Origin of the sequence: Enterovibrio sp. FF113 (genome assembly GCF_041439165.1) — a bacterium.
Taxonomy (GTDB): domain Bacteria; phylum Pseudomonadota; class Gammaproteobacteria; order Enterobacterales; family Vibrionaceae; genus Enterovibrio; species Enterovibrio norvegicus_A.
This window is the reverse complement of the sequence record NZ_JBGONO010000001.1, coordinates 251,765-309,435: the sequence shown is the minus strand read 5'-3', so window position 1 is coordinate 309,435 and position 57,671 is coordinate 251,765. Positions and strand designations below refer to the sequence as shown.

Below are 57,671 nucleotides of genomic sequence, written 5' to 3'. Positions count from 1 at the left end.
CGCCATTGTCTTGGTGGTGAACAAAGGCACCAGTACCATCCCTAAAAAACCGACTGCCAGCGCCCAAAGCTGAGCAAGGTGTCCAGACTGACTTTGTATCGTCGCGCCCATTTGGTTGAGCTGAATGGTGGCTTGAATGGCAGGCGTTGACGGTGACAGTTGTGCCAACATGTTTAGCCATTCGGGTAATGCGCTTGTCGGCCACACGAAACCTGAAGTAAACAGCAGTGGCATGGAACTGAGCAATACAACCAGTGTGATCATTTCAGGGCGTTTTATGACTTTCCCCAACAAGGTTCCACAGCCGATGGTTGCCAGTAAAAATGGCAGCATCACTATCGCGAGTTGTAACGGCAGCGCAAGACGATTCACACCGTTGATGTCGAGACTTGCGCCGAGGTAGTACATGGTCATGACGCTGTATATCGCCACCAATATGGTGGTCCGAGCGATGAAGCGTCGTCGGCTCGTTTTCGTTTCTCCACAGCCTAATAGGCCTGATGCTATCAGCAATGTTTGCTGCAAAATCAGGATAAATACGCCGGGTACTACGTAATTGCCGTAACCCATTGTTGGGTTGAAAACAGGCACCAGATTGAGTGAAAACGGAGAATTTTGCTTGGACGCTAGCGACAGTGGCACATCGTTCATCATCGCTTTGGTGGTTTTAACCTTTGCGCCCAACGTACTGCCTGCGGCTATCACGCCTTCCGCGATAGTGCCGTAAGTGAGGAAGAACGACGCATCGCCACCGACGGCGACTACCGGACTTTTTCCGAGCAATAAATCACGATAGAAGTATTCAGGCACGCTGATCACGCCTTCAATTTCGGCATTCGCAATATGGATTCCCGCCTGATTTTCGCTGCTGAGTTGTGACACCACTTTTAGCTGTGGTGTGGCATCGAGCATGCGGATAAAGACTCGGCTCTGCTGGCTTTCGTCGTGATCGACCACCGCCACGCGCAGTTCTCTCGGCAATTGGTTGGCGTAAGGCAGTGGGTACAAGAGTGAGTAAATCACAATGCCACCAAATACTGTGAAGACCACAGCAGGGTTTGAGAACAGCTTTTTCAGTTCAACAACAAACGATGTGCGCCAATTCATGATGCGATCTCCTGTTGTGTGCCGTTGACGCCGTTGTTTGCGTTTTTCATACGTTTGACTTTTAACACGACTATCGGCCAAATAATCCCAAATGCGGCGAGTGCGCAAAGCGATGGCATAGCTTGTTGTAAGGTTGCGCCATAATTGAACTGTCCGATCTGTGCCGTGATGTAGTGGCTCACGGGCAACAAAGCGCGCCAACACTGGGCAAGAAAGGGCATGTCGCTGGCAGGGAAACTCACCCCCATAAACGCAAATGCAGGGGCGGTGAAACCGGCGACCAAACTCATGGCGCGTGTTGCGTCACGTGTACCGACGTAAAGCAGCATGCCAACGGCAAGTCCTGCTAGAACCATCAACCCTTGCGCCGCAAACACGATCTGCCAACTGCCGTTCATTGGCCAGCCCAGTAAGAAGTGCATGGCGCTGGCGAACCCTATCCCCAATAGCCAAAGCGGGATGAGTAAACCCACTACTTTTGCCGCTAACGGTTTAGCAATAGAAGAGGAAAAGGCGGTTTCAAGTGTGCGATTTTTGTCGGTTAACGCCATTGATAGCATTCCACAGGCCACAATGGTGATTTGCCAAAGGGCAGGGATAATCGCTGATACTAGAAACTGTGCGTAATTCGTACCGTTATTAAACAAAGGGACAAGTTGGAAACGGATGGGCACCGATTGCGCGGCGGCCTGTGCCGCGACAGTTGTGCCGTGTAGCATTTTACCTTTGGTTTCAACAGTAGCGGAAAATGTGCCTTGGCTTTGGCTGATGGCGGCGCTGACTAACTTACCAATCAAAATATATTGGCTGTTATAGAACGCGGTCACATCTGGGCTTTCACCTCGCAATGTGTCTTTTTCAAAGCCTTGCGGAATGATAACCGTGGCAAATGTTTCAGCACTGTTGAGCGCATCGGAGGCTTGTTCCACATCGCTGAAAGCTTGGGTTTCAAGGGTTGGGCTGGCGTTGTAATAGCGAACTAGCCCGCGAGACAGGCTGCTGTTATCCAAATCCACCACGCCGACAGGTAAATCTCGGCCTGTGCCGGATGAGAATATCGCCCACACCAGCACAAACAGCGCCAAGGGCAAACCGCACAGCAGTGCAGTCAACCAGCGGTCAGACAGCGTAGAACGCCATTCTTGCCAGAGTAAGGAAAAGAACGAAGAGCTGTTCATCATGATCAGCCTTGCGCGTCGTTTTCAGTCACCAACACACTCATGCCTGCACGAAGGCCATCAATGGCTTTAACAGGGCGTGCTTCGACTTCGAATGTGCGCATGTCATAACCTTGCTGACTGTTGGTTGCTCGCCAAGTGGCGAAATCACCCATCGGCGCAACATGTGTCACTTCGAATGCATAGGCTTGGTCGCTAAGTGAAGGGATCGAAGCGTTAAACACCGCACCCTTTTTGAACTGGTTCAGCTTGTCTTCGCGAATGTTGAATACCGCCCATGCGTCTTGCATGTCGATCACGGTGACCACTGGGAAGCCTTGTGGTGAAAGCTCGCCCGGTTGCAGCAGGATTTGGCTCACTTCGCCTTGATACCAACTGTGGATCTTGGTGTCTTTGGCATAGGCTTCGACTTCTGCCACCGCGCCCGCAGCCATGCGGACTTGTTCTTGTGCCGCTCGTTTGGTTTCAGAGCGTGCGCCTTCTTTTGCCATGTTATACATCTGGCGTGCGGCATTTTCGGTATATTTCGATGCCTGCCATTGGGTAAAGGCTTCATCGCGTTTTTGTTCGGCGGTGACACCTTCACGGTAAAGTGCGTCAACGCGTTGGAAGGTTTTCTCGGCAAGCTGAGCGCCGGCTCGTGCTTTCTGCCATTGATCACGTGCGGCATTGATTTCTTGTGAACGTGCGCCGCTTTCGGCTTGCTCTGCCATCGCGCCTGCGGCTTCTTCACCGGCTTTCGCTTGCTCTAGTTTGGCGTCGATTTCTGGACTAAACAGGGTGAATATCAAATCGCCTTTTTCGACTTGCTGGCCTTTGCGGACAAGCACTTCGTCAATACGTCCCGCTACTTTGGATGACACTGTGTATTGTTGCGCTTCAATTTGACCTTGAAAACGTTCAGGTTGCGGTTGGTACGCCTGATAAAAACTGTATCCCACCCATCCAATCAAAGCAGCGGCTGGTACAGCCATAAATGCGGATTTCAATTTACTCATGATGGATTATCCCTGTTGTGTTGGAAGAGAGTGGGTAAGGGCGGCCGCTTGAAAATCGGGAAAGCGGTTCATTTCCCCGCTAACAGCCAGCAATCGAGAGAGCGACAAGACGTATTGGTAAGACGCTGCAAGTTGTTGTGTTTTGATATTGGCGAGATACAGCTCGGCATCAACCACATCTAGCGAGGTTGAAAGTCCTTGTACAAAGGCTTTTTCACGCAGGCGAAGGTTTTCATCTGCCAGTGAAATACTCGATGACAAGCCTTGGTATTCTTCTAGGGCTTGGTTGGCTTCACGCCATGTTTTTTCTACTAACAGCGAGAGATCTTGCTCTGCCTGAGCACGCAAGTAATTCACTTGAAGGGCAGTGCTGTGGGCAGCTTTGAGTTTGTCTGAGCGGCCGCCGTTATCAATCAGCGGAATGCTCACGCCTACGCCAACTGCCCAATCTGGTGCCAGTTCTGCGGTGAGTGAGTCGCCTTCATACAGGTTGTAATTACCGTATAAATAAACTTGCGGGTAGTATTTGCCTTTCTCCATATCAACAAGGCCATCCGCCTGATTGCGCTTGGTGTCCAGCACTTTTAAGCCTGGGTAGCCTGCGAGGGTTTTTTGCAAGAAAGGTGACATAGCCGGCGCTTGGGTTTGCGTAAACAAGGCACTGGAGGGAGCAACATCGCCTGTGCTTTTCACCAAGGTTCTTAATGCTGCTTGGGCAATTTCCAAATCACGTTCTGCTTTTTTGCGCTCGGTTTTGGCTTTGTCGTACGCAACTTCTGCTTGCAAACGTTCAACGCGAGCAATCTGACCTTGCGCTTCGAGTTTCTTGGCATGATCGAAATGCTTCGCCAGCCCTTGTTCGACCTCTGCGCGAGTCTGCAAGACTTGTTCTGCCAATACGGTTGCGAAATACACCTTGGCCAAATCTTCAAACTTGGCCTGTTGTTCCATTTGCATCAAATACGTCGCTTCGTCGCGTTGCGCATTGGCAATGTCTTCCGCCGCGAGAATGCGTCCGCCAGTGAAAATAGGCCAAATAGCGCGAATCGAGCTGGTGTAAATGTCCCGATCGGCGAGGGTCGTTGTCATCAGGTTATCAAGATTGCTGACCAAGCCACCAATACCTGGTACTGAGCCAGCAATTTGCCCCAGCGCATCCCCGCCGTTCATGTGATGGGCGAGCTGCGACGGTTTGAGTTCTACGTTTTGATCAAGACGCGTGTAGTTGCCACTGAGCGAAATGCTCGGCAGATGGTGAGCGGATGCAGCGTTGCGCATGTGCTCGGCGCGTTGCACGTTTGCGCGTTGTGCGGCAATACCATCGTTTCGTTCTTGAACTGCTTGCCATGCCTGTTCAAATGACAGGGTCTCCGCATAAGAAAATGTGGAACACAGCATGAGAGTAACGCCGAGTGTTAGTAGACGTGAAAATGGCGTAAACGACGTTTTTCTGATCAACATAAAACTTACCGTTTGGGAAAGAGAAATACAGTTTAGAGTTTATGCTCTAATTTTTCCAGCGGTAACTGTTATTGGAAGGAAGATCAGGCGGATAAGATCGATAAATTGTATTGATTTTGCTTTTCCAACTTGTAGACTTCTCCCTCGCTCATTGTGAGCGACCATTCAAACGCCTCTTTTGGGCGACACAGAGTCACGATCGTCAGGTTACGCTGTGGGGATATCGTGCTTTCTGCGACATTCTTCGAGCTGGACTCAACGTTGACTCCTTCGCCGACAGTGAGCATTTTCCTTGTTGTTATGCTCTCTGCTTGGGCAACATTGTTAACATGCTTTTCGCGTCTCGGATCCCTTCTATTTAAGTTCGTAAAGGGGACTCGATTTTGGCGCATGTATTTCTAGGGGTAGTCATGCCAACCAATACGTTAAGTGAGCGCACAATACGCTTTCTTATCTTGATGATTTTTCTCGCAGCAGCGATGGAAACTGACATCTATCTTCCGGCGTTTCCAGACATGATGGTGGCATTCGACACCAATGAAACGATGATTCAGCGGGTCTTAAGTTTTAACTTTCTGGGTATCTGTTTAGCGTCACTGATCTATGGGCCTCTTTCAGATGCGATTGGCCGTCGCAGCGTGCTCAACGTCGGTTATGCCTTGTTTATTCTGGGCAGCATTGGCTGTGTGTTTTCCACTGACATCAACGTATTGATTTTTTGGCGCTTCGTTCAAGGCTTCGGCAGTGCAGCATGCATGATTATTGGTGCGGCTATGGTGTTCGATTTATACAAAGCCGAAAAAGCCACAGAGATTGTGTCTGATCTGAACAGTTTGGTCGTGAGTATCATTGCGTTCGCGCCAATGTTAGGTGGCTGGATTAACTATCAGTTCGGGTACACCTATAACTTTGTGTTTATTGCTGCGTTGACCATCGTCACTGGCCTGATTTGCTTTACAAAATTGCCAGAATCACTGCCTGTAGAAAAACGAAAACCGCTGTCCATTAAGGGCATTGGTAGTGACTACGTGACAGTACTGAAAAACGGCGAGTTCTGGGCAAACACATTGATCACCACCGCCATATTTTCTGGCTACATGGTGTTCATTTCTAATATGCCTCTGATTTTTGTGAATCACCTGGGTATCGACAATGCAGTGTTTCCTTTTTATCAAGTGAGCTTGTTGGTGGCGTTCGTGATTGCGAGTATCAATAACGGCCGTTTGATCAAATGGTTTGGCGCGAATAGCCTGCGTCGATATGGTTTTCTGACCATTGTATTGATGACGTTGGCCATGTTTGTGTTACCGACAAGTTGGCAGCAGCTTCCGTTGCTCGTTACCTCACTCATGGTGTTTTATTCGTTGGGAGCGGGTGTGTGTATCGGTATTTTCTTTGCGCGCTCAATGGAAGCCGTACCGAATCAAACGGGTGTGAGTGCCTCTTTAGTCACAGCGATTCGTTTAGCGTTGGTAGCCTTGGTCATAGACATTAGTGGTGCGATGTTCGATGGCACGATGACGTCTGTTATCAACTTAATCAGTGGGTGCATCTTGCTGAGTGTGTTCATCTATCTTGGTGATAATCTTCGAGCTAGGCGACACAAGAAAACGGCTAGCCTCAAAGTTTGATGGTCTAGCCGTAAGATGTCCAATAGTGAACAGAGCCTACAGATGATGCAGGCTTTTTTTTTTGCCGTCGCATTACGGTGAGCATATTTAGGTTGCTTGGGTGTAGTCGTGCAATGCACTTTCGATGGCATCAATCGCCATTTTTACGCCAATAGGCACAGTGCCGTGGAATGGGTGAATGGCATAGACGTTTACCCGTGGCATCTGAAAATCGGGTAACACGGGTTTCAGTTTTGGGTTTGTGGAAACAGTGAAGTTGGGCAAAATCCCGAGGCCATAGCCAGACTCAATCAGAGCGAGTGTCGTTTGCATCGCGTTCGTTCTATGTTTCGGCGAAAACGTTAATGATCGGGTTTCATTAGTTAACGGATTATAGAGTGCATGGGATACCGTTTTAGGCTGCCATTGATGGGCAATATAAGGCGCATCATCCTCGGTGAATTCTCTGTTTTTAGCGCAACACAGCACATCTCTAAACTTACCAATTCGGCGTTGCTTGTTATCACTATGCTCCGATCTTCCCGCCCGAATCGCGAGATCTATATGGTTTTCCATTAAGTCGAGCTGATTGTCGTCATTGATTAAATTGAATGCAACGTCAGGATGATCTGTAAAGGCTTCCAACAAGGCAGGCACGACCAATGATGTCATTAAGGCATTCGGTGCGGTTAGAGTAATTTTGCCTTTGGGAATCGTCTGCTGAACCTTCATCTCATCCCATGCCTGTTCAGTGACACGATGCATTTCACAACAATACTGGTAAAACTGCATACCTGCTTGAGTGAGCGATTGTCGGCGAGTTGTACGTGTGAGTAACGTTGTGTCGAGGTCTGATTCGAGTTGCTTTAGCGCCTGACTGACCACGGATTTTGAGGTGTCTAACTTGTCTGCGGTATTGGTGATTGAACCCGTTTCTACCACATGCATAAACAAGGTCATTTGTTTAAGTCTATTCATCTGCTTTTGCATATTGTTACACTCAAAAGAACAATGCGTTTTTTTTACTTCGTTTATCTTATCTAATCATATTTCTACACTGAGTCCTCTCACACATTTAAGATATGGCTAAAATAATGACTACTCAAAAAGAACTTAATGTATATAAAGAAGGGCTGAAAGCGTGGCAGGATGCGTTTAACAATCAAGATGCAGCAGGCTGTGCGGCGCAATATGCTGAGTCGACGACTATGGTTGCGCGTCCTTTTGGTGAATTTACTGGACGTGAAGAAATCCAAGCATTTTGGCAGAATATTATCGACCAAGGTTTCAATGACGTTAAATACACCAACGTAGAATGGGAAAAATCTGAATGCGGTAATGGCTTTATTCTTACTTCTGAATGGAGGATGAATAAAGCCTTTGGCGTGGTTCACCGCGAACATTGGAAGATCCAAGAAGACGGTAAGGCGCGTTTGTGCTCTGATGAATTCGAAGTGCAAGGCGAGCATTAATCTTGGCTTTGAACCCATCAATAAACGCGGAGGCCATGGCATCCGCGTTGTTGTCTTAGGCTTATTATCTGAACGAAGCGATTTCTTCATCGCTGAGATATCGCCACTCTCCTGCATCAACATCGAGCAGCACCTCACCAATGCGATCTCGGTGCAATGTGACTACACGGTTGCCTACCGCGGAAAACATGCGCTTAACTTGATGGAACTTACCTTCTGTAATCGTCAGTAAGACGTCTTGCGGGCTTAGCACATCGAGTTTGGCTGGCAGAGTGGGTTTGCTCTCTCCTTGTAGCATAATGCCCTGCTTGAATCGCTCTGCTTCGTCACCACGAATAGGGCGAGAAAGACCAACGCGATACACTTTTTCGCAATGCTGGGTTGGCGTAGTGATATTAAACGACCAATGACCATCATCAGTGATCAACACAAGCCCCGTTGTGTCCGCATCCAATCGCCCTGCGATGTGTAATTCTTCTGTATGCTCGAGGTTAGTGGCGCTGAAAAGCGACGGGTAGACTTCATCGATATTGGAGCAAATGGTTCCAGCAAGCTTATGCATTAAGATATAGCGAAATGGGCGAGGGGTTAATGTGTGACCCTGTAACCGAATGGTGTTGTTTTCATGCACCTGTGCGAACTCGTGAGTCTCGACTTGTTCGTTCACCGTTACCGCTCCGTTTTGAATCAGCTGGATGGCATTTGCACGGTTTAACGCAGTGCTTTTACAAACGAATTTATCAAGGCGCATGCAGGGGACATTATTCAATGAAAGGAGACGGGGCATTATCCACCCTCCGCATGAATTAGCAATATGTGTTGGTACGCTCTGGACACAGAATTCGACAATCGGCGTGTTGGTTATTGACGACCGTTATGCATGAATAACACCTCATTCGCTGGCCTTGTTGGTGTTTAATTCACGGTAAAAAATTTTTAAATAAAATATCAATGATATTCAATATGATAGGAGGGGATCGTAAGATGGCGGTGACATGTGATTGGAAAGTCGAGCACATCCCATATATCATTTTTGCCTAGATTTTCTGTCAATATTAGTTCCTTATATGCCGTTTGAAATACGCCCCTTCCATCCAAGCGATTTGCCGTCGCTATATAAAATATGTTTGTTAACTGCTGACAATGGCAGAGATGCCACTTCGTTGTATGAAAACGATGAGTTGGTAGGTCATTTTTTTTCAGCTCCCTACGCAATACTTAATCCTGACATGTGTTTTGTAGCAACCTGTAACGGGGAACCTTGCGGCTATATCGTGAGTACCGCAAATTCAAAAATGTTCTCGGCGCGTTGCGAAGATGAGTGGCTACCAGTTTTGCGCGAGCGTTATCCGCTTGATCAATACAAAGGTCACTCTGCAAGTGATTGGGTGGTGGGTAAGATCCATCAGGGACATGCACCGCGCCCTGAGTTTGATAGATATCCTGCTCATTTTCACATTAACTGTTTGCCAGAAACGCAAGGGTTTGGTTTGGGGAAAAAGTTGATGATGGCGTTGATAGAGCGTCTAACAGCTTCAAAAGTGTCAGGCGTTCATCTTGAGGTATCAACGGTGAATACAGGCGCAATCAAATTCTACGAAAAACTTGGGTTCCAAAAGATTGCGACATTTGAACATTCTTTAGGGTATGGAATGTCGCTGAATCCGTAAACGCTGAATGACATCGCGGGCTTTTAGGCTGCAGAGTATGAAATTCACGAATGTCTGAGAAACAAAAAAGGCCGATTTCTCGGCCTTTTGATTGTGTGTTTTATAAGAAGTTTTGCGTTACGCAGGCTTCAATTCGTCTTGGTTTTCTTCTTCTAGACGCTTACGTTCGCGCATTAGATCATCGAAAACCAGACGTGCTTGTTGTGCAGACTCAGACGCTTGAAGCTTATGCTCTTTGGCTGCCATGGCTTCGTCTGTTAAGCGTTGGATTTCGTCCAATTGCTCTTGAGGCGCATCGCCTAGTTCCATGCCCGACTCACCTTTAGAGAGAGCCGTTGCACGGATCTCTTTCTTCAGATTCCAAATAGCATTCAGTTTTTCACGCTCTTCTTCCGCCGCAGCAACGGCTTCGTCTTTCATGCGTTCAAATTGCGCCATTGCCATGCCTTCTTTTGACCAAGGGTCAACGTCTGGGAATTCTTCAATGTTGATAACAGGGTCGATGTAACCTTCTTGGTGAGCAAGGTCGAGCGTTGCCGCTTTTACACCCGAAATCATCAGCATGACCGCGATAACCAACAAGGGTAAACCACCAACGATAGCCGCGGTTTGCAGTGTTGCTAGGCCACCCATGAACATTAGCACTGAAGGCATGAATGACAGGGTAAATGCCCAGAACAAACGGTTCCAACGCATTGGGTCTTCGGTGACGTTATTCTGAACCACAGAGGCCAGAATGAACGAGATAGAATCAAACGTTGTTGCGGTAAAGATGATACATAGCAGGGTGAATACTGCGATCACCACAGTGCTCATCGGCAGTGTTTCAAGGATCGAGAAAATGGCGCGAGTCGGACCTTCGCTGTTCAATATACTCACAACATCGAGTTGACCAGAAAGCTGCAACGACAGCCCATAGTTACCCAAGATCATGAAGTATAGCGCACAGCCGAGTGAGCCGAAGAAGATAGAGCCTGACACCATTTGCTTAATAGTACGGCCGCGAGAAATACGCGCAACGAACAAGCCCATACTCGGTGCAAATACTAGCCACCATGCCCAGTAGAAAATGGTCCAATCTTGCGGGAAGTGGGTGTCTTCAAACGTGCCGTAACCGCCAAATGGTTCTGCCCATGTTGCCATGATGAAAAAGTTCGACAGCATGCGACCGATGGAATCTAAGCCAGTCTCTAGCATGAATAGCGTCGGACCTGCGAACAGCACAAACGCCAGCAGTGCAAGCGCACCCCAGAAGTTGATGTTACTTAGAACCTTGATGCCTTCGTCCATGCCTTTGTAAGACGAGTAGGCAAACAGCGCTGTACACAGCAACAACACACCAATCTGAGAGGTGGTTGTTGAAGGAATGCCAAACAGGTAGCTGATGCCTTCGTTAATCAATGGTGCGGCAAGACCCAGTGTTGTTGCTGCGCCACCAAGTAAACCAAAGATAAATAGAATATCGATGAATTTACCCGTTTTACCTTGGCTGCGTGCTTCACCGATGACAGGCATCAGTGCTGCAGATACTTTCAATACTGGCTGCTTACGCACATAGAAGAAGTAGGCAATTGGAATGGCAGGGATCAGATAGATTGACCATGCGATTGGGCCCCAGTGGAAAATACCGTAAGTGGCCGCCCATCGAACGGCTTCTTCACTGCCAGCTTCCAGTTGAAATGGCGGATTTTGGTAGTAGTACGCCCATTCTATGGTGCCCCAGTAAAGGATACTTGCGCCGATACCGCCACAGAACAACATGGCAGCCCATGAACCGGTTGCAAACTCTGGCTCTTCGTCAGCATCACCGAGTTTGATTTGGCCAATATCACTGAACACGATATAGATCATGAAAAAGAACGCGGCGATACCCAATGATAGGTAAAGAAAACCGAGCTTGTCGGTCATGAAGGTTTTTGCAATTGCTATCCATTCAGCACCCTGAGTAGGCCAAATAAGTAGCGGAACGATGACAGAAAAGAGTAGCCCCAACGCACCAAAAAATGTTGGCTTGTCGATAAGCTGAAAGTGGCGTCCCATACGTGGTAGATCTCCATTAATACGTAATCCGTCGAGATTGTGCTGTTTATGGCGCAGGGCGGCAATTCACACTCTTTGTGTTAACGAGCAAATAACTTCATCACAATAATAATTTGAATGGGTGATTATTATAGTATTTTTCTGATGAATGCTATTGAGGGCGGATTTCTATTGAAATTCACATAACGTAGGGGAATTAAAAGGTTTTTTTTGAATTGAATGAAGCTAGCCACATGGGGAAGGATAATGAAGACGTTTAGTTGTGTAATGAATTTATTTTGAATTTAGTTGTGATTGTTTAGTGGTGATGCCCCCTAAACGACAAAGCCGTGTGCTTTAGTTATCTAAAGCACACGGCTATTGCTTGAAACTGTAAATACTTAACGCGGTCGATAGCGTATTAGAACCACATCGAATTTAAGCGATTTTTTCTGCCTGCATCAGACGGTACTGCACCATGTCTTCAATGGTTAACACGGGCATATCATGCTTCAGACCAAAAGCAATGATTTCTGGTGTTTTCGCCATGGTGCCATCTTCATTTTGTACTTCACACAGAACGCCTGCTGGCGATAAGTCGGCCATTTGCATCAGATCAATTGTACCTTCAGTGTGACCACGTCGAGTGAGCACGCCGCCATTACGGGCACGAAGCGGGAATACGTGACCAGGACGCGCAAGATCAGAAGGTTGTGCATCAGGGTTGGAAGCGGTCTTGATTGTGGTCACGCGATCTGCCGCAGACACACCAGTAGTCACACCGATTTTGGCTTCAATGGAAACAGTAAATGCGGTTTGGTTTGCGCTGTTGTTGTCTTCCACCATGGGTTTGAGTTCGAGCTTGTCTGCTTGTGCTTCTGGCAGGCAAAGACAAACAATGCCGCTGCATTCGCGGATCATGAGCGCCATTTGTTGGTTTGTTAGGTGGTCGACCGAATAGATAATGTCACCTTCGTTTTCACGATCTTCATCATCGAGAAGCAGTACGCCTTTACCTTGACGAAGCGCCTCAAGGGCTGCGTCAACGCGTTCAAACGGGGTGCCAAATTGAGCAAGTAACGAGGTGTGAGTCTGATTCATGGTAACTCCTAGGTTTAATACCAGAATCAGGGCATAGATGAGCAGTGGTCGCCAATAGCCGCCACATACAATCCACCTAAACATGCGCGCGTGTCAGCCGCCGTGTTACGGGTGCATTTTTATCATCCTCTTTCATCCGGACTGTAACCGTCGGCCTTGGCATCTCACCAAGTCTGCTGACCCCGAACTCAGTTCGGGCGCTCGCGGGCTCACCTTTGCTTCACATTGCTTTGCATCGGTATACCGCCGGTGGGGAATTGCGCCCCGCCCTGAGAATAATTGTTGATTGTGATGCTCCAATGATGGAGCCATTGAATATTACTGCGTTTTCAATCAAAAAGGGAAGAGCAGGGCGATTGATTGGGTAATTAATCGGCAATAGTGAAGGTTTTTCTATCGCTAGGTCATGGTTGCTAACCTTTTTGAATCTAAACGTGGTGATCCAAACAGCTTAGACATAAGTATCAATAAGTTAGCATTTACAGTGAGCATCAGTTGATACCATGGAAACCATTTTAAATATTGTGCGTGATTACGGCCTGCTGAGTTACGCCATCCTCTTCTTGTACTGTGGCTTGAAAAGCGGATCTTTGCCGCTGTTTGCTGGTATTGCCGCCCATTTTGGCGCGTTGAACGTCGCATTGGTCGCGACAGTGGTTTTCGCTGGTGGCTATCTAGGTGATGAATTGCGTTTCTACGTGGGCAGAAAATATGGCGTTGCGAAGCTCTCTTCGAACCCGAGATATCGACAATCGGTAATCACCGCCAAGCTGCTGCTTGATCGTTATGGCAAAGCCTATATCTTCCTTTATCGCTATCCCAAAGGCATGCGAACCATAGGTGCCTTGCCAGTGGCATTAAGTGATATGCGCTGGCCTGTTTTCACTGCATTGAATTTTGCGTCGGCAATGACGTGGACGTTTGCTCTCGTTGGCACCGGCTATCTGTTTGGCTCGGCACTTGAACACACAGTGGGGGATAACTGGGGGCTGTTCAGTGTGGGACTGCTTGCTACGTTTTCGTTAATGACTTATCTCGCTTGGCGGCGCGTGAGTGCATTGGCGAAAGAAGCGCCAAGGGTTGAATCAACGACGTTAGCCACTAGGCTTTAGACATATTTAAAACAGGTCAGCTTGTCGCTGTCATTGCAGAAATCTTGCCAATGCTACTCACGGAATTATTTTCTTCGCCCACGCTTTAAATACTCAATGACAGTGTGGCGAAAGCATGAAGAAACAACCGAAAGCACTCAGGGCAATTGCCTTGTTGGAAGCATCAAAAGGTGCGCTGGCGATCATCGTGGGTTTGTCCCTTCATGAACTTGGCGGGCGGGAAATACAGTCTCTGTTTGAAGAGTTAGTGCAGCATCTGCATTTGAATCCTGCAAGTGAATATCCCAGTGTGATCCATCATGCGATTGCCAAAATCAACGACAAAAACATCACCATTATTGCACTGGGTTCATTGCTGTACGCTTCAGTGCGGTTCGTCGAAGCCTTCGGCTTATGGCGTGGATACGCGTGGACAGAATGGTTCGCGCTCGCGAGTGGTGCTATCTATTTGCCGTTTGAGATCTATGGTGTGGTCACTCAAGGCAAGCTGTTAGATTGGTTGGCATTAGTGATCAATCTTGTTGTGATCGGTTACATGGCATTGTTGATACAGCGGCGGCGCAAAGAAAAAAGTGCCGGGCATTTGTCATAATCCGAACCCCCGTTTTTAGCGACTTTGGTTCGTTTCTGTTTTGTTACCCGCTTCATCTTCTTCGCGACCATTTTCTGGCGGCGGCTCCGCTTTTTGTTTTGATAAAGCACGATGCAAAAGTTGGCTATAAAGCGGCTTGCCGCCCACCGCCTGCGCTGTCATGGTCGCGCCGAGCGACGTGATCAGCAGGGGCAAGATCAGCTCGTAATTGTGGGTGAGCTCAATCACCAATAAAATACCGGTAACAGGCGCTCTGACTGTCGCGGCAAACAACGCGCCCATGCCCGCCACCGCGAACATTCCCATCGTGATATCGAGATCAGGGAACAGCATGATGCACAATGCGCCAAAACAGGTACCGAACAATGTCCCCAGTGCCAGCATGGGCGCAAACACCCCACCGGGTGCGCCGGATGAAAAACACGCCAGCGTGGTAATGGCTCTCGCAAAAAACAGCATCAGTAACAGCGACAAAGAGAAAGTACCGGAGACGGCATCAGGGATAAGATTCGACCCTTCGCCTGTGAGTTTGGGAAGGAACAGAGCTAACAGGCCAAACACCGCACCCAGTGTTGCGCCAATGCCCACGAAGCGTTTTGTTTCATGGCGATGAAAGCGTTCGAAGCCATCCATTGACATGATCACAAGACGATTAAACAACACGCCGATAAAACCAAAGACCAAGCCTAACACCAAAAATAGCGCCAGTGATGCGAGTGGCACTTCATCATGGGCGGGAAGGGGGATCATTGCGCCTTGGCCAAGAAAAAATCGGTAAGTAATGGTCGCCATGATGGCGGCAATCATGACTGCTTTGATGGAAATAAGGTTGTATTTAAACTGCGGACGCATTTCCTCAATCACAAACATGATCCCAGCCAACGGCGCATTAAAAGCGGCGGCAAGGCCAGCCGCTGCGCCAGCCGCAACCAAGGTATGGCGGCTTTCATCGCTGTCAATTTTGAATATGTCTGTCAGCATTCTGCCGACACTCGCGCCCATTTGTACTGAGGGGCCTTCCCGACCAAGCACCAAGCCTGCGCCAATCGCGCCAATGCCGCCAAAAAATTTCACGGGGATCACCCGCCACCAGCGTACAGGGCGAACACCATCTAGCGCACCTTCAATCTCAGGGATGCCAGAGCCTGCCGCTTCAGGTGCCATGCGTATCACGAGATAAAAGCCAAAAGCAGACAGTATCGAACTGCTCAGCATAATGACAACAATGGTCGACCATGCCAGATCAGAGCGCCCATCTAGCCAATGTTCACGTTGATTGACCACCCAATCGATAGTGATATCAAAGAAAGTACACAGAAGCCCTGCAAATAGGCCAACAAACACGGAGAGAAATAAAATGGGCAGCGAGCTTTTGTGAGTGGCAAGAAAGCGCCGCATGACGCCTGAAGTTGGCTTCCTTTCTGGATTGTTGTCGGTATTGTCACCAGATGGGGTGGTCATACAGCGGCTTTCCCTATGAATTACTAGATACCTAACCAGCATAGAGCAGTTATGTGGCTCACTATTCTTCGGAAATGATACAGCGAGTGATCATTGGCATCAGTCCTCGTGATCATCAATAAGTGAATACACAAGGGCTGACGTCTTTGATAGACAGTGTTCTTATTACGCAGCGAGAATCGCTTTAAGATCTTCTTCAACGGTCGAGATAGAGCGCATGTCGAACGTGTCTTGAATGATCGTAATCAAGTTGTCGGTGAGGAATGCGGGAGCGGTAGGCCCGGTGTAAATGCCTTTCACACCTAGAGCAAACAAAGTCAGTAAAATCACGATGGCTTTTTGTTCAAACCAAGACAAAACGAGGGTTAATGGTAGTTCATTAATGTCGCACTCAAATTCATTGGCAAGCGCAAGTGCAAGCTGAATGGCAGAGTAGGCATCGTTACATTGGCCGACATCAAGAAGACGAGGAATGCCGTTAATGTCACCGAACTGATTCTTGTTGAAACGGTATTTACCGCAAGCCAGTGTCAGAATGATAGAACTTTCAGGCGCTTGAGCGGTGAAGTCGGTGTAGTAGCTGCGCACAGATTTATCACCGTCACAACCACCCACTAAGAAGAAGTGGCTGATGTTGCCTTTCTTCACTTCTTCAATAACGGCAGGGGCAGCAGCCATCAACGCGTTACGACCAAAGCCAATGGTGATCATGTGTTCAATTTCGTTGTGTTTGAAGCCATCAAGTCCCAGAGCACTATCGATCACTTGGCTGAAATCATCACCTTCAATGTGCGCTACACCCGGCCAACCGACAATGCTGCGGGTAAATAGGCGATCTGCATACTGGCCGATATCTGGGTTAAGCAGGCAGTTTGATGTCATCACAATCGCACCAGGGAAGTTGGCGAACTCTTTTTGCTGGTTTTGCCATGCGCTGCCGTAGTTACCCACTAGGTGTGGATATTTGTTGAGTTCCGGATAGCTGTGAGCAGGGAGCATTTCACCATTGGTGTAAACGTTGATGCCTTTACCTTCAGTTTGTTGAAGGATTTTTTCCAGATCGTGTAGGTCGTGGCCTGATACTAGAATGCATTTGCCTTTAATCGGTTTTACATTGACTTGGGTTGGTGCTGGGTGACCAAAGGTGGTGGTTTCACCGGTATCCAACATTTCCATCACTTTGTAGTTCATCAAACCAATTTTCATTGAGTAATCGAGCAGCTCACCCAAGTCTTCAGGATCGGTTCCAAGCCACGCCATAATGTTGTGATAATCACCATACACAGCGTTGTCAGTTTGACCGAGTACCAGGGCATGCTCCATGTACGCTGCCGCACCTTTTAAGCCGTAAAGACACAGCAGACGTAAGCCGATAACGTCTTCATGCACGCTGTCTTTTCCGCGGTTTACCGCGACATGTGGAGCAAGAGCCAATATTGCTTCAGCATTCTTTGGCAGTTCAAAACTGGCGACAGGCGGTAATGCAGGCAGGCTTTTGTCTGCCATTTGGTAAGCTGCACGGACATGTTGTTCAAGGCGTGCTTTGTATACTGACGCTTGATGCGTCAGTTCAAGAATGCGCTCAGGGTCGAAGTTAACGTTGGTAAGAGTCGAGAAGAAAGCCTTCGGTGCCCATTGGTTGATTTCGTCGTTGACGATGTCGAATTCACTTGCCAGATTCGCCCAGAAAGACACCCCTTGTAATGCGTACACCAACACATCTTGCAAGTCTGACACTTCGGCGGTTTTTCCACACATACCTTTCGCGAATGAACAGCCTTTGACAGTGGGTGTTTGAATTGTCTGCTCACATTGAATACAGAACATAGCGGGTCTCCAGTGGTGATATTGATTTATTTCAATTAATGCACTGTGATTGCATGCTTTGTGCCAACAGTTATCTATTTGATATTAAATAATATTTATTCAATTTCAATATTCATTCGATGTAAAAAAGACAACGCGTTTGTTGTCTTTTTTACATCGAGCGCGGAAATTGGAGAAGAAAACCTTTATCGATGAATGCCGAGCTTTTTCCCCATACGATAGAGGTTGCCCCTGTCCATGTGCAAAAACTCAGCGGCTTTTGACCAAACACCCCCCGTTTTTTCTAGTACATGAGAGATAAGGTCTCGTTGGTAGGCTTCAACCAACTCGCGCATATTTTGGTTTTCGGCGGGGAAATACTGCGATGTCTTTTTGACATCATCACTCGTGACGACCACATCAAAATGGATCAGATTAATCGTGTGGCATTGGTCCTGAATTGCGCGCAATGCTGCGCGCGTCAGCGTATGTTCAAGCTCACGAACATTACCTGGCCAAGGTTGCTCTTCTAGCATGGAGAGCGCTTTTGCGTGAATGTGAAGATTTGGCACATTGAATTGATGCCTGACTTTTTCGAGCAGATGACCCGCGAGCACGGGAATGTCGCCTTCGCGTTTTCTCATCGCCGGTACCGTTATTGGAAACACGTTCAAACGGTGAAATAAATCGGCGCGGAAATTCCCTGCTTCAACTTCGTCTTCAAGCTTGCGATTTGTCGCGGCCACAATGCGAACATTCACCTGCAAGTGCTTGTCACTGCCTACGCGTTGTAACTCACCTTGCTGGATCACTCGCAGTAGTTTTGCTTGTAAAACGAGCGGCAATTCGCCGACTTCGTCTAAAAACAATGTACCACCGTCGGCTAACTCAAATTTACCCGCACGATTGTTAATGGCTCCCGTAAATGCGCCTTTTACATGACCAAACAATTCACTTTCCGCCAGGCCCTCTGGCAGTGCCGCACAGTTAACGTAAATCATCGGTTTGTCGTTGCGATTTGATTGAGCATGAACGCTATGCGCAACCAGTTCTTTGCCTGTACCGGTTTCACCCGTAATAAGAACGGCATAATCTGATTTTGCGACGGTCGCGATATTCGTTCGTAGTTGGTGCATTTGCGGGCTAAAACCGACCATGTCACCTTTTAGTGAACGAGCTTGTCGGATTAGCGTTTCGGTCACGGTTTTTTGTTTGTGATTTTGCGTTTTCAACGCTTCGACTAAACCAATATTTCGCAGTGTGGCAGCAGCAAGTGCGGCGAAGGTTTCAATGGCTACGGGCTCAATGTGGTCAAAAGCACCCACCGTCAGGGAATCCATCGTGAGTGCACCAACAAGTTGGCCATCGACATACAAGCTACAACCCATACAGTCATGGACATCCATGGTTGTGTTCTCGGTTAGCAAGACGCCATCAAAGGGGTCGGGTAGCTCGCAGTTTGCATCAAAGCGCACTGGGTTCAGGCTCTTTACAATGGCATCTAATCGAGGATGTGATTTTGGAAAGAAGCGACGCCCCAAAACTGCGCTAGACAAGCCTTTTACAGCGACTGGCGTGAGAAAGCCTTCTTTATCAAATATAAATAATGCGCTGGCATCGTAGGGAAAAACCTGCCCCATTCCTTCTATTAACCGTTGGTATTGTTTATCACGATCAAGGTTAGAACTGAGGTTCAAGGCAATATTCAGCAGAACATGATCCATATTCGAAGTCATAATAGAAACCACAAAAAGAAGAGGCGACCGATGGTATCAGTGTGATGTCATTTAAACATCATCAAATGGAAATGATTGATGTCTGATTGACAGCGATCAAGCGGTACTTGTTTTAATACGGAGCAGGTCGGTATGATCGAGTGCTCTCGACTGAGGTAATGACGCTTTAGCCGCGCGAAAAGGATGTAGAAATGAAAATCGAGGATGCTGGTTCAGGGGATATGGAGGCGCTTTTTGCTTACTTAAACCGTCAGCTTGAAGAGAATGGAGCAGAAGGTGGGGCGTTGTTTCAGCCATTATCTCGCGATGAATGTTTTGTGTCTGACGATTTAAAGAAGCGCTTTAGCGATGGTGTCCTGGCCGACAGGGAATCGTCAAACTGGCGTAAGGTTTGGTTGGCGAAAAACAGCAGCGGAAAAATAGTCGGTCACATTGATTTACGACACTATGCTGACGAGCATTGTCGTCATCGCGTGTTGCTGGGGATGGGCGTTGATCGCGCTGCTCGTCGTCAGGGGTTAGGCGAATCACTTCTTACAACCGCGATCGCTTTCTGCCAAAACGACGAAAAAACCAAATGGCTGGATTTGAATGTGATTGGCTGCAACGAGAAAGCCATCACGCTATACCGTAAGCTCGGATTTGAACAACTGGGCGAGATTTCCGATTACTACCGTATTGATGGCCAAAGCTACTCGGAGCTGACATTCACATTACCAACATGTCATAAGGGCTGACACACAAAGAAAAGTGCTCACTGAACGAATCGGAAACAAAACAGTGCGTCTAGCCTTAGTTGAGTGACAAGTGATGGTCGGAACGAAAATGTCGAGGTTGATGCGAAATGGGGTCGATAAATTCCACCTCTTTTGCCAGCAACTGCAAGGGGGCTAAATAGTTGTCAGCGCTGAGCGGTTGCAATTCAGGGTAGTACTTGTCATTCAAAATCGGCCAGCCAAGCGTTTGCATGTGAACGCGCAGTTGATGGGTTTTACCCGTCACCGGATGCAGCTCAAACAGTGCCTTTTCGTCGGATTGCTTTAGGCATCGAATCACGGAATGGCTGTTGGCTTTACCCTCTGTCACCTGCATGCGAAAACGCGGTTCAGACTGCTCAATTCGGTTTTTCACTTCCCATTCTCGACCAACAATGTTTTCTCCCTCTCGAAGATTGGCAATCGCTTGGTAGGTTTTGTGTATTTGCCGTGTCTCGAACAAATGATGGTAAAGATAGCTCGTCTCAGGGTTGACTGAAAACATGACTAAGCCCGCCGTCACTCGGTCTAACCGATGTAGCGCTTGCAGTTCCGATATACCGGTACTTTTTCGTAACCGATTCTGCAAACATTCATTCACGTAAACACCGCCGGGTAAAACCGCGAGAAAATGGGGTTTGTAAACCACCACAATGTGCTCATCCTGAAACAGGATCTCTTCTTTGAAGGGAACACGAGGCTCGTTTTCAACTTCTCTGTAGTAGTAAATCCGTTGTTGCGGTTGAAACAGCGATTGTGCGGAAACGCGTGTTCCATCGTGGTAATGAACCTTGCCATCAGCCATGCGCTGTTGCCAGACCTGAGCATCAATGAAGGGAAACTTGATAACGAGGTATTCCAATACGGTAGAAACACCCGGATTCGTCTGCGGTAGGCTCAGTTTTGAGGGATAGTCGGAAATGGTCATCGAATGGTCCGGTTTATACCCAGCATCTTGACGTTGCATGGGTATCTGAAGGCAAAAAGCGCGAATTTGCGTCTAGCTGGAACGCCACCTTCTGTGTTTTATGGCCAATCATACTGAATGACAAAACCGAGAATAAGTGCGGGGTGCATTGTAAAGGATAAAGGTCGTCGTCTTTTGATTTTTTATTCGTTACATCCAAGGTTCTTGACGTCGCTTGGATACAAACTTGGTTCGCGCTATTCGTCGTCAATCAACCATCAACCATCACTCAAACCGAACAGTATCGGTTCGTGAACATGTAATTGTTTTTTCCCTGATGTTTAATTGTGTACATTGCGTGGTCGGCAAGTTTAACGAGTTCTAACGGTACGTCATCGTCATCAGGGAATAAAGAAATACCAATACTGGCAGTCACGGTGACTTCCGCGCTCCCTAAATGATAGGGAGCAGAGACAGCTTCAATCATTCTTTCCGTCACTTTACGAATCGATTCGATATTGACGATATTAGGCAGTAAGATTAAAAATTCATCGCCACCAATACGTGCGATGGTATCAACGTCTCTTACACAAGCACATAACCTTTTCGTGGTTCTTTTTAACACCTGATCACCCGCGTCATGACCGTGAGTATCATTTACCGCCTTGAAGCCATCGAGATCCACAAATAACACAGCCACTTTTCTGTTATGGATTTTCGCATGAGCTAATGCGTTTGATAGACGCTCCATGGCAAGCTTTCTAGTGGGCAGACCCGTTAATGTGTCATGGTTTGCTAGATGGTCGATATGCTTCTTGGCCTCTTTTAAAGCGGTGATATCTTCTTTTACCGCAACAAAATGACTAATTTCACCATTGCGCTGTTTTACTGGTGCAATCGACGCAATTTCCCAAAAGTACTCGCCATTCTTTTTGCGATTATAGAATTCGCCACGCCATACTTTGCCACTAGAGATGCACTCCCACAGATTGGAATATTCTGCTGAGGGCATTTCTCCTGGCTTTAAAATACTGGGTTTATTACCGATGAGCTCTTCTGCTCGATACCCTGTGGTTTCAATGAAGGCGGGATTCACGTAGTTAATCAGCCCCGTTCTGTCGGTAATGATGATTGATGACGCTGACTGTTTAACGGCTTGAGAAAGAATACGAAACTCTGATTCAAGTACGGCATAAGTGAGCAAAATTAGGGTAATTGCCATTCCAGCAATAATGAATATTCCGCCAAGGAATACTAATGATGCGGTTATGTTGTTGGCCATAAAATAGTGTTCTAACGGCGACGCCAACATGATGGCACCTCGTATCCCATGGATTAAACCAAACAGCCCGAACATCGACGCCACAGCAAATCCTGCTGAGCGCCAAGGAGCATTCTTCTCTTGTAAAAAAGTAATGACTACATTGGTGCAAATAATCATAAATGCCAGAGAGACAACGGCAATTCGGATGTTTAAATTTTGGTCAATGTAATTGAAGTAACAGAGAAGTGCTGCAGAAATTGGGACAAGGGCATAATCCAATATGACCAATGGTTGTCGACCAACAAAAATGCGGATGCCACGTAGAATGAGCTGAAAGCCAAGAATATATAGCGAATTAGCGACCACAAGTGAAAAGAGATCTGGAATGGCGTCTCTAAACGAAATCAAAATACTCGCGAGGGCGACACTCGACATCCCCAGCGCCCAAAAAGCTGAACCGTTTGGTTTTGATTGTGAACGCCATAGAGAAAACAATGCGACGGCTGATCCAATAGAGATAAGCGCTGTTACGGTGAGTAGGGTGCGGTTATCTAGTGCAAGCATTTTTTTACCTGTCTTATAGTGAGTCGTCCTGCATTGATGGATCTGTTTCAATCCAATCTGATAGGTATATTTAATTAATATTACAACAGTAGTGTGGATGGTAAAAACATACACATAATATTAACGTCTAAAAGACGCACTTCACATCTTTGTGAGACTTTGTTTTTTTACGATCTTTTAATTTGGAGATCAGCGTCGATATGCTTGATGTTAATAATTGCATTTTTTAAAAATGCGAGTTGGAAATTTCTCTTTTCAGCAGTAAATTTCAATCGGCCTGTATGAAAATTGAACGCATTATGTGATGGATGTAGAAAGTATCCGAGGCCTTCCGGATAGGTTTTTCCTACCTAATAACCTTTAGTGTGCTAATCAATTGCAGGGTTTTTGAGCAGTGGGAATTTGAGTGTTTCTTGGTTACGTCTTTGATTTTATGAAATAAAGCGATCTTTGTTATTATTTTCTTACTTTTACACATCAAATCTATTTTTGACAACAATTGCGTTATTTGTAAGTCTGTTTTTAATTGAACGTTCAATCAAAAAACATTTTTGCTACATTTTTAACCAATCAAGGAGGATTTGATGCCAAAGGTAGGGATGCCCGCAATTCGTCGCCCACAGCTCGTGGAGGCAACCATGTCTGCCATCGACGATGTCGGTTTGGCTGGGGCGAGTGTCGCCCTGATCAGCCGAAAAGCAGGGGTGTCTGCGGGGATCATTAACCACTACTTTGGTGGCAAACACGGATTGCTGGAAGAAACCATGCGTTCTGTGCTCCGTGAACTCTCTAAGGGTGTTCAACAAAGGTTGAACATGACCGACCCAAACGATGCCAAAGGGCGCATTCTCGCCATTGTTGATGGCAACTTCGACCCCAATCAGGTGAGCAGCAAAGTGACCAAAACGTGGCTGGCATTCTGGTCGCACGCCATGCACGACCCCGCTTTATTTAGACTCCAACACGTTAACGAAAGACGTCTGCTTTCACATCTTCGCGTTGAACTCAAAAAACTGATGCCCTCGGATCGCGCTGCGTTTGTTGCGCAGGGAATTGCTGCATTGGTTGACGGCATCTGGCTTCGTGGGGCGCTCAATCCGCAAGGTATCGATTCGCTAGAAGCGGTTGCGACGATTGAAGACTACCTCGAACGCCAACTTCAAGACTTTCCATCCATATCAAAAGGCAATAATTAAATGGATATTAAACAGTTATACATTCACGGAGGCTACGTTGATGCGACCTCCGGCGAAACGTTTCAAACCCTAAATCCAGCAACGGGCGAAAAGCTGGCTGACGTGCAACAAGCGAGTCAGGCCGATGTGGATGCTGCAGTAAAGTCAGCTTGGGAAGGCTTTCAGGTTTGGTCGGCAATGAGTGGTGCGGAACGTCGTGCGATTTTGAACCGCGCCGTGGCTATTTTGCGTGAACGCAATGATGAGCTGGCAGCACTAGAAGTGCTGGATACCGGTAAGCCAATACAAGAAGCGCAGTACGTTGATGTGGTGACAGGCGCAGACGTGATTGAATATTACGCGGGTCTGGCGGTGTCTATTCAAGGCGAACAGCAAAGCCTTGGTGAAAATCAGTTCTTCTATACGCGCAAAGAGCCTTTGGGCGTATGTGCGGGCATTGGTGCATGGAACTATCCGATTCAAATCGCGATGTGGAAAGCGGGCCCAGCGTTGGCGGCAGGCAATGCCATGGTATTCAAACCCTCAGAAGAAACGCCGTTAACGACGCTGAAACTGGCTGAGATATTTTCGGAAGCGGGTATGCCAGATGGCGTATTCAATGTGGTTCAGGGCGATTACCGTGTCGGACAGATGCTCTCTCGCCACAAGGATATCGTTAAGGTCTCGTTTACGGGCGAATGCGGAACAGGCAAGAAAGTCATGGCTGATGCAGCAGGCTCGCTTAAGTCTGTCACGATGGAGCTGGGCGGCAAGTCCCCGTTGATCGTGTTTAACGATGCTGACATTGATAACGCCGTTTCAGGTGCCATGCTTGCGAACTTCTACACCCAAGGTGAAGTGTGCACAAACGGCACTCGCGTGTTTGTACATGATGATATCTACGACATCTTCCTCGAAAAATTGGCAGCTCGCACAGACAAGCTAATTGTGGGCGACCCAACACATCCTGATACCCAAATCGGCGCGTTGATCTCCAGAGACCATTTAGGAAAAGTGCTTGGCTTTATCGAACAAGGTAAGCAAACCAGCGCACGCTTGCTGTGCGGCGGTTACCAAGTCACCGAGGGTGGGCTGGACAAAGGTAACTTTGTTGCGCCGACCATATTTGCAGACTGTACCGATGACATGCCTCACGTGAAACACGAGATTTTTGGCCCTGTGATGTCCGTGCTGCGTTTCAGCGATGAGCAAGAAGTGATTGCTCGTGCTAACGATACGCAGTATGGCCTTGCCGCTGGCGTGTTTACCACCAACTTCTCTCGCGCACACCGAGTGATTGCCAAGCTGCAAGCGGGTATTTGTTGGATCAATAACTGGGGAGCATCTCCGGCTGAAATGCCTGTTGGTGGCTACAAGCAATCAGGCATTGGACGCGAAAACGGTGTTCAAACGCTGAATCATTACACCCAGACCAAGAGCGTTTACGTCGAGTTGGGTGACGTAGATAGCCCGTACGCGTAATAGGATTTTTTTAGCATCATGGCAATTGAAACAGAATTTGACTACATCATCGTTGGCGCGGGTTCAGCGGGTTGCGTGCTGGCGGATCGCCTGACGGAATCTGGCGAGCACAACGTATTGATCCTCGAAGCGGGCGGAACAGACCGCAGCATTTTTATTCAGATGCCGACCGCGCTTTCTTACCCAATGAACACCGAAAAATATGCATGGCAGTTTGAAACCCAAGCCGAAAGCGGATTAGACGGTCGAAAGTTACATTGTCCTCGCGGCAAAGTGCTGGGCGGCAGTTCTTCCATCAACGGCATGGTGTATGTGCGTGGCCACGCCAGTGACTTTGACCAGTGGGAAGCCAACGGCGCGCAAGGTTGGAACTATCAATCTTGCTTGCCGTATTTCAAACGCGCTGAAACCTGGATTGGCGGCGAAGATGACTATCGCGGCGGCAATGGCCCTGTCGGTACCTGCAATGGTAACGACATGGCACTGAACCCGCTTTATCGTGCGTTCATTGATGCAGGCGAACAAGCGGGTTATCCGGTCACCGAAGATTACAACGGCTATCAGCAAGAAGGCTTTGGCCCAATGCACATGACGGTGGACGGCGGCGTACGTGCGTCTACGTCGAATGCCTATTTACGTCGTGCCTTGAAACGCAGCAACCTCACGTTGATCAGAGGCGTGACGGTGAACAAAATCTTGCTGAAAGAGAAACAAGCGGTAGGCGTTTCGTATCGGAAGAGCGGTCAACACCATGAAGTGAACGCACGCAAAGAAGTGATCAGCGCGGCGGGCTCTATTGGTTCACCGCAGTTGCTTCAGCTCTCCGGTATTGGTCCGAAAGCCGTGCTGGAAAACGCAGGGGTTGAGGTAAAGCACGATCTGCCGGGCGTGGGTGAGAACCTGCAAGACCATCTAGAAGTTTACTTCCAGTATTTCTGTAAAGAACCCATCACCCTGAACGGCAAGCTGGGTTTGATCAGCAAAGGGTTGATCGGTACGCGCTGGATCTTGTTTAGAGATGGATTGGGCGCAACCAACCACTTTGAGTCATGCGCATTTATTCGCAGCCGTGCTGGCATCAAGTGGCCGAACGTTCAATACCACTTTTTGCCAGCGGCGATTCGTTACGACGGCAAATCAGCGGTGGAAGGGCACGGCTTTCAGGTGCATGTTGGCCCGAACAAACCGGAAAGTCGTGGTTATGTACGTATCACAAGCGCGCGTCCAGACGACAAACCTGAGATCGTTTTTAACTACATTGGCACAGAGCAAGACAAGCAGGATTGGCGTGATTGTATTCGTCTGACCCGTGAAATCTTGGCACAAGATGCGATTGCACGTTTTGGCGATGGTGAAATTCAGCCAGGCGAAAACGTGCAAAGTGATGAAGAAATCGATGCATGGGTGAAAGCCAATGTGGAAAGCGCTTATCACCCATCATGCACCTGCAAAATGGGCGCAGAGACAGATCCAATGGCAGTGCTCGATGCAACGCTTCGCGTGCGTGGTATTGAAAATCTGCGTGTGGTGGATTCATCGGTATTCCCAACGATCACCAACGGCAACTTAAACGGGCCAACTATCATGGTGGCAGAGCGTGCCGCAGACATGATCTTGAATAACGGACTCTTGCCTTCCACCGATGTGGCGGTATGGCAAGATCCAAACTGGCAGACTCAGCAGCGTTTGGTTCCGCCAGAAAACGCATCTGAAAGTGAAACGGTTTCGGATGCACATAGGCAATAACAGTCAACCAAGAATAGAAAAACCGATCTTGTGTATCGAGTAGCTAAACCAAACTCGAGAATAAACAAGACAACGCATAAAAACTGAAGGGCGCGGCTTACTGCAACGCCCGCAGACAAAGAAAGGAAGAGGAAAGCATCATGGATATTAAACAGACTCAACGACTGACAGCACTAAGCCTGACCGTAGCAGCAAGCTTGATTGCTGCACCAGCAATGGCAAACCAGTGTGAGAAAGTGAGTTTTTCAGATGTAGGTTGGACGGATATTACCGCCACCACCGCAGCAACGACGCTTGTACTGCAAGGTATGGGATACGAAACCGACATACAGCTGCTGTCTGTCCCTGTTACCTATACCTCGCTGGCAAACGGCGACATTGATGTGTTCCTGGGCAACTGGATGCCAACCATGGAAGGGGATATTGCCAAGTACCGCGATGCGGGCACGGTTGAAACCATCAACATGAACCTTGAAGGCGCGAAATATACCTTGGCCGTGCCAAAGTACGCCTTTGAAGCGGGCGTAAAAACCTTCGCAGATATCGCCAAGTTTGAAGATAACTTCAAAGGCCGCGTGTATGGCATTGAGCCGGGTAACGATGGCAACCGTTTGATCCAAGACATGATCGATGCGGATGCATTTGGGCTGAAAGGCTTTGATCTGGTTGAATCCAGCGAAGCGGGGATGTTGTCGCAAGTGAAGCGCGCGGTTCGTCGAGACCAGTGGATTGTATTTTTAGGCTGGGCACCACACCCAATGAACAGCAACTTTGAATTGGAATACCTAGCTGGCGGTGACGACTTCTTTGGTCCTAACTTTGGCGGCGCGAACGTTTACACCAATGTACGCCAAAACTTCACCACCGAGTGTCCGAACGTTGGCAAGCTGCTGACCAATCAGAAATTCTCGTTGGCGATGGAAAACGACATCATGAACGGCATTCTTAACGACGGCGTGAAGCCTGAAATGGCTGCAAAAGAATGGCTACAAGGTAACCCAGAGGCGCTAACTGCATGGTTAGACGGTGTTAAAACGCTGGATGGCAAAGATGCACTGCCAGCCGTTAAAGCACATCTCAATATCCAGTAAGGCATTGACTGCTGCCCGTCCGCAGTAAGTGTCGGGAGCAGAGGGTGAGGGCGCATTGATGGCGTCACTCACCCAAACCATGATGGATTTTGGAGTACACATGAACTGGATTACTGACAATAAAATACCCCTCGGCGATTACATGGAAACCGGCGTAGATTGGTTAACCGATAACGCTGCTGGCTTCTTCGATGCGCTTTCCCTGTCACTAGAATGGCTAATCCTATCCCTTGTCGATGTGATGCAATGGATGCCGCCATACGTGCCAATTCTGCTGACCGCCGGACTTGCTTGGCTTTTACACAGAAGTATCCCGCTGGTGGTGTTTGTTTGTGCCGCATTATTGCTGATTTTAAATTTAGGCTACTGGACGGAGATGATTGAAACCTTCGTACTGGTGCTCACTGCTACCTCGTTGTCGGTATTGATTGGTGTGCCACTCGGCATTCTCGCTGCACATCGCCCGTGGCTGTATACCTTTATGCGTCCGGTTCTTGATTTAATGCAAACCATCCCAACGTTTGTCTACCTTATTCCAACGCTGGTGTTGTTTGGTCTTGGCGTTGTGCCGGGCTTGATCTCCACCATTATCTTTGCCATCGCTGCGCCCATTCGTTTGACCTATCTGGGTATTCGCAGTGTGCCGGAAGAGCTGATTGAAGCGGGCAAAGCCTTTGGTGCAACCCCAAGCAAGCTGCTGTTCAAAGTCGAATTGCCAGCGGCTATGCCAAACATCATGGCGGGCATAACGCAGTGCATCATGCTGTCGCTGTCCATGGTGGTTATCTCGGCGTTAGTGGGTGCTGATGGTTTGGGTAAACCGGTTATCCGTGCGTTGAATACCGTGAATATTTCTCAAGGCTTTGAAGCGGGTCTTGCCATTGTACTCGTAGCAATTATTTTGGACCGCTTATGCAAAGCGCCTGCATCACAAGGGAAAGAGGGATAATCATGAAGGCAGTCACCATAGAAAACTTGGACGTGATTTTCGGTCAGTCGATTGATAAAAGCCTGACCTTGTTAGATGACGGAAAAACGCGCCAGCAAATACAAGAAGAAACGGGCGATGTGATTGGCGTGCATAACGCCACACTGAGTGTTGAAGAAGGCGAAATTTGCGTATTAATGGGGCTTTCAGGTTCAGGAAAGTCCAGCTTGCTTCGTGCTGTGAACGGATTGAACCCCGTCACTCGCGGTTCGCTAAAAGTGCGCAATGGCGATGAGATGGTCGATCTCGCCGGTATTGATGACAATGCGTTGCGCCATTTGCGCTCACACCGTATTTCCATGGTGTTTCAAAAGTTCGCATTGATGCCTTGGCTATCCGTGGTTGACAACGTTGCTTTCGGTTTAGAAATGCAAGGTGTTGGCAAAGACGAACGTCGTCAACGTGCCATGGAAAAGATCGACATGGTTGGCCTGACGGAATGGCATGACAAACTGCCCCATGAGCTGTCGGGCGGCATGCAGCAACGTGTAGGTCTTGCGCGAGCGTTCACCATGGACAGTGACATTCTGTTGATGGATGAACCTTTCTCGGCACTGGACCCACTGATTCGAAACCAGTTGCAAGACGAGTTGTTAGAACTTCAACGTAAGCTCAACAAAACGATTCTGTTCGTGAGCCACGATTTGGATGAAGCGCTGAAACTGGGCAATAACATTGCCATTATGGAGTCAGGCAAAATTATCCAACACGGTAAGCCAGAAGACATTGTGTTGCGCCCTGAAAATCAGTACGTGGAAGATTTTGTGGCGCACACCAATCCGCTCAACGTATTGCGTGGCCGTTCGTTAATGACCGCCATTGGCGATCTTGAGCGCGAAGGAAACACCTTAGTATTGAACCGACACGAACACACCGTGTTAGAAACCGATTCAGAAGGCCAAATCACGGGTGCGAAACGTCTAGATGCCAATCTTCCAATTGTTCGATGGCAAGAAGGCGAGAGCATCACCGATATTGCTGTGGACTCGGTTGTGATCACGTCGGCAGATACGTCTATGCGTCATACACTGGAAATCCGCTATCACACGGGGCAGTCTGTGTTGCTCAGTGACGAAGAAAAGATCATTGGTGTTTTGTCGGACAATGATTTCTACCACGCGTTGCTTGGGAAGCATTTTTCGACTGCGGCTTAGAAAACGCCAGAAACAGTTTAATTTTAAAGCCAGCTTTGAAGCTGGCTTTTTTTGATGGGCTAGACGGTGTTGATATAGTTAGATTTGTATCCCTCGCTGTGTTTCTTGATAATTTAATATTGTAAGTTAGTAATAATAAGAATAATCTAAATAGCTAATAAAAACATGTCTAATAATAATGCTAAATTAGCACTTTTGATGTGCTAACCAACTAGTGTATAGAACTAGTTAATGATTAATCTTCAATAGTTGCTCCGCGTATTTCCTACTGTGTCTTACATTTTTCATGCCTTAAATGAAAAGGTATTACCCATGTTTGATATAAAATATTAGGAAATAATAATGAAAGTTATGCAGTTAGGTTTAATGCTAACAGCTTTAGCATTCTCAACCTCATCATTTGAAACACAAGCATCAGGCCTATCCCCAGGTCAGGTACTGAATAAAACCCATCGAGCTAACACCCATAACATTGTTAGAAATTTTGTTGAAACGAGGAAAGGTTATGGATACGTCACCTTCACCGGAGGGAAGGTGATCGGCAACACTAGCAATGATTTCACAGTCACAGTTGGTCCTCATAATACAACGCTCGGTTCGGTATTGGGCGGGGTTGATTTGAACTTCAAGCCTGAAGATGCCGAATGTGTGCGCGGCCTACATCTTTCGTTAAGTGTGGGCTCCGATGTTCCGTTTTCACTCAGTCCAACCTGTAATGCGCTGCTTCGCACCGATATCAAACGGACGATTAGCCATACCGTTGCTAGCTTTGACGTGCCTATCCCTGCAGTGCCGATCGATCCTGCTGGTATCTTTCGTCTTGGTGTCAGTGTTGGAGCGGCATTAAAGGTTGGTGCAGACTTTGAGGCTGGTCTTGAAGTGGGCGGTTTCGACAAACCCAACAAGCCGATTAAGATAAATGGTGTGCGTCGACCTGATTTTATCTTTGCAAGCGTGAGACCATTTATTTCTGGTGATGCAACAGCCAAAGGCTATGCCAGTTTAAATCTTCTATTTAAAACTGTTGAAAAAGGCGTGAAAGGTTCGCTCACCTTAATTAATGCAGGCACGAAAGCCTATGCGGAAGCGGGTGTTACTTATAAAAAACAACCGGGTAAAAAACATCAGTACTATACCCGACTTAAATGGGATGCAAATGCACAGGGTGGTAACGGTAAAGTTGGACTTTATTGCGATGTTAAACTGTTTGGTTTTGCGAGAATATTCTATGCAGAAACAGATTTGATTAGCTGGTCGCCAATTTATGAGTTCAATCAAACAATTTACGATCAAACAGCATATTTGTAATTTGTTTTGGAGGTATGTGATGTGCCTCCTGTTATTAAATGGATAAGCAATGAACAGAAAATTACTCCTGCTCTCGCTTTTTGCCTGTGTTGTGGTCGCCACGTCATTTATTATCTTCACACCGGTTCCCAACCCCACAGCGGAAATCAATACTCACGATGGTGACGCTGTCACTTCTGATGTTTCATCCAGCACAATAGCGAAGGCATCGGCTTCTTACGACTTTACCAATGATCCATTGAGTACGATGACGCCGTCATCCAAATCGCTCGAACTGCGAGCTTACCGCGCAGTCATTCGCTCAAAGCTTACCAGTCGGGGCGTTGTCTTGGCAGACTTCTCCAATGCATTGAGCATTGAGTTCGATACCGGGGGTGTAAAACCACATAAAGGCGTTGCCTATGATGTGAAGTTTGAATCAGAAGACCCCAAAACTGAGATCCCATCGTATCTCGGTTTTACTTTCAATTATCAAGCGGGGGAATTCAGCGATGTATCAATGCTAGGGTTGCCGCCCCAGCACCCACTGAATATCGTGACGGCCTTATTGGCTCAGTTTTCATACTTTGATGGCATTCATAGCCTGCAGCTTCCTGATGGCACGCACACCTATCTTTATGACATTAATGGCAACCAAGTCACGCGTGAGAAAGCCACCGATTCAAGCTCCTCGGCTAGCTACGCAACCCTGTCTGAAAGAGAAACGTGGAATTTGACGTTGGATGCGTCGTCGTTTCCCTCGCAATTACATTCCAGTACTGGGAAGACAGTAGAAATGGAGGGCTCTGAGCTTCAGCTTGAACAGGAAATAACGATGACCCCCATCAAGCCAGATGCTTTGATTCTGGCGAAAGTCAGTTTTGGTGCTGGCGTGAACGCAAAATATAAAGTGGCATTTAACGATACTGCGCCAGCCATAGAAGTGAATGAAGAAAACTTCATGGAGACGCTGGTGTTGTTTGATGCGAATCCAAATTTGGACACAGCCCAAGCATTAGGACTGTTTCTGGTTAACCAAGGTTGGGGGTACGTTCGTGATTTGCTCAGTTCAGACGAGATAACTGACAGCATGCGCTCAAGCCTAATTTTTGCGTTGGAGCGATCTGGTGAACGAGAAGGTGAGTACCTGCTTGCTTCGCTGATAGAAGATGATTCACTTGGTGAAACTGATCGGCTGCGAGCGATTATGTCGATAGTAAAGATGGGCGAGATAAACAGTCAGGTAGCGTTGAGCACATTGCAAAATATGCTCGATCATTCCAACAGCTTGCTGGGACAAACCGCTATGTTGAACATTGGCATTCTTGGAAAGCAAAATCCACGCATGACAAGTGATGTTACCGCGTTTCTAACCCAACGATTATCTAGTGAAGGGGCGGGCTACAATGAATTGCTGGCAATCAGTAACCTTGGAAATCCAGAGATGGACAGCCGAGTACTGCCTTACTTAGACAGCCAATATGCAGATGAAAGGCAGGTTGCGGTCAAATTGCTAAGTCGAAATCCTGATATGCAGCCCACCTTGCTCAAGCAAATGCTGAACGATGAGCATCCTAGTGTGGTCAAAGCCATCACTTTGGGTATTGAAACAAACAGCCAAGACCTTCAGCTCACTGAGAGTTATCAAGCACAATTGCGAAGTCGTTTAGATGAACCAGATATTCTCGCTCCCACTCGGGATTTGTTGTTCATGTTTCTCGCCAACAATGCACAACCCACGGCGTTGAATAAATCGGCCGCGCGTAAAATGTTGGAGACCCAAGGCGTGTCAGAATCGACGCTTACCTTAGCGCAGCAGCTGCTGAAGCAATAAAAACCAAGCGACTAAAAACAAAAAACGCCAACTTTTTGAGTTGGCGTTTTTTTGTGTCTCAGATTGCCGCTTACTTACCGCAGCATTTCTTGTATTTCTTGCCGCTACCGCATGAACAAGCGTCATTACGGTTTGGCGTTTTTTCAAACACTGTGGTTTGTGGCTTGCAAAGCAGTGTTTCGAACTCAGTAATTTCTTCTGGTTGCTCTGCATCTACTGTAATGGTCACAAACAGCTGGTTTTCAAGCGCTTTGGCTTCCAGTTCAGCTTTACGCTCTTCAGTTTGTACCGTCAGCATCAACGGAAGGTCTTCTGAACCCGGCTTTGCTGCACGCTTGGTGTTGTAACCAAAACTTTCGTATTTTGGTTTTTTTTCAATTCTGCCTTTATAGAAAAACTTAGACATGGGATTTTCCGGGTTAGTTGAATGCGGAGTGAGGTTATACAGCAAAACGCATCCGCAATAAATATTAACGAGACATGATCCCGCAATTCATTGTCACTGAAGCCCCAAAGAGGCGAAGATTCAGGTGAAATCGCCGCCTAAAGGGACATGGACATTACCGAATGTCTACGGAGTAGCGTTTATCGCGAGTCGACGAAAGGCGTCAGTCTGCTTGTCTTTATCGCTGCAAACACTCAGTAAATCGTCGATGAAATGCTTCAAGGCGCGGTGCTCAATCTGCTTGATCTGCGCTTGCTGGGCTTCCGGTAACATGTGATACATGCTTGCCGCACCAAAATCACCGAAAATGATATTGGCTTCGTCGTCGAACAAGGTGTTATGGGCGTACAAATCGCCATGACAGACTTGACTGTCATGCATGTGCTGAAAAACGTCTTCCATCTGCGCGACGATTTTTTCGATCTGTGCAATCGACAGCGTAAAACCCTGCGGGAAGGTATCTCGCGTACATGTCTCGAAGTTTGGTGGCAGGCCAAGGTTCTTAAAGTGTGACGGGATCAAATTCATCACCAGTGCAAGGAAACCGGGCTCGCTGACCTGTGCTATCGACTGCACAAGGCTAGGATGATTGCCGACCTTTAAGCACGCATTAAGCTCGTCCTGTGGGTAGCCATCACTGGTGACTTCGCCTTTAAATACTTTCACCGCGATGTCATTGGGAAAATCGCCTTGGTTTGCATTCCATACGGCTTTAGAAATCACGCCTGACGCGCCTTGACCGAGCACTTCTTGTCGCTCAAAACTGGACGATGGGACATGCGGGACAGACTCAACATTCGCATCAGATTGGCAGAACGGATTTCCTGCAAACGCAAACCACGCCAGTTTTGGCAGGCTAAGCAAGTGATCGGGGCATTCACGCAATTGGTTTGCAGAAATACGTAAAAGCTCGAGGTTTTCCAATTCACCCATTGTGTGCGGCAGCGAGGTTAACTGGTTACCTGCCAATGCCAGTTTTTGCATTCGCGGGCGTTGGCCTACGGCATCTGGCAAGGTTTCAAGTTGATTGTCAGTTAAGATCAACCAGCGGAGTTTTGGCGGCAGCGCGTTTTCGGACACATAGCGGATGTGGTTAGCTTTAAAGCCAATCATTTCTAACTCTGGGCATTCACCCAGCACTTCTGGCAGTGCTTCAAACAGATTGTCTGAGGCAAAGATGATTTTCAGCTTGGTCAGTTGCTTGATCTCAGCGGGCAGAGAAGAAAGCTGGTTTCCAGACAAATCGAGAATTTCTAAGCTGTCAGCCAGCGAAAGAATCTCTAGCGGAAAAGTGGTGAGGTTGTCGGAAAGGCTTAGGCGTTTAATACCTGCAAGTTCGCCGGAGGTTAGCTGAGAAAGAGTGTGCAAAATGAGGAATCCATGCTGATCGAAAACAAAACGGAGGGTAGTTTACAAGAAAGCCAATCAAAAAGGGTAATGACTTGTCCCGCTAGCAGCGGGGTGATGGGCGCAATGGCTGGTTAGTGCCTTTTCAACAAATCGAACGACAAGCTTCACGTGAGGTTTAACGCAAGAACCGTAGGATATGACCTTTGAAAATCTTATCGAGATAGTCAGTGTTGTCTGGTTTGGTATGGCTACTGGTGAAACCGTATTCGAGCATCTTGGTGCTCAGTTTGTTTTTGCGTCCTCTGCCTGGGTCAACAATAATCACTTCGCAGTTTTCGTTGGCGTGGTTTTGAATGAAATACGCAAGCAAGTCGACATGCTGATCTTCATAGAGCAAATCGCTACCAATGATCAGATCAAATAAACCCAGTTTACTCGTATCATCCGCCCAATCGGCACGTTCATAAGTAATGTGATTGCCGTTATTCAGTTGGGTGTTTCTATCAAGAAAACCTTCGACTTCAGGGTGATGATCTGTCGCGGTAATATCTGCATCTTGCTCGTTGAGTAACAAGCTCGACAACGCAATGCCGCAACCAATTTCGAGAATTCGCTTCCCCTCGGTATCAAAACTCAACATATGGTTGGCGAGAACTAAACTCGATGGCCATACCACGCCAAAAATTGGCCAAGAAGCAGAAGAAATCCCAAGGTTTTTGGCGATGTCACAAGGGTCACTAAACTGCTGCTTGTCGCGCAGAGTGCATAGATGGATATCGTTGTTGCCAATCTCGATGGTTTGATAGCGAACACGAAGAGGGGGAGTGATGATCGTCATAGTCTTTCCTGGCCGAGTAACGAGACGAAGCTCTGCCAAATATCGGTCTATAGATGACGAAACAATTGAGTTATCAGGTTAAAGCAAACAGGGGGTTACACAAGGTATTAAACAGGTTGTCGGTGGTAATGCGAGGCACAGAGGCAAAAAGAGCGCCTTAGATCAGGCGCTCTTTGTTGAATGCAGTTTACATTGTCTGCTGGCAAAATATTCGCTGTGTCGAATCAGTGCGTTTTATTTGGGCCGTTGCGAACCAAATCTTTACCAGTCTCAAAAACTTCCTGCGTGACACTGCGAGCAAGGATCAACTGGTGATTGTCGTCTAGAACCGCGACAAATGGGCGGCCATCTGAGTTGTTGGTTGCAAGGGCAACGCCCGCAACGCCTTTTAATCCAAACCCGCCGCTTTCAATTGCGATAAGAAAGGTTTCCAACTCTTGAAGGTTGTCGATGATATCAAGTTCGTTATTCATTTGTTCAACACTCATTGTGCGCTTGAAGAATTTAACTGCGCAGATTATTTCACGTCATCACACGATTTGGCAATGTACAGCGCTATCGGCAAGCGCATGACTGCGTCATCAATCGCCTTCGCATGGGGGATATGTCAGAACATTTGTTGATGTTCGCTCGAAAATCTGGGGGCTGATTAATGCATTCATGTGTTGGAAGGCGACAATACCCACATTTATTTTCGAGGAATTATGATTCATGGAAGAACTGGTTGGCGGTCGTGAAGGTGCTATCTATAAACGTGGGGATATCGTGGTACGCCCGTTGAATGCGTGGTCTTCTACCGTTCATCTTTTACTGAATCACTATCACGCGCAAGGCTTAACGGAATGCCCGACATGCTTAGGCGTAGAAGGTGACACCGAGCTACTCAGTTACGTGAAAGGCGATGCGTACAATTACCCCTTAACGGGTGCGATTGCCAGTGAAACGGCGCTGATAACGGCGGCCAAATTGTTAAGAAAGCTGCATGATGCTTCAACATCGTTTCTCTCTAAACACCACACCGATTCATTGACATGGATGCTACCCGCGCGACAACCGCAGGAAGTGATTTGCCATGGCGACTATTCGCCTTACAACGTGGCGTTGAATGGCAAAACAGTGGTTGGTGTGTTTGATTTTGACACCGCCCATCCCGCCCCGCGAGTGTGGGATATCGCCTATGCCGTGTATTGCTGGGCTCCGTTCAAAACCGACAAGATCGACGCATTGGGTACGCTGATAGAGCAAAGTGAACGCGCCAAGCAATTTTGCGATGCCTATGGCGCGACAAAGCAAGATCGCACCGCATTGGTGGATACCATGGTGGCGCGTTTAACCACCTTAGTGCGATTTATGCATGATGAAGCCAACGCAGGTAATGAGCAGTTCAAAGCCAACATAGAAGATGGGCATCACCTGAGCTATTTGGCAGACATTGATTATTTAAAGCACAACCAAGAGACGATAACGGCGAGGTTGTTGGCGTGAGGTAGGGAACAAGCTGAGGTTTTGGGGTGTTTGTTCCCCAAAATGAGTTAGGTTCATTCTCTGCTCGGAATAAGGGACCCCCCATTGTTTAATCTGCAACTGACTTTTTAACCTGTTGATAAGTGCAGCACCTAAAAAGCCAATGCATACTGATGGGAAATAATATTTTAGGGATTTCTACAAACCTATATTTTAAACGATGAAAAATTGACGTAAATCAGATAGAAATAAATGCGTTAAATTACTTGTTACTAAATGGGAAGTTATCTTTTTTATATTACCACCTAATAAACCGTTAGTATTCATAAGGGTAGGAAGTCATGTCTCATAAAATAGAAGTTCATAATTGTTCAAAGTGTGATACGGAAACGCATCACATTGTCGTATTAATGAGAAAGCCAAGTGAATTTAGAAATACGAAAGTAGTAAATTCAAAGAGTTTATCGTTGGTGTAATTAAAGGCTGGGCATTAGGCGCATTTGTGGCTTCTATGAATGAGTTTGAACGCCATTTAGTGTGTGAAATCTGCGGTATTAAATAATAGAAGGTTAGTTTTCGTATATGTTGATTGTATTCTATTTCAGTGCTTGTGATGTATGCTAAATAAGCTTACCCTCAGATGATTCTTGCTCCTCGGTGACGGGTATGGTTTGTGTGTAATCAAAAAAACAGGTAGCCAAAGCTACCTGTTTTTAATTTTACGTTGGTTTAGTATTGACTGAAGTCAACAGTGATTGGAGAAACTGTCGTTGCTCTGTGTAGTGCTGAATGACTCTCTAAGCGATAAGCTTGGCTTGCCATCTCTTCTGTTAATACCACGTCAAAACGGTAAGTTTCGTTTTCAGGCTCATGACCACCTGCAATCAAAACAGAATGCTTATGACTGTATCCGACGTTATAGGCGCAGAAGGTCAATGTGTCTTCATCATTGACTAACTGCAAGGTTTGCCCTTTGAATGTCTGAGGGGAACAGGTGTTGAGTGAGGTTTCTTTATCAAGCAATGTCACTTGTTCAACACGTATACCATCACGATCAATCACGATCTCGGCACGCAATTGAGTCGTATTTGAAGCAGTAGCTTGAACATCGTTGTCGCTGAATGCACTGTTGTTTTCAACGGTCCATTCAAACGACGATACCGTGCCTTCTTCTTTTACGATGATGCCAGTTTCATCCTTAGCGATAAGTTTGACGGTATATGCACTAAATTCATGCTCGCCGTATCGGATTTCTTTGGCGTTATCCAATGCTTGCTGGTGAACACCGTTGATGTACCACTTGAACGACTGTACACGTTTTTCACTACCGTCTTCATCATAGAATTCTACGGATGGATTGAAGGCGAAAACCTGCTCGGCTTGGTCTGTATAATGTAGCGTCATGAATCGCTGGTTTAACGCGGCATGCTTTGGAGCAATGACAGAGAAATAACCCGTTTTGGCGTATAAGCGATTGGCCCAGCGCTCGGCGTTATAAGCATAAAACGGATAACCGTTCTCTTTCATGATTGAGATGTCGGTTGAACGCCACATGTCTTTTGCCTGATTTAACCCACCTTCATACCAACCTGTTGTACCAGCAGGGCAACCAGCAGAGGTTGATTTACACACATTATCCAATGTGGTGTTGTCAGGCAGGAAGTGACGCCAAGGAACTTTGTTGAAATCAGCGCACACATTGCTGTCACAAAAATTCGGGTCGCGTATTCCACCGTAAGTATATTCATCATGTAGATCGCCAAATGAATGGCCAAGCTCGTGAACAAATACATGTGGATTCATTTTATTAGACGTGGGTACCATACCGCCAAGGCCACCATATACATTGGTATTGACCATTACCATCGACATATCATAATGCGGTACGACCTTAGCTATGGTGCCGCGCACTCGATAATTATCGACCGATAAAGCGCGTGCCTCTGAGAACGTCCCACCGTTATAAAAACCTGCATCGAATGCCGTATCTTTGTTATTTTTATGTTCAATAGCAGGGCTTGGGGTGTTTTCCGCAACCAGGCAATTGTCGTAGGTGATAGGGTCACAACCTTGTTCAATCGACCAATCAGCACCGCGATCATTGGAAGCCACGAAAACGGAATGGATGTTGTACATCGCGATGTGAGGTACAAGGTTTTCATAACTCAAAAAAGCTTCAATCGCATTTTTGACATGTATATCAAATAATGCACGGTCACGTTCAAGGTATCCATCCCCCGTGATCACCAAATCCCAGCCTTTTCCGTCAGTGCGACCTGTGTACAATTTGTGGTCGCCATCAGCAGAGGTATATACCGGTTTATCAAAATCGATAACCGGACGAATGCTTGGGTCGTAGTCAATCTGTTCGGCAAAAAACACTTCGCCTTCACCGTAGCCCAGTAGCGCAACATAATCGGATTTGATTTTGATCCGGATGTCGCCTGCGCGATAGGTTTGATTGAAGATGCGGATTTTGTTTTCCGTCATCGGCTGGTAGGTTAAGCCGCCGTCAAGGCTGTATTCATACAGCGGATAGCTAATGACATTTTCTGATAAGAGTATCTGGTTTCCGTCACGAACCAAGCTTGGATCTTGGTAGTTAATGCCACCCAGAATTCGATTGACACCGATTAGCGCAAGGTAATATTTCTCTGGATTCTCCTCATCAAACGCTTGAATTAATAAGTCTCTTTGAGCAAGTAATTCGCTATTGATATTTGCAGAAACCAACAGTTCGACAAACGTCATGATCGGGGCGTGTTTTTCTTGATACATAACGCTTGGGTCATAAACCTCTCCATCATAATTGTTGCCTAATGCTGGGGAGTCTATGGTGGGTGCTTCGCCTGACGCCGTGGTGAAGGTGTATGGGGCGGTAATAGTATTAATGGTGTGTAAACGCGAGTAGGTATCACGGCGAGTACTGAGGTTGATGTCGTAATACTGAGCGACCAGTCTAGGTAAGCAGGTACCCTCAAAAGCAGAATAATCACTGTCAACAAAATCGGCAATATCGTGATAGACGTAAAGATCACCACCTTCCTTTATAAACGTTTCTATTTCGGTACATGGTTGTGGGTTGTTCTTTTCAATCTGTGCGTAGTAAGCGTGATGCCGACTGACATTCAATGGCTCATTGACGAAAGAAAAGTTGACGTCATTGTTTGCCACGTAGGCAGTGAGGCGCTCGTCCACGGCTTCACGTTGTGTGAGAGTGTAACTGGCTGATTGGCCCGAATATAAGCCAATAGCATTGAGCAGTACGTCGGAAAGTGGGTGGACATTATTCCAGAAAGTGTAAATATCATCCCGGATTACAAATACTCTTGAATCACTTTTCGGTGCTAGCTCTGGTTTAATGTGTCCAAAGCTAATGCCGTCAGATGATGACAAAAGATTGGCGGAATAATAACCCATGATGTTGTTCATTTGTGAGGTGTATGAATCAACATAAACCTGATTCTGTGGCCCTAGAATTGCGCGCGCATCTTGGTTGTGGTTAATAATGGCCTGCGCCAATGTTAGCTGTTGTACTGGGGAAACGAGAGCCGCAAGAGAGAGATAATCACTGTTTTCTGTACCTGTCTCTAGTTGCTCAATGATGACGCTATGGTTATTTAGAATCGCAGTGTTAATGGCTTTATTGAAGTTAAGTAAACCGAAACGATAGGCAGCACCTTCAAGACCAGTAAGTGTATCGACATGTTGATGGAAGCTATTTGCATCTTCTATAATGGTGTCGAGTTTGGTGATGTCGTTTAGATTGATGTTCTTATTGTTGAGAAGAAAAGCTTTATAGAAGGGAAGAGTACGTTCATTGTAATCATTTCCGACTAGGCCGCTGAGAACGTCACCTGAGAAATCAATGACACCATCGCTGTCAATAAACGCCTGAATTTTTAAAACCAGTTGACCTATGGGGTAGTTAAACGCAACGTCATCTTTATTGCTAAGTATTTCATCCATGCCAGCTAGTGCTGCGCTATGATAATTGGTCATTAAGCATGCCAATATCATCAATGCCGATTTTTTCAACATTTACTCCTGTTAATAATACAGTTCGATAAACAACGTTATACGCTCGTAAAAAGCCAATTATAGATTCGATCCGTTTGGCCTTTTGTATCATTGGCGAAAGTGTTGGCTCGTATCAAATCAAATGCTTAATCAATAGGATGAAAATAATTAATAGATGAGTGGGTTACGTATTTAACCTATTTTAGAAGTCATTGATAGTAGTGGGTATTGCATTAAGGCGTTGATTTTTAAATTAAAAAATTATAGATAGTTATTTCCTCCTGATAGTGAAAATAATATTTAGGTAAGTTTTAATTAAATATTTATTTCATTATGTTTCATGGGTGCATACTTTATTGTGCATTTTGTAGGTTTTATAATACATTTGTGTTGTAAGTGCCTGATGAAAAACCGCGAGCGTAGTGATTGAAATTTTTCATTTGAAATTCACATTTAGTCTCTTGCGCGCATGTGAATTATCAATGATAAAGGTTCTTTATATTTCTCTTTATTATGGCGGCGCAGGGGCCTATTTAAAGGTGGTGGTATATTTTTTGTATCGGTGTCTGGATGATTGGTTGTTTTAGATAAACCAAATCTAAAAGACTTTCGATGAATTAACATAGGTTGGTGGTTGGAGTGATAAATAACGCTTCTGATTGGTCAGTTTTAATTTATTAATTCAATAGGGTCGAATAAGGAAAGTTCATTGCTCGTGAATTAACCGCTAAACACGGAAGTATTAGATGATGGCGTTCATTGCTGAACAAGTGATAGTCAAGAGTGTCGGGTATTTCAATTGGCTATCCAAGTGCAATCACACGCGGATTTTTGCACCTGCACTCCCGGTGAAGCCTTTATTTGGGTCTTACCGAAGCCGTGCTACTGGCTAACGTCTTCCGCTTCAAACTGAATCGCAGCCTGTTCTTCAATGTGGCGGAAGTAGTCACGGTCTTCGGTCAGGATATGCATGATCAACCAATCGGTTAGGAATGTTTTTACTTTTTCGGGCTGGTCAATCAGGCGATTGTCGGTGATCTCATATTGGGTTTCGTAGACGTCAAAAATTTGAGTAATCAGCTTGTGGTGGTGCGCTTTATGACGCAGGATTTTCTCTTCCGGATAACCCACTTCTTCAAGCAGTTTTTCTTCGCGGCGGAAATGCGTTTCTGCATAACGAATTAACTTATTCAGCGTTTCAAAAATCACCTGATCATCGTCACCCCGACGAATGTTGTCGTAGAAGCGATTGGCAATATCGAACAGCATCTTGTGCTCGTCATCAATGCTTTTCACGCCTGACTCGAAAATCTTTCCCCAAGCAATAAATTTTTCCGTCATATCATCCCCTTAACCCAATTAAACCAGTGTAAGGCAGTTCAAATTTGAGCGAAACGATAGACCTCACGAATAGTAAGCTTAATTTATTCGTCAGTAATAAATGAGTCATCAGCAAGGATTTAGCCAATCGCTGTTTCCAACCCATTGATGCGTGACCTTCTATTGATAAGTCGTGGTGAGTCACACGCGTATTCATCAGGCAGAGGTGATTTTTGACAGCGGGAATGACACAGGGAAAGAAATCCCAGAGTGATGTGAGCCGCATTCAATACGCCAATTCTACGTTACTGATTATTATGTAACTTAAGTGAAACACTCGAATACTACCGTTGCCCAATCTTAATTTGAGTAGTTGGTAGGAAACAAACATGACTGTACGTCAGCGGCTGCTGATCGCCTTTACCCTCTTTATCGCGTCAACCATTGGGCTTGGCAGTCTGGCTCTTTGGATATCATCACGTTCTGCTGATGCGTATTCGGAATATGTGAACGAGCAATTACCCGAAGTGTGGGCGCTAATGGCGTTTGAGCGCGACCATCGCACCTTACTGACGCTGTCGCAGAAAATTAAAGCGCAGCTTTTGTTCTGGAATGAAGTCACTCCTCAGTTTGACGCGTTCAAAGATAACTACGAGCAGAGTTGGCAGGCGTTGTCTCGGTATCCTTCCCTAAGTGCGTGGCGTGATGAACATGTTGAACAGAAGCAAAATCTGGATGTTTATGTAGAAAAGCTTGGTGATGCGATCGCCAATCAGAGTTTTTACGATGCTGGAAGGCTGGTGGATTTTGATATGTACTCAACCATTGATCCTATCCTTCTGGCGATTAATGAAAAACTCACTGAACGCCAAGCCCACGCGCAATATACTGCGAATGGGCTGATAGGCTTTTTGAATCAGCAGGCTAACGTCATCTATATCGGTGGCGGTGTCGCATTGCTCATGGCGATGGTGCTGATGTTATGGCTTCGGAAAACCGTGATTATTAGACTGAATAACATTTCTACTGCGCTAACGAATATTGATACTGAGTCCGATCTCTCTGTGCGCATCGACGACCATTATCATGATGAAGTCTCGGCAGTTGCGCGTGCCACCAATAATTTACTTGAGAAGTTTAACCAGTTTGTTAATCACATTCAGACTCGCACGGGAGAGTTGGATCAACAGTCGGATACGCTGGGGAACCAAAGTCGCAAGGTTTCTGACATCAATGAAGATACTCGCTCACAGATCACAGAGGTCGCACATTCATTAACCGTGATGGAAACGGCAACCGCGGAGATTGCCTCTGCTATGAAAGATACTCGGGAATGCATCAGTAAGTTGGCGCATGACAATGGCGAACTTCAAACGCAAATGACGGCGACTGAACAATCCATTGCTTACAGTGTCAGCACGGTGGAAAAAGTGGAGGTGACGATGGCGAGCTTGAAACAAACCAGTGAGCAAATAGCCAGTGTGATGGATGTCATTGAAAGCATTGCTCAGCAAACTAATCTGCTGGCCTTGAATGCCGCGATTGAAGCGGCGCGAGCAGGAGAGTATGGGCGTGGTTTTGCTGTGGTTGCTGATGAGGTTCGTAGCCTTTCACTGCGTACTTCTGAATCAACCGGCGATATTCGCACTTGGATCAATGATCTGCTTGCTCGAGTGGATGCAGCAACCTCGTTGCTTAATGACTCTAAGCAAGCCAGTGAAGATAACCAAAAAGCCAGTGTTCAGTTACAACAGTATTTGGGTGAAATGAACCGTACCTTTGATGGGTTAGAGCATCGCAGTACGGAAGTGGAGGTTGCGCTATCTTCGCAGCATAGGGAAATTGAGCAACTCACTGAGCGTCGCCGAGATCTGAAACGAGGCAGCCAATTACTCACGGCAGCCATCAGTACAACCAACGATGTCAGTGGTGAGCTAAGTACCCAATCAACGGCGTTGACCAAGCTGACAGATCAATTCCAAATTTAGCCTGATAAAGTCTTTGGCTATATCATTAATCCCTAGGATTCGCGTGAAAGAGTCATCAACATCAAGCAAAATTGCACTTAAATTGAATGGGCTCGTGTAGTTCAATTTTGCGATGAGGTAGTGCCACCATGGCGTACAAAAACACAGAAAAAGCAAAAAACGAAGCGGTGGAGTGGGCATTAACCCATGGCATGGCGTTGAAGCAAACCCTAGATTCCGCAAGGCACCCTGCATTTGCCTTAACGCCAACGGTAATTGAGCAGACGCGTTTTGAACGGCTTAAGTCATCGGTCCATCTGCTGGGTAAATTGGTACATGCCGTATCGCAAGATCATGATTATTTGCATGAAGCCATCGCGCCTATCACGGCAGGCAATGTGTTTTTCAAGACTCTACTCAAAATGGCAGACGATATTCATTGCAGTGACGGGCCTCAATCATGTTTGCCTATGCTGCTGATGCGCAGTGATTTCATGGACGATGCACAGCTTGGTCCAAAACTGGTTGAATTTAATGGCATCGCGGCGGGTATGGGACCGTTCGGTCAGCGCATTCATGAATTGCACTGTTATTTGGCAAAACAATGGCCAGCACCCTATACGGAATGGTCGGGTGATGAAGTTGGACGACCCGTTAGCAATTCCGCGTTGCAAGGTTTGGCGGCAGGCATTGCTGCGGCGACATGGAAGATCAAACAGGAATTTTCAGATGCAGGGACACCAACATTTCTCATGGTGGTGCAAGAGCGCGAAGACAATGTGTATGACCAACACTTGTTGGAACACGCACTGCAAGACAAAGGTATTCGAACGGTGCGCCGTACTTTTCGTGAGTTATATGACGGGTTGTCGACCGGTGAAAACCAGCGTCTTTTGTTAGAGGGTATAGGCGCAATAGACACGGTTTATCTGCGCGCGGGTTACCAGTTCTCGGATTATGTGGCACACGACATTATTGATCGCGCATGTTGTGAGGCGCTTACGCAAACTCGCGTCATGATTGAAAAACATCGCGTGGCGGTGAATGCGACGGTGAGCCAGCAGTTGGCGACCAGCAAGCGTATACAAATGCTGCTTTCTTCCCAAAGTGCAGAGTCATTAACGCGTTTTGGTTTGAGCGAATCGGAAGCGAATGAAGTGAAGCATTTGTTGGGCGATATGATCGCGGTGGACGCGCAAAGCGCTGAATGGGTGAAACAACGCCCCTTGGATGAGTGGGTGTTGAAAAATCAGGGAGAAGGCGGGGGTCACTGTGTGTTTGGCGATGACATTTATACCAAGCTAAAGGCGTTAGATCCTAATGAATACGAAGCGTGGGCGTTGATGCGCAGGCTGCTTCCTCTTCCTCGTTCGCAAGCCGCGTATGTGGTGCGAAAAGGCGAGATTTACGTGATTGACGATTTGATCAGCGAAATTGGACTGTTCACGGTTCATATTGATGGTGAGCCGGCATTGGAAAACGGCGGCTACGCGGGGTATCTCATTCGCAGCAAGTCATCTCAAGTCTCTGAAGGCGGCGTTCACAGTGGCATGGGCGCGTTGGATTCATTGGCATTCAAAGCTTAGCGATCTCGAAAACCCTCTGATTTTGGTGATTTTTGAGCACGTTGAAACGATATTTTCTGCCCTCGGTCTTGGCGATTGAGGGCATTTTTGCGAATAACTGACTCGTAAACAACCTGTCATCGACTAATTTTTCTCGGAAAACGTCGCCAAAAACCATTTTGAAAACTCACGCGCAGGCGGCTTTAAAGGCACGTCTTTTCTTGAAACAAGATAGTAGCTTGATGCCGACGGTAAGGCTTTGTCAGATAGCCGAACTAATTCGCCTCGTTTAATTTCCGCTTTGCTCAATACACTTCTCGCTAGAATAACGCCTTGGCCTGCAATCGCCGTTTTCATCGCGAATTGATATTCATTGAAACGAAGTTGACGGCAGTTATCGCTAACCTCTGTGCTGTGTGCTCCTAGCCATTGTTGCCAGCCTGGGGTCACGTTCACCAGTTGTGGGCTGACATCCACGATCATCGCAGATTGTTCAATCAAGGTTTTTAAGTCGTTAGTGCCTAGCTGTTCAATAAGGGCTGGGCTTGCACAGGGAAAGACGGTTTCATCGGCGATTTTATCGAACGTGAGGCCTTCTTGGCTGGGGTTGTAGGTATAGCGAATGGCAAGGTCGAGTGAGTGAGAACGAAAATCGACTTTTGTATTGTCGGTTTCGAGATGAATGCTTAAATCGGGATAGGACGCATAAAACTGAGGCAGTGCATCCATCAGGCGAAGATATGCAAATGACGATAGGGCACTGACTGAAATCTCGCTGCTGGCCGCGCTTGATCGTAAGTGGTGCGTTGCAGACAGCAATTGGTCAAATGCGCTGGTGCTGGTTTCTGCCAACTGTTTGCCCATTTCGGTTAATACCAACTTGCCTTGATGGCGGAAAAACAGCGGTGCTTTGAACCATGCTTCGAGTTGCTTTATTCGCTGGCTGACCGCTGAGGGCGTCACATACAGCATTTGGGCTGCAGCTGCGATCGTCCCAGTTTTGATGACAGCATCAAATGATACCAAGGCGTTCATTGGTGGAATTTCATGATTCATGGTTAGCCTTCGTTCATCAGTCCTTTGATGCTGTCTACCTTAGCATTTATCGCCTATTACCGTATCTATCTTCCCATTTGCGCATTTGACTTCTTGTTATAGATGCCGCGAAAGTAACGCGACTTAAGCACAGCTTACGCCCCCTAAGAATTGATAAATATCGCGCCCATCGACTTGAGGATAGGGTTGTCGCATGAATACTCACGCCTTTGAACTGAAGCCTCGTAGCCTGAAATCTGATTCAGATTCAGATTATCGGCGAAGTGAAAAGACGAAAATAAGGAACATGTGATGACGGTAAATAAAGAGAACTGGGGAAAATATGAGTTAATTTTTGCCATGGTGGTGTCTGGTACGTTAGGTGTCTTCGTGACTGAATCAGGGCAATCTGCGCTCAATGTGGTGTTTTACCGATGTGTGTTTGGTTTTATGTTTCTTGGCGTGTATTCAGGGCTTCGGGGATATTTGCGTTTCAGTATATTAACGGCCAAAGATTGGGCGTTAACCGCATTCGGTGGCATTGCGTTGGTGGCTAACTGGTGCTTGTTGTTTGCCTCGTTTGAATATGCGCCGATTGGGGTTTCAACGGTGGCATATCACGTTCAGCCTATCTTTGTGATGGTGCTAGCGACGCTGTTTCTGAACGAAAAGTTTGCGGCGCATAATTGGCTCTGGATCGGGCTAGCATTTATCGGCGTGACGCTGATTGTCGGACTCGAAACGGAAAATGCGGGCTGGGGGGTAGCAACTGGCGTTCTACTCTCGATATCAGCGGCGTTTCTCTATGCCATTACCACGCTTATCACGCGCCAGCTTAAACACATCAAACCGCATATGCTTGCTGTGGTTCAGCTCGCTATAGGTGGTGTTGTCCTGTTCTTTATTGCACCCATGGAGCAAGTTCCTACGACAGGCGATCACTGGTTTTGGCTGTTGGCTCTAGCATTGATTCATACATGCATCATGTACATATTCATGTATAGCGCCTATCAAAAACTCGAAATTTCGATGGTGGCGGTGCTGGGGTATATTTATCCCGTCGCTGCGGTGATGGTGGATTACATGGTTTATGACAATGCAATCACGCCGCTGATGGCGCTAGGCATTGCGGCGATATTATTCTCAGGCTACGCGATGAATCGCTCACTGACGCCAAGACGTATTCTGGATGCGGTAAAACGACAAGCTACACGCCAGCCTTGCTAAGCGCCCCTACTAAACCCAACAGATGAATCGAAATAGATTGAACGAAACAGGCTAAACGAGCGTGCCACCTGAAAGTGACTGGCTCAGTTCACGCTATTGTCTAATCTTCGATGTTGGGTGCTTTGGGGTAGGGGTATTTGACATGGCCGATACGAATCACAAACACCGTGATGGCCATGATCAGAGTTGCAGCGGCAATGGTCATGATTCGCCAATCGTCCATGTTTTTCATTTCGAGAATAAGATACCGCGCCAGTGCAACAATACCGATGTAAAGGGGCATACGAACCGGCACTTTGCCGGATTCAAAGAAGCTGTGAACCATCGCCAGCACTTCGAGGTAAATAAAGAGCAGTAATAAATCTCCGACTGATACGGTTCTATTCACGATAACGAGATAGATTTCTTCGCCTATGGCGTAAATCGTCGCGATGACAATCAGTACCAATACAACATTTTCCAGACCATGTATGACTTTGGTTGTCGTCTTATGCTTAGGCATCGCAATCTCAAACTGTCCTTAGTTATAAGGTCAGTCTAACGAGATAACTTGAGTGGGGTTTGTATCATTAGCAAGAGCACACTCCCTCAGTGCTGAGAGAGTGTGTAGGTGAAGAACGCGAGATCTTGAATTGTTTAGCGTTGTGCTATCAAGTAATTCAACGCACCGCGAATCGCCGCGACTTGCGCGTTATTGCACTCTTGGTCGGTGACTTTCGGGCTGTCTGGGTACACTTCGGTGGTGGTGCTGTACTGGCAATCCGTAAAGCCAGTGCACAGTCCCAATGATTTCACTGGGTAGTTGATCACACCTTCTTGCTCAACAGGTGTACCAATGATCAAGCCCTTGTTGTCAGCTGGCGCAATGTGCGTCACTTTACGCACTTCATCAATGATCGCCGTTTGGAAATCGGTGTTCGGGTTTTCACTGTCTCCCACGGTATAGAATCCATCAGGCACAGTGTCTTCTTCGTAATCTTTGCCATCGCGAGCGGCCAGGGCAGGACGAAATTCAGAATCGTCGGTATCCGTGGTTTCATGCAAATCAATGTGTGTGAAGACTTCAACGCCCAAGCTTTTTACCCACGCCATCACATTGGCGGACTCTTCCGATGGGCTGTTTTCTACAAATGAACGGTTTGGATCAACTGCAATTGGGTTCCAACGGTTGATGGTTTCATAACCCCAAGGGCTGATACACGGTGCAACAACCAGGTTGAAGTGCTCGGCATAAGCCTGCGCCTCGGTATCAAGAAATTGCAACGCGCCATGCACACCGCTGGTTTCGTAACCATGCACGCCACCCGTGATCAGAACTGTTGGCTTGTTTTGGTCAACATCACGGCTTCGAATACCAAACTGCGGGTAACGCGATTCATCAAAAGACAATGCGCCGTATTGCGTGACGTCGAAGCGGTCTTTCAACGCCTCGATTTTTGTCATCACATCTTCTTTGTAGCTGCGCTTGATGCTGGTGGTTTTGAGCCACTGCGCTTTTTCTTCATCTCCCCAAGGTTGCCCTGGTGTGCCGATAGGGAAATTGATGGATGCTGTCATGATAATTCCTCATTGAGAGATGGTGAGTTGCTTTCTAGGTTAAACGGCTTGTTGACTGACAGGGTCAGAATTCTCTGGAAAGAGAGAGTAGCACACTCTTTTGCGCATTCAATTGCCATCACATGCTGATTGATAACTATTTTGTCATTAATGGCAACAGGTCATGGTGACATTTATTCCTGCTTATACTTCAGGGGGTTAGTATCTGGCTGAAAAATAATTTCTCATCTTTAAGTCATCCTTAAGTGATTCTTAAGACTTACTGATTAGGCTCTCATTATCGCTTACAGCTAGGAAAGAAGCGGAATGGAAAAGAAGCCTATATTTGCCACCTTCGAGATAGTGACAGAATCGCATGCATTGAGAGCGGACGTGGAGCACTATATTGCCGAACGTTATCGCATCGCGTTTGATGCCACTATCACTGAGTTCATGCCTTACTTCTTCTGCGCGTTAGATGAAGAAGGGAACATCTTATCGGTGTGTGGCTTTCGCACAGCAAACAACGAACGCTTGTTTCTTGAGCAGTATTTGCATCTTCCGGCTGAACAGCTTATCTCACAGCATTTTGGTGCGCGTGTTGAACGCAGCGCGCTGATTGAATTTGGTCAGCTCGCTTCATTTTCACGCGGGGTGTCGTTACAGCATTTCACCTACCTTTCCCGTTATCTGGTTGAGCAAGGATTTAGCTGGTGTATCTTCACCGCGACGGGGCCACTGCAAGCCATGATGAAACGATTTGGCTTGGCGCCCGTGTCGCTGGTAGATGCCGATTCAGCATGCATTGATAACGCTGAATCTGTGTGGGGGAGCTACTACCAAACACAACCTAAAGTGTCGGCGGGAAGCTTAGTCGCAGGGGCTAAGCAGCTTTCGCAGATTGACCTGAGAGCATCAAACGCACATTTGGCTTCAAATACGGCCATGTACAAAACAGGGCTGGGGGTGTCCCATGGTTAATGTGTTAGCGCGCATCCGCCATTTTGCACAGACCACGCCGACCAAAACGGCGTTGGTCGGCCGTGACGCCATTGGTGTGATTGGTAACGTGGATTACTGCACCTTATGGCGCGACATTCAAACCTTGAGTGACACGCTTAAACAATGGAAGACCAAACGTATCGCGTTGCTTGCTGAGAACGGCATTGCCTGGGCGAAGGTTGATCTTGCTGCATTACTGGCACAGGTGACGGTTGTGCCCGTGCCGACGTTTTTCTCTCGTGAACAAGTGGCGCATCTTGTTGCGGAAGCGGATGTGGATTTGTTGGTGGGGGATTGGTCGACACTGGCTATTTCACCCCAAGGTGAACTGGCCGGATTACCCTGCTACTCGCGCCTTGCCGCCAACACATTGAGCAGCGATACGATAGCAAAGATAACGTTTACCTCGGGGTCAACCGGTTCGCCAAAAGGTGTTGCCCTCAGCGCGGAAATTATTGATGCGGTGACGCAATCTTTGGTTGAGGCTGTCAGCACCCAAACTGTTTCGACTCAGCAAATCATTTCAACACAGCAAAGCATTTCGCCAACTCGTCATCTTGTCGCGCTGCCGTTATCGACGCTGCTTGAAAATATCACGGGGATATACGTGCCATTGTCATTGGGTGTTGAAACTGTGGTGTTAGAAGGATTCGAAGTGGGGCTTCGCGGATCAAGTGGCTTCTCACCGGATATTTTCGGCGCGGCGTTGGCACAATACCAACCAGAGAGCATGGTGGTGACGCCCATGTTGCTGTTGGCTTTGACAGAAATTGCCCGTGTGCAGCCAAGCATTACACAGCCTTTAACATTCATCGCCGTCGGTGGCGCGAAAGTGCCGGCGTCTTTGCACCACAAAGCGCAACAGCTTGGTCTGCCCGTGTTTGAAGGTTATGGGCTATCTGAATGTGGCTCGGTGGTCAGCCTCAATACGCCATTCGCACACCGCCAAGGCAGCGTGGGGAAACCGCTGTCACATTGCCGAGTCCGTATTGCCGATGACGGTGAAATCGTGGTGCAAGGCGCGGCGATGAATGGCTATATCCATGAAGCGATAGATTGCCAAAACGATGACATTCATACCGGGGATCTTGGCTACCTCGACGAAGAGGGTTACTTGTTTGTTTCAGGCCGCAAAAAGAACGTATTGATCACCGCGTTTGGTCGCAATGTCAGCCCTGAATGGATTGAAGCAGAAGCCTTGGCTTACCCACATTTGCGTCAAATGGTGGTGCTTGGCGATGGCTGTGCCGTGTTGTCTGCGGTGGTGGCAAGTCATGACCATGAACAAACGCTTAGCCAAATTGCGCAACTTAATCGCCGCTTACCGGATTATGCCGCCATCGGGCACGTTATTTTCACCCAACCTTTTCAGCATCAGGACAGTTTAATGACCGCGAATGGTCGACCGCGTCGTGATGTGTTTGCACAACAATTCTCTTGTTTTATCCCAAATAACCAATGCGTGAGCGTGGCGGATTTTTCCGTGACCAGTTGCTCCGATATTTCACTGACTTGAATACGTAGGGAAGCTATTGCCATGAACATGAATACTTCAAGCAACACGATGACAGACAACAACACCCCGTTTTTTAACACACTGGAGCAGCAAACCTTGGCGGCACGAAATGCCATGTTAAGCGCACCCATTTTTGAGGCGTGTCGTGCGGGCAATGTTGACCTGACTACTTACACCGCGTTTTTGGTGCAAGCCTTTCATCACGTTAAACACACCGTGCCTTTGCTGATGGCCTGTGGCTCGCGATTGCCAGAAAGCGATGAGTGGTTGCGTCAGGCCATTGGTGAGTACATTGAAGAAGAAAAAGGCCACCACGAGTGGATTCTCAACGACTTAAACCAGTGTGGGTTTGATGCCGAATTGGCTCGCTATAACCAGGCAGAAGGTGCGGTGGGTTTACCCATTGAAATGATGGTTGCGTATCTCTACCACCAAATTGACAGACGCAATCCTATGGCCTTTTTTGGCATGGTTTGGGTGCTGGAAGGCACGAGTGTGTCCGTCGGTGGTGACATGGCTGCACTGGTGAAACACGGTTTGGGTTTGCCTGATGCGGCAATGAGCTATTTGACCTCACACAGCACATTGGATGTCGAGCATATCGGCTTTTTTGAAACGCTAATGAACCAAGTGACGAACCCTGACGATCAGGCCGCCATTATTGACGGTGCTAACCGCGTGTTTGCACTGTATGGCCAAATGCTGTGTGAACTGCCGATTAAGCAACAAAGCCATGCTGCATAGCGTTTAGCCAATAGCGAATTGAAGAAGGGGACAAACATGAAACTGAATGGCAAACGTGTCTTGCTGACAGGCGCAACGGGTGGGATCGGAAAAGAGATCGCTGCTGCGCTCGCAAAGCAAGGTTGTGAACTTATCGTGGTGGGCAGAAAAGCGAGCCAACTGGCTGAACTGGTGGCAAACCTTGACGATTCATCGCGTCACCAATCTTTGATCGCAGACTTGGCGCGAACCGAAGGCCTTGACGCGGTATCGCAGTTTTGTGCCTCGCTTGATGTTGCGGGAAAGCCCGTCGATATCGTGATCAATAACGCGGGCTGTAACACCTTCCTGTATCTGCAAGATCGCGATGCAGCATCCGTAAAGCGAGACGTTGAATTGAACCTGATCGCGCCCATTCTACTGAGCCAAAGTGCGCTTGATTGGATGGCACAAGACGGCGTGATCCTCAATGTGGGTTCTACGTTCGGGGCGATTGGTTTTCCCGGTTACACCAGTTATTGGGCCGCAAAATCAGGGTTACAACGCTTTAGTGAAGCACTCAGCCGAGAGCTTAATGGCACGGGTAGGCGCGTTCAGTACTTGGCTCCCAGAGCGACCAATACCTCGTTGAATGATGCGCGTGTTACTGAGATGAACGAAAAGCTAGGAAACAAAACTGACGAAGCGGCATTTGTGGCGGTGCAAGCTGTCGCCATGCTCAAACAAGAGACATCAGTGAAATGGATCGGCTGGCCTGAAAAATTATTCGTCAGGCTCAATCAGTTGTTTCCGTCTTTGGTGGGTTCTGCAATCAAAAAGCAGCATCAGACCATCACGGAATACGCGACAAAAACACGCTGCGAATAAGCAAACGGATAATTTTGAGGGAACGACGATGAACATAAGTATCAGCAAAACCATCAACACCATCTTGAAAACAACCACCAAATCATTGTTTGTTATGCTGGCAATGGCTGCGGGCTTTAACGTTACCGCTGCAAATGCAGATGAAACGCTCAAAACAGTACAAAAACAGTGGGCAAAGTGCCAATACGACACCTTTAATAAAGAGAACAAAATCAGTTGCCTGAATTCTTTGATTGCAATGAACCAAGAAGCGTTGGACAGTGACCCATCACGTGACGATCTCAAAGTCTGGCTTGCCATCAACAAAAGCACGCTAGCCGGTGCGGAAGGCGGATTGGGTGCTTTGTCTTTGGTGAAAGAAGCTAAAGGTATGCTTGAAGAAGTGATTTCGTCAGACTCACAAGTGCTTGAAGGGTCTGCATACACCAGTTTGGGCTCACTGTATTATCAGGTGCCGGGGTGGCCAATTGGGTTTGGGGATGACGATGAAGCCGAGCTTATGTTGCAAAAAGCCCTCGTAATTAATCCAAAAGGTATCGATCCAAATTTCTTTTATGGTGACTTTCTAGCAAACAACGGCGACAAAGCACAAGCCATTGCCTTTTTGAAAAAAGCCCAAAAAGCCGCACCGAGAGAAGGGCGCGAGTTGGCAGATCAAGGGCGACAACGCGAGATTGAGCGCAAGCTGAAGGAACTAGAATAACAATGCGAATTCTTTTGATTGAAGACGATCAAATGTTAGGTGAATCCATGGTGGCTTCGTTAAGCCGCCATGGATTCACTGTTGATTGGGTACAAAAAGGCGGCGGTGTAGAATTGCTGCTCAAAACGGAAAGCTTCACCGCGGTAATACTGGATTTAACCCTGCCAGATGTTGATGGTATCGACGTACTCAAAAGGCTGCGTCAAGCCAAACACACCATACCTGTGATGATTCTGACAGCGCGTGATGACATAGAAGATCGCGTTGAAGGTCTGGACGGTGGTGCAGACGATTACATGGTGAAACCTTTTGCGCTGGAAGAGTTGCTGGCGAGACTTCGAGTCATGATCCGCCGTATTTCCGGCTATGTGGATACCAACATTGAGCTTCATGGTGTGTCGGTTTCTCTTGCTAATAATCGTGTTGAGCTTAACGGTGAAGCCATAAGAGTCACACCCAATGAATTCAAGTTGCTGACCACGCTAATGACTCACGCCGGGCGAGTAATGAGTAAAGACCAATTGCAGCAAGCCTTACACGGCTGGGATGAAGGTGCGAGCGAAAATGCCATAGAAGTCCACATTCATAATCTGCGGAAGAAAACGGGCGGTAATTTGATAAAAAACATTCGCGGTGTGGGATATATCATTGAAAAATAAAGCGCCTATTTCGATTAAACGAAACCTGATTTTTAGCGCTGCGGTATTAAGCAGCTTGCTGGTTCTGGGTTCATGGTTTTTCATGTATACCGAAACCCGTCATGAGATAGACGAAGTCTTTGATGCTCACCTTGGTCAATCCGCAAAAACATTGGCGCTCGCCGCGATGAGTTGGGGTAACAGTCCACCGAAAAAACTGGACGAGATTTATGCCGATTGGTTTTCTTCCATTAACAAAATGGCGGTGGATGAAGAAACGGCTACGCCTTATGGGCATCCGTACGAAAAAAAGGTGCTGTTCCAATATCTGTCTAACGGCAAGCTCGTCGGCAAAAGCGCCAATGCACCGGATGTATTTTTAGGCACCTTAAACGAAGCGGGCTATAAAGATGTGACGGTTGAAGGGGAACGTTGGCGTACCTTTCAATTGCCTTTTACGCCGCCTGGTGACACGTCACCGGCATTCACGATCCTCGTCGCTGAAAAGATAGGTATTCGAGAGGAACTGACAGCAGAAGTGGCGCTTTCTATCGGGCTTCCACAAATTCTATTGATCCCCTTCCTTGTTGCGTTAATTGTTTTGCTGGTTAATCGGTATTTTCGCCCGATTGAAGAACTACGAAAGCTGATTGCTTCGAAAAGCATTAATAACTTGCAGCGTATACGCGTTGAAAACCCCACGATTGAGCTTGAGCCATTGGTGAAACAGATTAACTTTTTGCTGGCGGAGTTGGAAAATGCGTGGAAGCGCGAAAGACGCTTGATCAGTACGGCGGCCCATGAATTAAAAACACCATTGGCCGTATTAAGGTTAAACGCTGAAAATGCGATTCAAAGTGTTGATGAAAAAGAGCGCAACAAAGATCTGAGCAGCATTTTGGCAGGCATTGATAGAACCGATAGGGTGATTCAACAACTCTTGGTGCTCTCTCGTGTGGAGCAGCAAAAAGACTTTGTCCTGCAGCCAATGGATCTTGTGAGCATGCTTCGTGAAGAGATCGCCAACTTAGTGCCTATTTCACTCAAGTATTCACAGACAATTTCTTTGGTTGGAGCCGAAAAAGCGTCGGTTAGCGCGCACCCCGTCATGCTTTCCATTTTGTTTGCCAACTTAATAGACAACGCCATTCGCTATTCAGGGCAAGGTTCCTCGATTACGGTAGACGTTGAGCTTCTTACTGATTCAAGCCAAGTGGCAGTGACGGTGTCGGATACGGGGATGGCGATGCCCGAAGACGTTCGCCAGCGTATTTTTGATAAGTTCTATCGCGGTCATTCTAACAAAGGGGATGGTGCAGGGCTGGGCATGTCTATTGTGAAAGACATTGCGCAGATCCACAGTGCGAATGTGCAGGTCAAAAGTGCAGGTGAAGGCGAGAGTGGCAATCAGTTTATCGTCGTGTTTAAGAGTGTTTAGAGGGTAAATGCTGATCGTTAGCGCCAAAAAAAGGGCCTAAATGTCTTTAGGCCCTATCAGCAGTCGTTTTCAATACTTGGAGTATTTAATTACTTGTAGAAAACTTCTACTTTGCCTTTCAGCGTCATCAGAAGCGGTTGACCACGGCGGTCCAACGCTTTTGGTGATGGGAATTTCACCCAACCTTCGCTGATGCAGTATTCTTCAACGTCAAAGCGCTCTTTGCCGTTAAAGACAATACCGATTTCGTGTTCAAAACATTCGGCTACATGATGCGGGCTACGTGGATTGCCTGCAAGGCGATCTGGCAAAGCGGGTAGCGAGTTAGTGTCGTTCATGTTCGTGACCTGTAGTCAAAAAAAGTGCGTCATTGTAGTCAAGATAACGCCCGCGCTCAAGCAGCGAAAACAGTTACGTCGTATTGTCCAAAAATGCAGCTAGCTTGAT

General features: G+C 47.2%; 48 protein-coding genes and 1 riboswitch (1 of these 49 cut by a window edge). Of the genes, 25 read left to right on the top strand and 23 right to left on the bottom strand.

Features of this window, described 5'->3' with window-relative positions:
- The 4 genes in view from ACED36_RS01495 to ACED36_RS01480 are tightly spaced (at most 6 nt apart) and all read right to left on the bottom strand, a layout consistent with a single transcriptional unit that may run on beyond the window.
- Window positions 1-1,107 carry the 5' portion of an ABC transporter permease gene (locus ACED36_RS01495; protein ID WP_017003366.1) on the bottom strand. The gene continues 9 nt to the left of window position 1, outside the view, so only the first 1,107 of its 1,116 coding nucleotides appear in the window; its start codon is at window positions 1,105-1,107; its stop codon lies beyond the left edge, outside the window.
- Entirely contained in the window at window positions 1,104-2,285 is a 1,182-nt protein-coding gene (locus tag ACED36_RS01490; RefSeq protein ID WP_017006350.1) for an ABC transporter permease, read from the bottom strand. Before ACED36_RS01490 ends, ACED36_RS01495 begins: the two co-directional genes overlap by 4 nt.
- A 5-nt stretch (window positions 2,286-2,290) precedes the next feature.
- Window positions 2,291-3,283, bottom strand: coding sequence for an HlyD family secretion protein (locus ACED36_RS01485; protein ID WP_017003368.1), 993 nt, complete (start codon window positions 3,281-3,283; stop codon window positions 2,291-2,293).
- 6 nt (window positions 3,284-3,289) lie between these two features.
- Window positions 3,290-4,744, bottom strand: coding sequence for a TolC family protein (locus ACED36_RS01480; protein ID WP_371732639.1), 1,455 nt, complete (start codon window positions 4,742-4,744; stop codon window positions 3,290-3,292).
- Window positions 4,745-5,154: 410 nt separating this feature from the next.
- Between ACED36_RS01480 and ACED36_RS01475 the strand changes: the two genes are divergently transcribed.
- A complete protein-coding gene (locus ACED36_RS01475; protein WP_017005958.1) occupies window positions 5,155-6,375 on the top strand; it encodes a multidrug effflux MFS transporter in 1,221 nt (406 codons plus the stop codon).
- Between the two features lie 87 nt (window positions 6,376-6,462).
- Here ACED36_RS01475 and ACED36_RS01470 read toward each other — a convergent pair whose 3' ends face one another.
- On the bottom strand, window positions 6,463-7,344 hold the full coding sequence (locus ACED36_RS01470; RefSeq protein ID WP_017005957.1) for a LysR family transcriptional regulator: 882 nt from the start codon (window positions 7,342-7,344) through the stop codon (window positions 6,463-6,465).
- 104 nt (window positions 7,345-7,448) lie between these two features.
- On the opposite strand from ACED36_RS01470, the gene ACED36_RS01465 reads away from it, so the two are divergent.
- Window positions 7,449-7,826 carry a nuclear transport factor 2 family protein gene (locus ACED36_RS01465; protein WP_017005956.1) on the top strand — a complete coding sequence of 126 codons (378 nt, stop codon included), beginning with the start codon at window positions 7,449-7,451 and terminating at the stop codon, window positions 7,824-7,826.
- A 64-nt stretch (window positions 7,827-7,890) separates the two neighbouring features.
- Here ACED36_RS01465 and ACED36_RS01460 read toward each other — a convergent pair whose 3' ends face one another.
- Complete coding sequence (locus ACED36_RS01460) at window positions 7,891-8,577, bottom strand: pseudouridine synthase (protein ID WP_016961613.1); 687 nt, start codon at window positions 8,575-8,577, stop codon at window positions 7,891-7,893.
- A 250-nt stretch (window positions 8,578-8,827) separates the two neighbouring features.
- Between ACED36_RS01460 and ACED36_RS01455 the strand changes: the two genes are divergently transcribed.
- The gene (locus ACED36_RS01455) at window positions 8,828-9,496 is read left to right on the top strand and encodes an N-acetyltransferase family protein (RefSeq protein ID WP_371732638.1); all 669 of its coding nucleotides are present in this window, start codon (window positions 8,828-8,830) and stop codon (window positions 9,494-9,496) included.
- 117 nt (window positions 9,497-9,613) lie between these two features.
- On the opposite strand, the gene ACED36_RS01450 is transcribed toward ACED36_RS01455, so the two are convergent.
- Both ACED36_RS01450 and ribB read right to left on the bottom strand, forming a co-directional pair.
- Window positions 9,614-11,536 carry a BCCT family transporter gene (locus tag ACED36_RS01450; protein WP_371732637.1) on the bottom strand — a complete coding sequence of 641 codons (1,923 nt, stop codon included), beginning with the start codon at window positions 11,534-11,536 and terminating at the stop codon, window positions 9,614-9,616.
- A gap of 417 nt (window positions 11,537-11,953) precedes the next feature.
- Window positions 11,954-12,616 (bottom strand): 3,4-dihydroxy-2-butanone-4-phosphate synthase, encoded by a 663-nt coding sequence (ribB, locus tag ACED36_RS01445; RefSeq protein ID WP_371732636.1) that lies wholly within the window; start codon window positions 12,614-12,616, stop codon window positions 11,954-11,956.
- 120 nt (window positions 12,617-12,736) lie between these two features.
- A riboswitch (FMN riboswitch) is annotated at window positions 12,737-12,897 on the bottom strand.
- A 222-nt stretch (window positions 12,898-13,119) separates the two neighbouring features.
- Here ribB and ACED36_RS01440 point away from each other — a divergent pair.
- Both ACED36_RS01440 and ACED36_RS01435 read left to right on the top strand, forming a co-directional pair.
- Window positions 13,120-13,728, top strand: a complete 609-nt coding sequence (locus tag ACED36_RS01440; protein ID WP_016961617.1) for a DedA family protein — start codon at window positions 13,120-13,122, stop codon at window positions 13,726-13,728.
- A gap of 115 nt (window positions 13,729-13,843) precedes the next feature.
- Window positions 13,844-14,320, top strand: a complete 477-nt coding sequence (locus tag ACED36_RS01435) for a DUF2127 domain-containing protein (protein ID WP_017003377.1) — start codon at window positions 13,844-13,846, stop codon at window positions 14,318-14,320.
- Window positions 14,321-14,335: 15 nt separating this feature from the next.
- Here the strand turns inward: ACED36_RS01435 and clcA are convergent, their stop codons facing one another.
- From clcA to norR, 3 genes are all read right to left on the bottom strand, one after another.
- On the bottom strand, window positions 14,336-15,781 hold the full coding sequence (clcA, locus tag ACED36_RS01430; RefSeq protein WP_371732635.1) for a H(+)/Cl(-) exchange transporter ClcA: 1,446 nt from the start codon (window positions 15,779-15,781) through the stop codon (window positions 14,336-14,338).
- Between the two features lie 165 nt (window positions 15,782-15,946).
- Window positions 15,947-17,608, bottom strand: coding sequence for a hydroxylamine reductase (hcp, locus tag ACED36_RS01425; protein WP_017006006.1), 1,662 nt, complete (start codon window positions 17,606-17,608; stop codon window positions 15,947-15,949).
- A gap of 185 nt (window positions 17,609-17,793) precedes the next feature.
- Window positions 17,794-19,323: a nitric oxide reductase transcriptional regulator NorR gene (gene norR / locus ACED36_RS01420; protein WP_026024198.1), complete on the bottom strand. Its 1,530-nt coding sequence runs from the start codon at window positions 19,321-19,323 to the stop codon at window positions 17,794-17,796.
- Window positions 19,324-19,514: 191 nt separating this feature from the next.
- Here norR and ACED36_RS01415 point away from each other — a divergent pair, with 191 nt between their 5' ends.
- Window positions 19,515-20,060 (top strand): N-acetyltransferase family protein, encoded by a 546-nt coding sequence (locus tag ACED36_RS01415; RefSeq protein WP_371732634.1) that lies wholly within the window; start codon window positions 19,515-19,517, stop codon window positions 20,058-20,060.
- A gap of 55 nt (window positions 20,061-20,115) precedes the next feature.
- On the opposite strand, the gene ACED36_RS01410 is transcribed toward ACED36_RS01415, so the two are convergent.
- Complete coding sequence (locus ACED36_RS01410; protein WP_371732633.1) at window positions 20,116-21,006, bottom strand: pseudouridine synthase; 891 nt, start codon at window positions 21,004-21,006, stop codon at window positions 20,116-20,118.
- Window positions 21,007-21,274: 268 nt separating this feature from the next.
- The gene (locus ACED36_RS01405) at window positions 21,275-22,927 is read right to left on the bottom strand and encodes a diguanylate cyclase domain-containing protein (protein WP_371732632.1); all 1,653 of its coding nucleotides are present in this window, start codon (window positions 22,925-22,927) and stop codon (window positions 21,275-21,277) included.
- Window positions 22,928-23,397: 470 nt separating this feature from the next.
- On the opposite strand from ACED36_RS01405, the gene betI reads away from it, so the two are divergent.
- The 8 genes from betI (at window position 23,398) to ACED36_RS01365 (ending at window position 33,570) form a co-directional block, all read left to right on the top strand.
- Complete coding sequence (betI, locus tag ACED36_RS01400) at window positions 23,398-24,009, top strand: transcriptional regulator BetI (RefSeq protein ID WP_016958517.1); 612 nt, start codon at window positions 23,398-23,400, stop codon at window positions 24,007-24,009.
- On the top strand, window positions 24,010-25,470 hold the full coding sequence (betB, locus tag ACED36_RS01395; RefSeq protein ID WP_371732631.1) for a betaine-aldehyde dehydrogenase: 1,461 nt from the start codon (window positions 24,010-24,012) through the stop codon (window positions 25,468-25,470). It abuts the gene before it with no gap.
- Between the two features lie 18 nt (window positions 25,471-25,488).
- Complete coding sequence (gene betA / locus ACED36_RS01390) at window positions 25,489-27,216, top strand: choline dehydrogenase (protein WP_371732630.1); 1,728 nt, start codon at window positions 25,489-25,491, stop codon at window positions 27,214-27,216.
- 140 nt (window positions 27,217-27,356) lie between these two features.
- Window positions 27,357-28,307 (top strand): choline ABC transporter substrate-binding protein, encoded by a 951-nt coding sequence (locus ACED36_RS01385; protein WP_371732629.1) that lies wholly within the window; start codon window positions 27,357-27,359, stop codon window positions 28,305-28,307.
- 100 nt (window positions 28,308-28,407) lie between these two features.
- Window positions 28,408-29,256 carry a choline ABC transporter permease subunit gene (gene choW, locus ACED36_RS01380; RefSeq protein WP_371732658.1) on the top strand — a complete coding sequence of 283 codons (849 nt, stop codon included), beginning with the start codon at window positions 28,408-28,410 and terminating at the stop codon, window positions 29,254-29,256.
- Between the two features lie 2 nt (window positions 29,257-29,258).
- Window positions 29,259-30,449 carry a choline ABC transporter ATP-binding protein gene (gene choV, locus ACED36_RS01375; RefSeq protein ID WP_371732628.1) on the top strand — a complete coding sequence of 397 codons (1,191 nt, stop codon included), beginning with the start codon at window positions 29,259-29,261 and terminating at the stop codon, window positions 30,447-30,449.
- A gap of 342 nt (window positions 30,450-30,791) precedes the next feature.
- Window positions 30,792-31,757 carry a hypothetical protein gene (locus ACED36_RS01370; protein WP_371732627.1) on the top strand — a complete coding sequence of 322 codons (966 nt, stop codon included), beginning with the start codon at window positions 30,792-30,794 and terminating at the stop codon, window positions 31,755-31,757.
- Window positions 31,758-31,806: 49 nt separating this feature from the next.
- Window positions 31,807-33,570, top strand: a complete 1,764-nt coding sequence (locus ACED36_RS01365) for a HEAT repeat domain-containing protein (protein ID WP_371732626.1) — start codon at window positions 31,807-31,809, stop codon at window positions 33,568-33,570.
- A 70-nt stretch (window positions 33,571-33,640) separates the two neighbouring features.
- On the opposite strand, the gene ACED36_RS01360 is transcribed toward ACED36_RS01365, so the two are convergent.
- The 4 genes from ACED36_RS01360 to ACED36_RS01345 form a co-directional block, all read right to left on the bottom strand.
- A complete protein-coding gene (locus tag ACED36_RS01360) occupies window positions 33,641-33,976 on the bottom strand; it encodes a PBPRA1643 family SWIM/SEC-C metal-binding motif protein (RefSeq protein ID WP_017003386.1) in 336 nt (111 codons plus the stop codon).
- Window positions 33,977-34,141: 165 nt separating this feature from the next.
- Window positions 34,142-35,383, bottom strand: a complete 1,242-nt coding sequence (locus ACED36_RS01355) for a leucine-rich repeat-containing protein kinase family protein (protein WP_371732625.1) — start codon at window positions 35,381-35,383, stop codon at window positions 34,142-34,144.
- A gap of 157 nt (window positions 35,384-35,540) precedes the next feature.
- Entirely contained in the window at window positions 35,541-36,203 is a 663-nt protein-coding gene (locus ACED36_RS01350; RefSeq protein WP_371732624.1) for a methyltransferase, read from the bottom strand.
- Between the two features lie 224 nt (window positions 36,204-36,427).
- Window positions 36,428-36,676, bottom strand: a complete 249-nt coding sequence (locus ACED36_RS01345; protein WP_017005491.1) for a hypothetical protein — start codon at window positions 36,674-36,676, stop codon at window positions 36,428-36,430.
- 238 nt (window positions 36,677-36,914) lie between these two features.
- Between ACED36_RS01345 and ACED36_RS01340 the strand changes: the two genes are divergently transcribed.
- Entirely contained in the window at window positions 36,915-37,688 is a 774-nt protein-coding gene (locus tag ACED36_RS01340) for a phosphotransferase (RefSeq protein WP_371732623.1), read from the top strand.
- A gap of 708 nt (window positions 37,689-38,396) precedes the next feature.
- On the opposite strand, the gene ACED36_RS01335 is transcribed toward ACED36_RS01340, so the two are convergent.
- Together ACED36_RS01335 and ACED36_RS01330 are read right to left on the bottom strand one after the other, a co-directional pair.
- A complete protein-coding gene (locus ACED36_RS01335; protein WP_371732622.1) occupies window positions 38,397-41,708 on the bottom strand; it encodes a M64 family metallopeptidase in 3,312 nt (1,103 codons plus the stop codon).
- 861 nt (window positions 41,709-42,569) lie between these two features.
- Window positions 42,570-43,028 (bottom strand): bacteriohemerythrin, encoded by a 459-nt coding sequence (locus ACED36_RS01330; RefSeq protein WP_371732621.1) that lies wholly within the window; start codon window positions 43,026-43,028, stop codon window positions 42,570-42,572.
- 368 nt (window positions 43,029-43,396) lie between these two features.
- Here ACED36_RS01330 and ACED36_RS01325 point away from each other — a divergent pair, with 368 nt between their 5' ends.
- Window positions 43,397-44,995: a methyl-accepting chemotaxis protein gene (locus ACED36_RS01325; RefSeq protein ID WP_017006273.1), complete on the top strand. Its 1,599-nt coding sequence runs from the start codon at window positions 43,397-43,399 to the stop codon at window positions 44,993-44,995.
- Window positions 44,996-45,123: 128 nt separating this feature from the next.
- A complete protein-coding gene (locus ACED36_RS01320) occupies window positions 45,124-46,560 on the top strand; it encodes a glutathione synthase (protein ID WP_371732620.1) in 1,437 nt (478 codons plus the stop codon).
- A gap of 123 nt (window positions 46,561-46,683) precedes the next feature.
- Here the strand turns inward: ACED36_RS01320 and ACED36_RS01315 are convergent, their stop codons facing one another.
- Window positions 46,684-47,595, bottom strand: a complete 912-nt coding sequence (locus ACED36_RS01315; RefSeq protein WP_371732619.1) for a LysR substrate-binding domain-containing protein — start codon at window positions 47,593-47,595, stop codon at window positions 46,684-46,686.
- A 291-nt stretch (window positions 47,596-47,886) separates the two neighbouring features.
- Between ACED36_RS01315 and ACED36_RS01310 the strand changes: the two genes are divergently transcribed.
- Window positions 47,887-48,801, top strand: a complete 915-nt coding sequence (locus ACED36_RS01310) for a DMT family transporter (protein WP_017003391.1) — start codon at window positions 47,887-47,889, stop codon at window positions 48,799-48,801.
- 100 nt (window positions 48,802-48,901) lie between these two features.
- On the opposite strand, the gene ACED36_RS01305 is transcribed toward ACED36_RS01310, so the two are convergent.
- Window positions 48,902-49,303, bottom strand: coding sequence for a phosphate-starvation-inducible protein PsiE (locus ACED36_RS01305; protein ID WP_371732618.1), 402 nt, complete (start codon window positions 49,301-49,303; stop codon window positions 48,902-48,904).
- A gap of 134 nt (window positions 49,304-49,437) precedes the next feature.
- The gene (locus ACED36_RS01300) at window positions 49,438-50,358 is read right to left on the bottom strand and encodes a M14 family metallocarboxypeptidase (RefSeq protein ID WP_017006266.1); all 921 of its coding nucleotides are present in this window, start codon (window positions 50,356-50,358) and stop codon (window positions 49,438-49,440) included.
- Between the two features lie 306 nt (window positions 50,359-50,664).
- Here ACED36_RS01300 and ACED36_RS01295 point away from each other — a divergent pair, with 306 nt between their 5' ends.
- From ACED36_RS01295 to ACED36_RS01265, 7 genes are read left to right on the top strand one after another with little or no spacing between them, the layout of a single operon-like run.
- Window positions 50,665-51,318 (top strand): thermostable hemolysin, encoded by a 654-nt coding sequence (locus tag ACED36_RS01295; protein WP_371732617.1) that lies wholly within the window; start codon window positions 50,665-50,667, stop codon window positions 51,316-51,318.
- Complete coding sequence (locus tag ACED36_RS01290; RefSeq protein WP_371732616.1) at window positions 51,311-52,855, top strand: AMP-binding protein; 1,545 nt, start codon at window positions 51,311-51,313, stop codon at window positions 52,853-52,855. The genes ACED36_RS01295 and ACED36_RS01290 overlap by 8 nt, the downstream gene beginning before the upstream one ends.
- 21 nt (window positions 52,856-52,876) lie before the next feature.
- A complete protein-coding gene (locus tag ACED36_RS01285) occupies window positions 52,877-53,599 on the top strand; it encodes a TenA family transcriptional regulator (protein WP_371732615.1) in 723 nt (240 codons plus the stop codon).
- Between the two features lie 36 nt (window positions 53,600-53,635).
- Window positions 53,636-54,445 carry an SDR family oxidoreductase gene (locus ACED36_RS01280; protein ID WP_371732614.1) on the top strand — a complete coding sequence of 270 codons (810 nt, stop codon included), beginning with the start codon at window positions 53,636-53,638 and terminating at the stop codon, window positions 54,443-54,445.
- A 28-nt stretch (window positions 54,446-54,473) separates the two neighbouring features.
- Window positions 54,474-55,148 carry a tetratricopeptide repeat protein gene (locus tag ACED36_RS01275; RefSeq protein ID WP_371732613.1) on the top strand — a complete coding sequence of 225 codons (675 nt, stop codon included), beginning with the start codon at window positions 54,474-54,476 and terminating at the stop codon, window positions 55,146-55,148.
- 2 nt (window positions 55,149-55,150) lie between these two features.
- Window positions 55,151-55,807, top strand: a complete 657-nt coding sequence (locus ACED36_RS01270; protein WP_371732612.1) for a response regulator — start codon at window positions 55,151-55,153, stop codon at window positions 55,805-55,807.
- A complete protein-coding gene (locus ACED36_RS01265; RefSeq protein ID WP_371732611.1) occupies window positions 55,797-57,224 on the top strand; it encodes an ATP-binding protein in 1,428 nt (475 codons plus the stop codon). The genes ACED36_RS01270 and ACED36_RS01265 overlap by 11 nt, the downstream gene beginning before the upstream one ends.
- Before the next feature lie 89 nt (window positions 57,225-57,313).
- Here the strand turns inward: ACED36_RS01265 and ACED36_RS01260 are convergent, their stop codons facing one another.
- Window positions 57,314-57,562, bottom strand: coding sequence for a DUF3297 family protein (locus ACED36_RS01260; RefSeq protein WP_017003401.1), 249 nt, complete (start codon window positions 57,560-57,562; stop codon window positions 57,314-57,316).
- Window positions 57,563-57,671 lie beyond the last annotated feature (109 nt).

Coding starts and splice junctions, on each gene's coding strand:
- ACED36_RS01490 (WP_017006350.1), bottom strand. CDS start 2,285: ATGAACAGCTCTTCGTTCTTTTCCTTACTCTGGCAAGAATGGCGTTCT.
- ACED36_RS01485 (WP_017003368.1), bottom strand. CDS start 3,283: ATGAGTAAATTGAAATCCGCATTTATGGCTGTACCAGCCGCTGCTTTG.
- ACED36_RS01480 (WP_371732639.1), bottom strand. CDS start 4,744: ATGTTGATCAGAAAAACGTCGTTTACGCCATTTTCACGTCTACTAACA.
- ACED36_RS01475 (WP_017005958.1), top strand. CDS start 5,155: ATGCCAACCAATACGTTAAGTGAGCGCACAATACGCTTTCTTATCTTG.
- ACED36_RS01470 (WP_017005957.1), bottom strand. CDS start 7,344: ATGCAAAAGCAGATGAATAGACTTAAACAAATGACCTTGTTTATGCAT.
- ACED36_RS01465 (WP_017005956.1), top strand. CDS start 7,449: ATGACTACTCAAAAAGAACTTAATGTATATAAAGAAGGGCTGAAAGCG.
- ACED36_RS01460 (WP_016961613.1), bottom strand. CDS start 8,577: ATGCGCCTTGATAAATTCGTTTGTAAAAGCACTGCGTTAAACCGTGCA.
- ACED36_RS01450 (WP_371732637.1), bottom strand. CDS start 11,536: ATGGGACGCCACTTTCAGCTTATCGACAAGCCAACATTTTTTGGTGCG.
- ribB (WP_371732636.1), bottom strand. CDS start 12,616: ATGAATCAGACTCACACCTCGTTACTTGCTCAATTTGGCACCCCGTTT.
- ACED36_RS01440 (WP_016961617.1), top strand. CDS start 13,120: ATGGAAACCATTTTAAATATTGTGCGTGATTACGGCCTGCTGAGTTAC.
- ACED36_RS01435 (WP_017003377.1), top strand. CDS start 13,844: ATGAAGAAACAACCGAAAGCACTCAGGGCAATTGCCTTGTTGGAAGCA.
- clcA (WP_371732635.1), bottom strand. CDS start 15,781: ATGACCACCCCATCTGGTGACAATACCGACAACAATCCAGAAAGGAAG.
- hcp (WP_017006006.1), bottom strand. CDS start 17,608: ATGTTCTGTATTCAATGTGAGCAGACAATTCAAACACCCACTGTCAAA.
- norR (WP_026024198.1), bottom strand. CDS start 19,323: ATGACTTCGAATATGGATCATGTTCTGCTGAATATTGCCTTGAACCTC.
- ACED36_RS01415 (WP_371732634.1), top strand. CDS start 19,515: ATGAAAATCGAGGATGCTGGTTCAGGGGATATGGAGGCGCTTTTTGCT.
- ACED36_RS01410 (WP_371732633.1), bottom strand. CDS start 21,006: ATGACCATTTCCGACTATCCCTCAAAACTGAGCCTACCGCAGACGAAT.
- betI (WP_016958517.1), top strand. CDS start 23,398: ATGCCAAAGGTAGGGATGCCCGCAATTCGTCGCCCACAGCTCGTGGAG.
- betB (WP_371732631.1), top strand. CDS start 24,010: ATGGATATTAAACAGTTATACATTCACGGAGGCTACGTTGATGCGACC.
- betA (WP_371732630.1), top strand. CDS start 25,489: ATGGCAATTGAAACAGAATTTGACTACATCATCGTTGGCGCGGGTTCA.
- ACED36_RS01385 (WP_371732629.1), top strand. CDS start 27,357: ATGGATATTAAACAGACTCAACGACTGACAGCACTAAGCCTGACCGTA.
- choW (WP_371732658.1), top strand. CDS start 28,408: ATGAACTGGATTACTGACAATAAAATACCCCTCGGCGATTACATGGAA.
- choV (WP_371732628.1), top strand. CDS start 29,259: ATGAAGGCAGTCACCATAGAAAACTTGGACGTGATTTTCGGTCAGTCG.
- ACED36_RS01370 (WP_371732627.1), top strand. CDS start 30,792: ATGAAAGTTATGCAGTTAGGTTTAATGCTAACAGCTTTAGCATTCTCA.
- ACED36_RS01365 (WP_371732626.1), top strand. CDS start 31,807: ATGAACAGAAAATTACTCCTGCTCTCGCTTTTTGCCTGTGTTGTGGTC.
- ACED36_RS01360 (WP_017003386.1), bottom strand. CDS start 33,976: ATGTCTAAGTTTTTCTATAAAGGCAGAATTGAAAAAAAACCAAAATAC.
- ACED36_RS01350 (WP_371732624.1), bottom strand. CDS start 36,203: ATGACGATCATCACTCCCCCTCTTCGTGTTCGCTATCAAACCATCGAG.
- ACED36_RS01345 (WP_017005491.1), bottom strand. CDS start 36,676: ATGAATAACGAACTTGATATCATCGACAACCTTCAAGAGTTGGAAACC.
- ACED36_RS01340 (WP_371732623.1), top strand. CDS start 36,915: ATGGAAGAACTGGTTGGCGGTCGTGAAGGTGCTATCTATAAACGTGGG.
- ACED36_RS01335 (WP_371732622.1), bottom strand. CDS start 41,708: ATGTTGAAAAAATCGGCATTGATGATATTGGCATGCTTAATGACCAAT.
- ACED36_RS01330 (WP_371732621.1), bottom strand. CDS start 43,028: ATGACGGAAAAATTTATTGCTTGGGGAAAGATTTTCGAGTCAGGCGTG.
- ACED36_RS01325 (WP_017006273.1), top strand. CDS start 43,397: ATGACTGTACGTCAGCGGCTGCTGATCGCCTTTACCCTCTTTATCGCG.
- ACED36_RS01320 (WP_371732620.1), top strand. CDS start 45,124: ATGGCGTACAAAAACACAGAAAAAGCAAAAAACGAAGCGGTGGAGTGG.
- ACED36_RS01315 (WP_371732619.1), bottom strand. CDS start 47,595: ATGAATCATGAAATTCCACCAATGAACGCCTTGGTATCATTTGATGCT.
- ACED36_RS01310 (WP_017003391.1), top strand. CDS start 47,887: ATGACGGTAAATAAAGAGAACTGGGGAAAATATGAGTTAATTTTTGCC.
- ACED36_RS01305 (WP_371732618.1), bottom strand. CDS start 49,303: ATGCCTAAGCATAAGACGACAACCAAAGTCATACATGGTCTGGAAAAT.
- ACED36_RS01300 (WP_017006266.1), bottom strand. CDS start 50,358: ATGACAGCATCCATCAATTTCCCTATCGGCACACCAGGGCAACCTTGG.
- ACED36_RS01295 (WP_371732617.1), top strand. CDS start 50,665: ATGGAAAAGAAGCCTATATTTGCCACCTTCGAGATAGTGACAGAATCG.
- ACED36_RS01290 (WP_371732616.1), top strand. CDS start 51,311: ATGGTTAATGTGTTAGCGCGCATCCGCCATTTTGCACAGACCACGCCG.
- ACED36_RS01285 (WP_371732615.1), top strand. CDS start 52,877: ATGAACATGAATACTTCAAGCAACACGATGACAGACAACAACACCCCG.
- ACED36_RS01280 (WP_371732614.1), top strand. CDS start 53,636: ATGAAACTGAATGGCAAACGTGTCTTGCTGACAGGCGCAACGGGTGGG.
- ACED36_RS01275 (WP_371732613.1), top strand. CDS start 54,474: ATGAACATAAGTATCAGCAAAACCATCAACACCATCTTGAAAACAACC.
- ACED36_RS01270 (WP_371732612.1), top strand. CDS start 55,151: ATGCGAATTCTTTTGATTGAAGACGATCAAATGTTAGGTGAATCCATG.
- ACED36_RS01260 (WP_017003401.1), bottom strand. CDS start 57,562: ATGAACGACACTAACTCGCTACCCGCTTTGCCAGATCGCCTTGCAGGC.